At 48.7% G+C, this 56,717-nt stretch carries 61 protein-coding genes (2 of these 61 only partly in view); 18 read left to right on the top strand and 43 right to left on the bottom strand.

Going from position 1 to position 56,717, the window contains the following annotated elements:
* The 5 genes from IPL32_14000 to kdsB all read right to left on the bottom strand — a co-directional run.
* Positions 1-482, bottom strand: the 5' portion of a protein-coding gene (locus tag IPL32_14000; GenBank protein ID MBK8466938.1) for a hypothetical protein. It extends 1,777 nt beyond the left edge of the window; only the first 482 of its 2,259 coding nucleotides appear in the window; it begins with the start codon at positions 480-482; its stop codon lies off the left edge, out of view.
* Positions 479-1,327 (bottom strand): 3-deoxy-8-phosphooctulonate synthase, encoded by an 849-nt coding sequence (gene kdsA, locus IPL32_13995; protein MBK8466937.1) that lies wholly within the window; start codon positions 1,325-1,327, stop codon positions 479-481. Before kdsA ends, IPL32_14000 begins: the two co-directional genes overlap by 4 nt.
* A gap of 81 nt (positions 1,328-1,408) precedes the next feature.
* On the bottom strand, positions 1,409-3,121 hold the full coding sequence (locus IPL32_13990) for a CTP synthase (GenBank protein MBK8466936.1): 1,713 nt from the start codon (positions 3,119-3,121) through the stop codon (positions 1,409-1,411).
* Positions 3,122-3,179: 58 nt separating this feature from the next.
* Positions 3,180-3,458 (bottom strand): hypothetical protein, encoded by a 279-nt coding sequence (locus IPL32_13985; GenBank protein ID MBK8466935.1) that lies wholly within the window; start codon positions 3,456-3,458, stop codon positions 3,180-3,182.
* On the bottom strand, positions 3,459-4,262 hold the full coding sequence (kdsB, locus tag IPL32_13980; protein MBK8466934.1) for a 3-deoxy-manno-octulosonate cytidylyltransferase: 804 nt from the start codon (positions 4,260-4,262) through the stop codon (positions 3,459-3,461).
* 89 nt (positions 4,263-4,351) lie between these two features.
* Here kdsB and IPL32_13975 point away from each other — a divergent pair, with 89 nt between their 5' ends.
* Both IPL32_13975 and IPL32_13970 read left to right on the top strand, forming a co-directional pair.
* The gene (locus IPL32_13975; GenBank protein ID MBK8466933.1) at positions 4,352-5,215 is read left to right on the top strand and encodes a CPBP family intramembrane metalloprotease; all 864 of its coding nucleotides are present in this window, start codon (positions 4,352-4,354) and stop codon (positions 5,213-5,215) included.
* Positions 5,216-5,339: 124 nt separating this feature from the next.
* Positions 5,340-5,597, top strand: coding sequence for a hypothetical protein (locus IPL32_13970; GenBank protein ID MBK8466932.1), 258 nt, complete (start codon positions 5,340-5,342; stop codon positions 5,595-5,597).
* Positions 5,598-5,711: 114 nt separating this feature from the next.
* On the opposite strand, the gene IPL32_13965 is transcribed toward IPL32_13970, so the two are convergent.
* The 7 genes from IPL32_13965 to sucD form a co-directional block, all read right to left on the bottom strand.
* Positions 5,712-7,007 (bottom strand): SpoIIE family protein phosphatase, encoded by a 1,296-nt coding sequence (locus IPL32_13965; protein ID MBK8466931.1) that lies wholly within the window; start codon positions 7,005-7,007, stop codon positions 5,712-5,714.
* Positions 7,008-7,009: 2 nt separating this feature from the next.
* Positions 7,010-7,621: an ImmA/IrrE family metallo-endopeptidase gene (locus IPL32_13960; protein ID MBK8466930.1), complete on the bottom strand. Its 612-nt coding sequence runs from the start codon at positions 7,619-7,621 to the stop codon at positions 7,010-7,012.
* 46 nt (positions 7,622-7,667) lie between these two features.
* On the bottom strand, positions 7,668-8,189 hold the full coding sequence (locus IPL32_13955; GenBank protein MBK8466929.1) for an NADH-quinone oxidoreductase subunit I: 522 nt from the start codon (positions 8,187-8,189) through the stop codon (positions 7,668-7,670).
* A gap of 12 nt (positions 8,190-8,201) precedes the next feature.
* Entirely contained in the window at positions 8,202-9,095 is an 894-nt protein-coding gene (locus IPL32_13950; GenBank protein MBK8466928.1) for a DUF4190 domain-containing protein, read from the bottom strand.
* A 128-nt stretch (positions 9,096-9,223) separates the two neighbouring features.
* Entirely contained in the window at positions 9,224-9,640 is a 417-nt protein-coding gene (ndk, locus tag IPL32_13945; GenBank protein ID MBK8466927.1) for a nucleoside-diphosphate kinase, read from the bottom strand.
* Positions 9,641-9,677: 37 nt separating this feature from the next.
* Entirely contained in the window at positions 9,678-10,223 is a 546-nt protein-coding gene (locus tag IPL32_13940; GenBank protein MBK8466926.1) for a hypothetical protein, read from the bottom strand.
* 190 nt (positions 10,224-10,413) lie between these two features.
* Positions 10,414-11,301 carry a succinate--CoA ligase subunit alpha gene (sucD, locus tag IPL32_13935; protein MBK8466925.1) on the bottom strand — a complete coding sequence of 296 codons (888 nt, stop codon included), beginning with the start codon at positions 11,299-11,301 and terminating at the stop codon, positions 10,414-10,416.
* 670 nt (positions 11,302-11,971) lie between these two features.
* On the opposite strand from sucD, the gene IPL32_13930 reads away from it, so the two are divergent.
* Complete coding sequence (locus IPL32_13930; GenBank protein ID MBK8466924.1) at positions 11,972-13,216, top strand: ABC transporter permease; 1,245 nt, start codon at positions 11,972-11,974, stop codon at positions 13,214-13,216.
* A gap of 11 nt (positions 13,217-13,227) precedes the next feature.
* Positions 13,228-14,493, top strand: a complete 1,266-nt coding sequence (locus IPL32_13925) for an ABC transporter permease (protein ID MBK8466923.1) — start codon at positions 13,228-13,230, stop codon at positions 14,491-14,493.
* 26 nt (positions 14,494-14,519) lie between these two features.
* Here the strand turns inward: IPL32_13925 and IPL32_13920 are convergent, their stop codons facing one another.
* From IPL32_13920 to IPL32_13895, 6 genes are all read right to left on the bottom strand, one after another.
* Positions 14,520-14,642 (bottom strand): hypothetical protein, encoded by a 123-nt coding sequence (locus tag IPL32_13920; protein MBK8466922.1) that lies wholly within the window; start codon positions 14,640-14,642, stop codon positions 14,520-14,522.
* Between the two features lie 21 nt (positions 14,643-14,663).
* Positions 14,664-15,059, bottom strand: a complete 396-nt coding sequence (locus IPL32_13915) for a hypothetical protein (GenBank protein MBK8466921.1) — start codon at positions 15,057-15,059, stop codon at positions 14,664-14,666.
* Entirely contained in the window at positions 15,056-15,538 is a 483-nt protein-coding gene (locus tag IPL32_13910) for a hypothetical protein (protein ID MBK8466920.1), read from the bottom strand. Before IPL32_13910 ends, IPL32_13915 begins: the two co-directional genes overlap by 4 nt.
* 81 nt (positions 15,539-15,619) lie before the next feature.
* A complete protein-coding gene (locus IPL32_13905) occupies positions 15,620-16,426 on the bottom strand; it encodes an AraC family transcriptional regulator (GenBank protein MBK8466919.1) in 807 nt (268 codons plus the stop codon).
* Complete coding sequence (locus IPL32_13900; GenBank protein ID MBK8466918.1) at positions 16,426-17,892, bottom strand: MBL fold metallo-hydrolase; 1,467 nt, start codon at positions 17,890-17,892, stop codon at positions 16,426-16,428. The genes IPL32_13905 and IPL32_13900 overlap by 1 nt, the downstream gene beginning before the upstream one ends.
* Before the next feature lie 45 nt (positions 17,893-17,937).
* Positions 17,938-19,197 (bottom strand): GGDEF domain-containing protein, encoded by a 1,260-nt coding sequence (locus IPL32_13895; protein MBK8466917.1) that lies wholly within the window; start codon positions 19,195-19,197, stop codon positions 17,938-17,940.
* Positions 19,198-19,540: 343 nt separating this feature from the next.
* Between IPL32_13895 and IPL32_13890 the strand changes: the two genes are divergently transcribed.
* Positions 19,541-19,825, top strand: a complete 285-nt coding sequence (locus IPL32_13890; protein MBK8466916.1) for a circumsporozoite protein — start codon at positions 19,541-19,543, stop codon at positions 19,823-19,825.
* Between the two features lie 77 nt (positions 19,826-19,902).
* Here IPL32_13890 and IPL32_13885 read toward each other — a convergent pair whose 3' ends face one another.
* The gene (locus tag IPL32_13885) at positions 19,903-21,912 is read right to left on the bottom strand and encodes a thioredoxin domain-containing protein (protein ID MBK8466915.1); all 2,010 of its coding nucleotides are present in this window, start codon (positions 21,910-21,912) and stop codon (positions 19,903-19,905) included.
* A 234-nt stretch (positions 21,913-22,146) separates the two neighbouring features.
* Here IPL32_13885 and IPL32_13880 point away from each other — a divergent pair, with 234 nt between their 5' ends.
* Positions 22,147-23,502: an acetyl ornithine aminotransferase family protein gene (locus IPL32_13880; protein ID MBK8466914.1), complete on the top strand. Its 1,356-nt coding sequence runs from the start codon at positions 22,147-22,149 to the stop codon at positions 23,500-23,502.
* Positions 23,503-23,674: 172 nt separating this feature from the next.
* Here IPL32_13880 and IPL32_13875 read toward each other — a convergent pair whose 3' ends face one another.
* The 11 genes from IPL32_13875 to IPL32_13825 form a co-directional block, all read right to left on the bottom strand.
* Entirely contained in the window at positions 23,675-24,280 is a 606-nt protein-coding gene (locus IPL32_13875; GenBank protein MBK8466913.1) for a hypothetical protein, read from the bottom strand.
* Between the two features lie 245 nt (positions 24,281-24,525).
* Positions 24,526-25,128 carry an HtaA domain-containing protein gene (locus tag IPL32_13870; GenBank protein ID MBK8466912.1) on the bottom strand — a complete coding sequence of 201 codons (603 nt, stop codon included), beginning with the start codon at positions 25,126-25,128 and terminating at the stop codon, positions 24,526-24,528.
* Positions 25,129-25,266: 138 nt separating this feature from the next.
* Positions 25,267-26,235 (bottom strand): electron transfer flavoprotein subunit alpha/FixB family protein, encoded by a 969-nt coding sequence (locus tag IPL32_13865; GenBank protein MBK8466911.1) that lies wholly within the window; start codon positions 26,233-26,235, stop codon positions 25,267-25,269.
* Positions 26,232-27,008, bottom strand: a complete 777-nt coding sequence (locus IPL32_13860; GenBank protein MBK8466910.1) for an electron transfer flavoprotein subunit beta/FixA family protein — start codon at positions 27,006-27,008, stop codon at positions 26,232-26,234. The genes IPL32_13865 and IPL32_13860 overlap by 4 nt, the downstream gene beginning before the upstream one ends.
* Positions 27,009-27,100: 92 nt before the next feature.
* A complete protein-coding gene (fabF, locus tag IPL32_13855; protein ID MBK8466909.1) occupies positions 27,101-28,342 on the bottom strand; it encodes a beta-ketoacyl-ACP synthase II in 1,242 nt (413 codons plus the stop codon).
* Between the two features lie 72 nt (positions 28,343-28,414).
* Positions 28,415-28,651 (bottom strand): acyl carrier protein, encoded by a 237-nt coding sequence (locus IPL32_13850; protein ID MBK8466908.1) that lies wholly within the window; start codon positions 28,649-28,651, stop codon positions 28,415-28,417.
* A gap of 15 nt (positions 28,652-28,666) precedes the next feature.
* On the bottom strand, positions 28,667-29,599 hold the full coding sequence (gene fabD / locus IPL32_13845) for an ACP S-malonyltransferase (protein ID MBK8466907.1): 933 nt from the start codon (positions 29,597-29,599) through the stop codon (positions 28,667-28,669).
* A 19-nt stretch (positions 29,600-29,618) separates the two neighbouring features.
* Positions 29,619-30,599, bottom strand: a complete 981-nt coding sequence (locus tag IPL32_13840) for a ketoacyl-ACP synthase III (GenBank protein ID MBK8466906.1) — start codon at positions 30,597-30,599, stop codon at positions 29,619-29,621.
* Positions 30,600-30,708: 109 nt separating this feature from the next.
* Positions 30,709-30,894, bottom strand: coding sequence for a 50S ribosomal protein L32 (gene rpmF, locus IPL32_13835; GenBank protein MBK8466905.1), 186 nt, complete (start codon positions 30,892-30,894; stop codon positions 30,709-30,711).
* Between the two features lie 80 nt (positions 30,895-30,974).
* Positions 30,975-31,487: a DUF177 domain-containing protein gene (locus IPL32_13830; GenBank protein ID MBK8466904.1), complete on the bottom strand. Its 513-nt coding sequence runs from the start codon at positions 31,485-31,487 to the stop codon at positions 30,975-30,977.
* A gap of 493 nt (positions 31,488-31,980) precedes the next feature.
* Positions 31,981-33,051 (bottom strand): quinone-dependent dihydroorotate dehydrogenase, encoded by a 1,071-nt coding sequence (locus IPL32_13825; protein MBK8466903.1) that lies wholly within the window; start codon positions 33,049-33,051, stop codon positions 31,981-31,983.
* 116 nt (positions 33,052-33,167) lie between these two features.
* Between IPL32_13825 and pyrR the strand changes: the two genes are divergently transcribed.
* The 4 genes from pyrR (at position 33,168) to IPL32_13805 (ending at position 36,673) form a co-directional block, all read left to right on the top strand.
* A complete protein-coding gene (pyrR, locus tag IPL32_13820; GenBank protein MBK8466902.1) occupies positions 33,168-33,719 on the top strand; it encodes a bifunctional pyr operon transcriptional regulator/uracil phosphoribosyltransferase PyrR in 552 nt (183 codons plus the stop codon).
* 70 nt (positions 33,720-33,789) lie between these two features.
* Positions 33,790-34,734 carry an aspartate carbamoyltransferase catalytic subunit gene (locus IPL32_13815; protein ID MBK8466901.1) on the top strand — a complete coding sequence of 315 codons (945 nt, stop codon included), beginning with the start codon at positions 33,790-33,792 and terminating at the stop codon, positions 34,732-34,734.
* A gap of 19 nt (positions 34,735-34,753) precedes the next feature.
* The gene (locus IPL32_13810; protein ID MBK8466900.1) at positions 34,754-35,374 is read left to right on the top strand and encodes a DinB family protein; all 621 of its coding nucleotides are present in this window, start codon (positions 34,754-34,756) and stop codon (positions 35,372-35,374) included.
* 12 nt (positions 35,375-35,386) lie between these two features.
* Complete coding sequence (locus tag IPL32_13805; GenBank protein ID MBK8466899.1) at positions 35,387-36,673, top strand: dihydroorotase; 1,287 nt, start codon at positions 35,387-35,389, stop codon at positions 36,671-36,673.
* Between the two features lie 45 nt (positions 36,674-36,718).
* Here the strand turns inward: IPL32_13805 and IPL32_13800 are convergent, their stop codons facing one another.
* The gene (locus tag IPL32_13800) at positions 36,719-38,905 is read right to left on the bottom strand and encodes a hypothetical protein (GenBank protein ID MBK8466898.1); all 2,187 of its coding nucleotides are present in this window, start codon (positions 38,903-38,905) and stop codon (positions 36,719-36,721) included.
* Between the two features lie 185 nt (positions 38,906-39,090).
* Between IPL32_13800 and IPL32_13795 the strand changes: the two genes are divergently transcribed.
* Positions 39,091-39,873, top strand: coding sequence for a TerC family protein (locus tag IPL32_13795; protein MBK8466897.1), 783 nt, complete (start codon positions 39,091-39,093; stop codon positions 39,871-39,873).
* On the opposite strand, the gene IPL32_13790 is transcribed toward IPL32_13795, so the two are convergent.
* Positions 39,863-40,738, bottom strand: a complete 876-nt coding sequence (locus tag IPL32_13790; protein MBK8466896.1) for an RluA family pseudouridine synthase — start codon at positions 40,736-40,738, stop codon at positions 39,863-39,865. The two genes, IPL32_13795 and IPL32_13790, sit on opposite strands and share 11 nt — an antisense overlap.
* Positions 40,739-40,758: 20 nt before the next feature.
* On the opposite strand from IPL32_13790, the gene IPL32_13785 reads away from it, so the two are divergent.
* Both IPL32_13785 and IPL32_13780 read left to right on the top strand, forming a co-directional pair.
* Positions 40,759-43,425, top strand: coding sequence for a hypothetical protein (locus IPL32_13785; protein MBK8466895.1), 2,667 nt, complete (start codon positions 40,759-40,761; stop codon positions 43,423-43,425).
* Between the two features lie 167 nt (positions 43,426-43,592).
* The gene (locus IPL32_13780; GenBank protein ID MBK8466894.1) at positions 43,593-43,877 is read left to right on the top strand and encodes a hypothetical protein; all 285 of its coding nucleotides are present in this window, start codon (positions 43,593-43,595) and stop codon (positions 43,875-43,877) included.
* Positions 43,878-44,093: 216 nt separating this feature from the next.
* On the opposite strand, the gene IPL32_13775 is transcribed toward IPL32_13780, so the two are convergent.
* Both IPL32_13775 and IPL32_13770 read right to left on the bottom strand, forming a co-directional pair.
* On the bottom strand, positions 44,094-44,231 hold the full coding sequence (locus IPL32_13775; protein MBK8466893.1) for a hypothetical protein: 138 nt from the start codon (positions 44,229-44,231) through the stop codon (positions 44,094-44,096).
* A 55-nt stretch (positions 44,232-44,286) separates the two neighbouring features.
* Positions 44,287-46,062, bottom strand: a complete 1,776-nt coding sequence (locus IPL32_13770; protein ID MBK8466892.1) for a PQQ-like beta-propeller repeat protein — start codon at positions 46,060-46,062, stop codon at positions 44,287-44,289.
* A 222-nt stretch (positions 46,063-46,284) separates the two neighbouring features.
* On the opposite strand from IPL32_13770, the gene IPL32_13765 reads away from it, so the two are divergent.
* Complete coding sequence (locus tag IPL32_13765; GenBank protein MBK8466891.1) at positions 46,285-46,989, top strand: hypothetical protein; 705 nt, start codon at positions 46,285-46,287, stop codon at positions 46,987-46,989.
* Between the two features lie 10 nt (positions 46,990-46,999).
* Positions 47,000-47,569: a hypothetical protein gene (locus IPL32_13760; GenBank protein ID MBK8466890.1), complete on the top strand. Its 570-nt coding sequence runs from the start codon at positions 47,000-47,002 to the stop codon at positions 47,567-47,569.
* A gap of 7 nt (positions 47,570-47,576) precedes the next feature.
* On the opposite strand, the gene IPL32_13755 is transcribed toward IPL32_13760, so the two are convergent.
* On the bottom strand, positions 47,577-47,777 hold the full coding sequence (locus IPL32_13755; protein MBK8466889.1) for a hypothetical protein: 201 nt from the start codon (positions 47,775-47,777) through the stop codon (positions 47,577-47,579).
* Between the two features lie 99 nt (positions 47,778-47,876).
* On the opposite strand from IPL32_13755, the gene IPL32_13750 reads away from it, so the two are divergent.
* Positions 47,877-48,362 carry an SRPBCC family protein gene (locus IPL32_13750; GenBank protein MBK8466888.1) on the top strand — a complete coding sequence of 162 codons (486 nt, stop codon included), beginning with the start codon at positions 47,877-47,879 and terminating at the stop codon, positions 48,360-48,362.
* 39 nt (positions 48,363-48,401) lie between these two features.
* Here the strand turns inward: IPL32_13750 and IPL32_13745 are convergent, their stop codons facing one another.
* The 3 genes from IPL32_13745 to IPL32_13735 form a co-directional block, all read right to left on the bottom strand.
* The gene (locus IPL32_13745; GenBank protein ID MBK8466887.1) at positions 48,402-49,151 is read right to left on the bottom strand and encodes an SDR family oxidoreductase; all 750 of its coding nucleotides are present in this window, start codon (positions 49,149-49,151) and stop codon (positions 48,402-48,404) included.
* 103 nt (positions 49,152-49,254) lie between these two features.
* Positions 49,255-50,433: a glycosyltransferase gene (locus tag IPL32_13740; GenBank protein MBK8466886.1), complete on the bottom strand. Its 1,179-nt coding sequence runs from the start codon at positions 50,431-50,433 to the stop codon at positions 49,255-49,257.
* An 8-nt stretch (positions 50,434-50,441) separates the two neighbouring features.
* The gene (locus IPL32_13735) at positions 50,442-51,602 is read right to left on the bottom strand and encodes a radical SAM protein (protein MBK8466885.1); all 1,161 of its coding nucleotides are present in this window, start codon (positions 51,600-51,602) and stop codon (positions 50,442-50,444) included.
* Between the two features lie 113 nt (positions 51,603-51,715).
* On the opposite strand from IPL32_13735, the gene IPL32_13730 reads away from it, so the two are divergent.
* A complete protein-coding gene (locus tag IPL32_13730; GenBank protein ID MBK8466884.1) occupies positions 51,716-52,903 on the top strand; it encodes a cysteine desulfurase in 1,188 nt (395 codons plus the stop codon).
* Between the two features lie 92 nt (positions 52,904-52,995).
* On the opposite strand, the gene IPL32_13725 is transcribed toward IPL32_13730, so the two are convergent.
* On the bottom strand, positions 52,996-53,277 hold the full coding sequence (locus IPL32_13725; GenBank protein MBK8466883.1) for a hypothetical protein: 282 nt from the start codon (positions 53,275-53,277) through the stop codon (positions 52,996-52,998).
* Between the two features lie 380 nt (positions 53,278-53,657).
* Here IPL32_13725 and IPL32_13720 point away from each other — a divergent pair, with 380 nt between their 5' ends.
* Positions 53,658-54,617, top strand: coding sequence for an IS1595 family transposase (locus tag IPL32_13720; GenBank protein MBK8466882.1), 960 nt, complete (start codon positions 53,658-53,660; stop codon positions 54,615-54,617).
* Positions 54,618-55,055: 438 nt separating this feature from the next.
* On the opposite strand, the gene IPL32_13715 is transcribed toward IPL32_13720, so the two are convergent.
* The 4 genes from IPL32_13715 to IPL32_13700 form a co-directional block, all read right to left on the bottom strand.
* Positions 55,056-55,247, bottom strand: coding sequence for a hypothetical protein (locus IPL32_13715; protein ID MBK8466881.1), 192 nt, complete (start codon positions 55,245-55,247; stop codon positions 55,056-55,058).
* Positions 55,248-55,337: 90 nt separating this feature from the next.
* Entirely contained in the window at positions 55,338-55,490 is a 153-nt protein-coding gene (locus tag IPL32_13710) for a hypothetical protein (GenBank protein MBK8466880.1), read from the bottom strand.
* 14 nt (positions 55,491-55,504) lie between these two features.
* Positions 55,505-56,665, bottom strand: a complete 1,161-nt coding sequence (locus tag IPL32_13705; GenBank protein MBK8466879.1) for a hypothetical protein — start codon at positions 56,663-56,665, stop codon at positions 55,505-55,507.
* Between the two features lie 2 nt (positions 56,666-56,667).
* A protein-coding gene (locus tag IPL32_13700) for a hypothetical protein (protein ID MBK8466878.1) crosses the window boundary here: on the bottom strand, positions 56,668-56,717 show its end. 517 nt of this gene lie beyond the right edge of the window; only the last 50 of its 567 coding nucleotides appear in the window; the start codon falls outside the window, past its right edge; it ends in the stop codon at positions 56,668-56,670.

The raw sequence follows: 56,717 nt of genomic DNA, 5'->3' as shown, positions 1-56,717 counted from the left end.
CAGCTATTCGGCGTTGGATACCAGTATGAGAGCGGCAGGAACTGCGCAGAGACCGGCGACAAAGAACTCGTTGCTGAGTTTTCTTTGACGTTGATTTTGTATTCGACCGTTACATTGACTATTGAATCCGGAGAAATTGATGACGGCCTTGTTGCGATCCGCTGAAGGTTTAGCGTTGAATTTATTTTTTCTTCACTCTTTACAAAATCGGCTGCCGCGTCGTTTATTTTTACCGATGTAATGTCTGCGGCAGTGGAAATTCTTAGAGTCAACGTCGAGGCAGACTTTCCCGAAACATTCTTTAGATTAAGTATCGCCTTGACGGCAATGCTTCGAGATCTTTCATCTTGAGGCAATGTCACATCGAGATCATACTTTTGAACCTGCCAAGTGGCAGAGGAGCGAATCGCATCCTGTCCATAAGTTGAAGAAAAAAGGGCAAGAACAAAAATTGCAATGATCGCGAAGAGTTTTGTTTTCATTGTTGAGTCGCTTGAGTTTTTTCGGCCGTATCTTCTTGTACTATTTCGTGGATCTGTTTTAGCTTGACTAGCAATTTCTCCAGTCGCGAAAGCGGCAGTTGATTCGGCCCATCGCTTGGGGCTTTTGCCGGATTGTCGTGAACTTCCATAAAAACAGCGTCCACACCGCAAGCAACACCGGCACGTGCAAAATCTTCGATGTATTCCGCTTGCCCGCCGGTTGCTTTCCCAAGTCCGCCCGGCAATTGCAGCGAATGCGTTACGTCAAAAACGACCGGCACCCCAAACGACCGCATTATCGGAAACGAACGAAGATCGACAACAAGATTATTGTAGCCAAAGCTGGCTCCGCGTTCAGTGAGCAGTATCTTTTCACAGCCCGCACCTTGCAGCTTTTCAACAATGTTCTTCGCGTCCCACGGAGCAAGAAATTGTCCTTTTTTCACATTTACAGCTTTACCCGATTTGGCTGCGGCAACAAGAAGGTCTGTCTGACGACAAAGAAAAGCAGGTATCTGCAAAATATCAGCAACCTCAGCGGTTTTCTCGACCTGCCAAGGTTCGTGAATATCGGTTATCACAGGAACGCCGATCTCATCTTTTACCTTTGCAAGCACTTCAAGGCCAAATTCCATTCCCTCACCACGAAAGCTCTCGATCGAACTTCGATTCGCCTTATCAAACGAAGATTTATAAACAAACCCAACACCGACGTGCTTACAAATATCATTGATCTCCTGCGCCATGAACATTGCATGCTGAGAAGACTCGACAACACACGGGCCGAGAATGAAGGACACATTGCCGTCGCCAAAATTTACTTTTCCAACTTCAAAAGCTTTCATAAAAGAACTACGAACGAACACAGATTAGCACAGATAAATTGAGTTCAAAATCTGCTCAACTGTGTCTATCTGCGGTTCAACTTATTCTTCACTTGCGATCTCGGCTCGCTCCGATATCTCGACCTGGGTGTCGCTCATCACGTCATGCTCAAGGTTTTCGCTTCTCAAACGGTTTGCCCACGCGGCCTCAACGAACGAGACAAACAACGGATGTGCGGCAAGCGGTTTTGATTTATATTCCGGATGAAATTGGCACGCAACGAAGTAAGGATGGTTTTCGCGTGGGAGCTCAACCATCTCAACAAATTTGCCGTCGGGCGAAACCCCGCTGAAAATGAGTCCTTCCTTTTCGAGCACGTTGCGATATTCCGGATTGAATTCGTAGCGATGACGATGCCGCTCACCGATCTCTTCTGCGTTATGGTAAATCTGTCGGGCAAGCGAGCCTTCCTTCAGCGTGCATTGCCAATTGCCCAACCGCATCGTGCCGCCAAGTTCATCGACATCGACCAGGTCGCGGAGTTTAAAGATGATCGGAAACGGCGTTTCCTCATTAAACTCCGTCGAATCAGCATCGCGCAGGCCGCACACATCACGTGCAAACTCTATGCAAGCCGTCTGCATTCCCAAACAAATACCAAAATACGGCGTTCCCGATTTGCGGGCATATTTTATCGCCCGGATCATTCCAGCGATGCCGCGTTTGCCAAATCCGCCGGGCACGAGGATCGCGTCAAAATCCTGAAGCTCATTCTCATAATCATCCTTCATCAGATTTTCCGATTCGATCCAATTTACGTTCACACGCAGGTTATTAGCGACACCCGCGTGCGTGAGTGCCTCTCGCAGAGACTTGTACGAATCTTCGAGCTCAACATATTTACCGACGATAGCTATACGCACTGATCCTTCCGAAGGATCTTTGATCGTTGAGACAAGCTCACGCCAGTCCTTGAGATCTGCGTTTGGAAACTCTTCTTTCAAGTGCAGATTGCTGACGATTAGATCATCTAGCCCTTGTTCGTGAAACGCGAGCGGCACTTCGTAGATGGTTCCAACATCGAGAGCAGATATCACTGCACTCTCCTGCACGTTACAGAATAGAGCTATCTTTCTACGCAGATCGACGGGTACAGGCCGGTCAGAGCGGCAAAGCAAAATGTCAGGTGCGATACCGATCTCACGCAGCTCTCGAACACTGTGCTGAGTTGGCTTTGTCTTAAGTTCGCCCGCCGCTGCGATGAAAGGAACGAGTGTCACATGAACAAAGATCGCGTTGTTGCGGCCTTCCTCATTGCCCATCTGCCTGATCGCTTCCATAAACGGCAGCGACTCGATGTCACCAACAGTTCCGCCGATCTCAACGATCAAAACGTCCGGATCGTGCATTGCCGTGACTTTTCGCACCGCCGCTTTTATCTCGTCAGTGATGTGCGGAATTACCTGGATCGTTTTGCCAAGATAATCGCCGCGACGTTCCTTTTCGATGACAGAAAGATAGATGCGGCCCGTCGTCCAGTTATTCGCTTGCGACAGCTTCGCGTGCGTGAACCGCTCGTAATGCCCAAGATCAAGATCGGTCTCAGCCCCGTCATCCGTCACAAACACCTCACCATGCTGAAACGGCGACATCGTACCCGGATCGACATTAATGTAAGGGTCGAGCTTCATCATCTGGACAGTGAGCCCGCGAGCCTCAAGCAGACAACCGATCGAACTCGCAGCCAAACCTTTGCCAAGGCTCGAAACAACACCACCGGTGACGAAAATGTATTTTGTTTTTTTCTCAGTCATCATTTCTTTCCTTATCTTTCATCTAAAATCTATCATCTATTCCGAAACAGAAAAAAGATCACAGATTTTCATTTAGGCCGCCCGCTTTTCCTTCACGTTTCTTCTTTTGATAGCGGCCCTCTTTCATTTGTGTAATAACCTCTTTGGCCTTGGCCTCTGACGGATTCATCAATTCGTTAAGTGCATTCATGCTCGCCCCAAGCATTGTCGTTCCTTCGGCGGCATTGCGTTCAAACTCGTCAGATGTTGTCATTCTGGGTTTGCTAAGCGCTCTCAAGCCGATCACCACTCCGACAATTAGCAAGATAAAAAATCCGAGTCCGATCCAGTCACCCATTTAGCCCTCGATCAATTTCCTAACGCGTTCAAGATCCGCCGGCGTATCGACGCCAATTGACGGGTCATCTACTTCAACAACCTTGATCTTTGCTCCATTCTCAAGCGCCCGCAACTGCTCGAGCATTTCGATCTTCTCAAGTTTTGACTGCGGTAATTTTGTAAATTCGAGCAAATATTCACGTCGATAAACATAAAGCCCGGTGTGTTTACGGAAAAGCGACATCAACTCAGGCTCGTTCAATATCGCCTTTTTTATATCACCGTCATATCTCATCGAAGCGTCACGTGGAAACGGGATTGGCGAACGCGAAAAATAAACCGCGTATCCATCGCCGTTTGTCACAACTTTCACGACATTTCCGTTCATTAACTCGTCCAGTTCGGTAATGGCCTCTGATGTCGTAGCAATATCGGCCGCAGGATCGTTGATAAAAGCCTCAACCGCCGCCTCGATAGTTCGCGGCGAGATCGTCGGCTCGTCACCTTGAACATTTACAATTATCGAGTCAGCAGGTAAATTTTCTGCAACCTCGGCGAGACGGTCGCTGCCAGATCGGTGTTCGGCTGAGGTCATCACCGCTTCGCCGCCGTTTTCCGTGACAACACTAAATATCCGTTCGTCATCGGTCGCAACTATTACACGAGCGACGTTCCGAGCCTTAGCCGCTTGCCCTAAAGTGTGTAAAATCAAAGGTTTCCCAGCAATCTCAAGCAACATTTTCCCCGGTAAACGCACAGACGAATAGCGTGAGGGAACAATTGCGATCACATTTTGTTGGGGATTTTTGCCGTGTAACTCCACGGGATTTTAGGTTATATCGTCTTGCTCCAAATCGCAAATACGAAACACCGAACTTGGAACTTCTTTGTTCTCTGGCTAAACTCTTTTAAGTGCAGAATATCAACCAGGGCGAGTATTATTCACGACTTCCCTTACCAGAAGAACCGACTGTGCCGGACAATGTAGCAAGTCCGGACAATCCGCCATGGACGGTTTTAGAAGCGACAGGCGTTTGGATCGCAAGCGTGTTTTTCATTCTGGTCATTCCGAGCATTTTCCTCCTTCCATATTTGGCCTCGCTCGACGTACCGATAACCGAGACTGACCAGATCGTCGAATTTGCCAAGACTGATCCCACATCTATCGTCTTACAGATCGTGGCCGTTATCCCGGCTCACCTCCTTACTCTCCTGGTTGCGTGGCTTGTAATTACACGCGTTCGGAAGTTTTCATTCCGCCAAATGCTCGGCTGGGAAAAAGGTGGATTTGCATGGTGGCACTATTGTATAATCCTTTTTGGGTTCCTTGCTGCTGCATCTCTTGTCAGCAGGTTCTTTCCTGAACAAGAGAACGATCTTCTCAGGATCCTGCAAAGTTCCCGCACCGCTGTTTACATCGTCGCCTTTTTAGCGACATTTACTGCTCCCTTAGTAGAAGAGGTCACCTACCGCGGCGTTCTGTATTCGGCTTTCCAACGTAAATTCGGCGTTCCAGCCGCATTTTTCTTCGTCACTTTTCTCTTTTCTGCGATCCATTGGCCGCAGTATTGGCCGAGTTATTCGACGATCTTTCTGCTTACGCTCCTCAGCCTGACACTCACGGCGATCAGGGTAAAAAGCAAGAATTTACTGCCATGCATTATTCTTCACACACTATTTAACGGGATTCAGTCGGTAATACTGATCCTTGAACCCTTTCTAAAATCGCTTGAAGGACAGGAACAAACCGCCGCGATCCTACGGTTTATCAGATAAGAAAGCCCACTTAGAGATCTTCAAAAAAAGCTGCTTCCACAGCGAAAAGGTAACAACCTTTCCATATTCTGCGTAATCTAAACTGAGCCTGAAAACGATCGGGCTTTGAACCACGACAAACCTAATGGCTACATATAAGGATCCTAATAACCATTTTGCACCGCTTGAGGTAATTGAGCGTTTGCTTGAGATCAGAGCGGAGTTGGGGTTTAGTGAGACGCTTTACCTCGACAGATCGCAGGAACTTACAGATTTTTTGGATGCGTATGGATTTGATATTTACGCGTTCTCGACAAAGAACGACAAGATAAATTACGACGACTATTCTACTCCGGTAGTTCCGGGCGGAGATAATCTACACTGTTCGATCACGGCTCATTAGTAAACAATTTCCAACAACTGAAGGAACGCGGGAAGCGTCTGTAGCCCGCACGTATGTAAGGGTTCTCGTATTAATTGCTGGAGCCCTTACTAACGTGCGGACCAATTACACGATTTACTGCGCCTTGATAATAAAGATCGTGCCATCATCATCGAGGAATTTCCGCTCGGTAAAATCGGCGACGCCCTTCCTTACATGATCTATTAATTGCTTGGCGGGCAAATTAACCTGAAGACCATCTAGGATACGTTTAGCGAGACGTTCCTGACCGTATTCTTCACCGGTCGGATTTGGCGCCTCGGTAATGCCGTCGGTGTATATGACAAGCACCTGATCTTCTTCAAACCGAATGAAATGCTGATGATAATGTGCGTCATCGAACATTCCTAACGGCACATCGCCATATTCAACAAATCTATATTCACCATTCGGCTTTATGAGCAGCGGCGGATTATGCCCCGCATTTGAAAAGACAAACGTCCGGTTTGTGTAATCGAGAATTCCATAGATCGCAGTGATAAATTTGTTATCCTCGATCGAGTCATAAAGCAAACTACTCACCTTAGAGAATGCGATGTGCGGAGCATATCCGATCTGAGCGCACGAACGCAGACTAGCTCGCAGAAACGACATCAAAAGAGCGGCCGGAATGCCCTTGCCAACTGCATCAGCAACAACGATCCCGATCTGATCGTCAAAGACCTTGACCCAATCGTAATAATCTCCCGAAACTTCTTCCGCGGGAAAGATGTAAGCACTGACGTCGAAATTGTCTATTTTCGGGTCGCTCGATGGCAGCAATTCAGTCTGAACCTGACGAGCGATCTCTAACTGAGCTTCTAAACGCTTCTTCTCAACGACTTGATCGTGCAGACGCACCTTTTCAATAATGATAGCAACCTGCGAAGTCAAAAGCTGAAGGACAGCAAGATCGTCATCGGAATACGCATCGAGACCGTCGCTTTCGAGATCAAATACGCCTATGACCTTGTCGTTTGAGATGATCGGAGCAAGCATCTCAGAACGGGTCTGTTCGCGGGCGGGAAAGTACCGGCTGTCTTTGCTTACATCATGCGAAATGATCGGCTTGCCTGATTGGGCGACGGTTCCCAGAAACCCTTCGCCCATTTTCAAACGTGGCTCGATCAACTCAAAACTGATCTTGTATCCGCGGATGACCTTCGATTTGAAAATATATGGATCTTTGTTCTCGGGGCTGAATTCGATCAAATAAATTCCCGCTGCGTCGTAAGGCAACAACGAACCGAGCGTATCCATAACAAGATTGAGCACCTCGTCCAGATCGAGCGAGCGACTGATGGTCTTGGTTATGTCGAGTAGCATTCGCAGCTTATCGACCGTCGACAGCTTTTCGTTAGCTGTATTTTTTTGATTAACCTTGTCGGCCATACTCACTCGCCCTGAAAAACCTTGTCACTGTAAGTTTCCCATAATCGTGAAACCTTGATCCTATACTCTACCAAAGCACGGCTCACATAAAAATGCCGGGCGATCTCCGCTACCGTCTTGCCATGTTCAACCATACGGCGAAGAGCGGTGTATGGAACAAGCGCGGCTGCACCCGTCGAATAAGCCTCTTCTTCTATTGCGTGGTTATAGTCGCGGGCGATAATCTTGCCTTCTTTGTTACGATTTTCGATCGCGAGTCGGCTAGGTTTATGGCCGAGAAAAACGTGAGATATCTCTTCCATCAATGTAGCAGCATGGCGATTTTTACCGTGCGTCGGATTTAGGATTATTAGTTTTCTGCCGTCAGGAAGAGTCTGAGAAGCAGCTCCACCGGACCACGCTTCTTTACCGCCGCCGAGAAGATGCTCGACCGTTTCAGGACTTAAAGCTTCGATCTCTTCGAAAGGAATTACCAAAAGATTGGCATAATACGCCAATTCAAAAGGGTCAAGCCGCTCATCGTCACGTCTAAGCCCCGCAAACTCACGAAGCCCAAGTGCTCGTATTTCGTATTGCCGTCCTTTTTGTGTTGGGGGTATGTCAAATGAATCCACGGCTTTGGCTTTTACTCCGCATTCCGCACTCCGAATTCCGCATTAACTAGACTTCTTTATATTCGGAATCAACATCCTCGCTCGACAGAGCAACTCGATAGTTTTTTGATTGCTTCTGTTTTGTGATAAGTAGATCGTCTTTGGTTTTTAATAGATCGGCTCGGTTGTAAACCGAGAGTTCGAAGTTGTAGCCATGAGTGATCGCGTCCTTAGGGCAGGCCTCGACGCAGAATCCGCAAAAGATGCAGCGGCCGTAATCGATGTTATATACCTTGGCATAACGCTCATCGCGTCCTACGCGTTCTGCATAAGGCCTTGCATCGTCTTGTGCTTCGATATAAATACAGTCCGAAGGGCAAGCCGCTGCACACAGATAACATGCCACGCATTTTTCCTTTCCGTTCTCGTCAACATGCAGCAAATGCTGGCCGCGATAGCGCGGCTGTACCGTGATGGGAACATCAGGATATTGCACCGTCCATTTTGCACGCGGTATCTCCGAGATCGTGCGCTTCATGCCTTTGATGACAGCAACGGTAGATTTGATTACGTCTGTGACAACTGACATAGAGGTGAATTACTAAAAGCTGTTGCCCACAACTCCGGCAAATGCTCCTAAAACGTACAGGATAATTACGACAATTCCAACAAGGATGCTAATTCCACCCGTAATAATGCCGCCCATTGCCAATCCGGCTCCACCGTAATTAGCTGGGTCAGAATTTGCTTTGCCGCGTGCAATAAAGCCCATGACGATCGCCGCTATTGCAGGTACAAACCAGCTGCAGCATATCAAGCTCAAAATTCCACATACGAGCGACACGATCGCCAGCGTTTTATTCTCACCGCCTGCACCCGCGCCAGCCGGCGGAGGCTGAAAAGGTGTATTCGAACCGATCTCCTGATTTTGCCATACTGCATCAGGTGCAGGCGGCGGTGACCATTCGGCTACGGGTGCGGGTTCCTGGAAAGGCAACGCCGTTGGGTCCGAGAGAACCGTTTCCATTTCGCCCATGGGTGGAGCAGACGGTTCGACAGGGCTGTCCGGCATACCAAATGGAGACGGCGGCGGAGCTGCGTCAGCTTGGCCTGACGACTCAGCGGCAAGAGCTTCTTTCAATTCCGACTCCGAGACATACATAGTCTTGAGCGGGTCCATACCCGGCAACTCAAGCACCTCATCAGGCGGAGCGATCGGTATCGAGCCGGTCGTTTCATGTATCGCCGGTTCCGCGGCAGGTATAAGCGACTCTCCGGCAGCGGTCTCTTCCACCGAGGCTTCCGCCGTAGGGCCTTCAACAGGAGCGTCTTCAACAGCTTCAGTAGTTTTGTCCGCCGACGGGTCAAATTTATACCCGACAACCGTAGCATACGGATCGAACGCAGCTTCCTGTTCCACAAGTTCTGCTCCATCGATCTGGCAAAACTTTAACGAATCCTCAAATTCCTTTCCGCAAGTCGGGCATTTTTTCATAATAGTTTAGAGTGCGGGCTTTAGCCCGTTTCTTTTACAGTATTACAAACACTAATTTGAATGACGAAGCATGCGCTCGATCCCTTTCGGACATTATACAGAATACACGCTAAAGCCCGCACTCTGAACTAAACGAGTTCAAGTTTACTAAAGAAATAAGCGATCTCGATAGCCGCATTCTCGTCCGAATCCGAACCGTGAACAGCATTTTCGCCGATCGACGAAGCAAAATCCTTGCGGAGTGTTCCTTCCGCGGCATCGGCCGGATTCGTAGCTCCCATCAACTCGCGCCAAGCGGGAACCGCATTCTCTTTCTCAAGCGCAAGCACGACACAAGGCCCGCTCGACATAAATTCACAAAGCTCGTCAAAAAAGCCCTTACCAGCGTGAACTGCATAAAAGCCCTCAGCCTGCTTTCGCGTCTGATGAATAAGTTTCATCCCCCTGATCTTAAAACCAGCACCCAAAATGCGGTCAACGATCTTCCCCTGATTCCCCACCCGAACCGCGTCGGGCTTTATGATTCCAAATGTTAAATTGCTCATTAATTAAATAATTCCTAAATTGTATTTTTTATCCAGCTTAAAAGATCACAATCTTCTCCCGCACGATGTCTTTAAGCGGGATCTCAACTCGTTCGATCAATCTGATCAGAGGTTCATCGTCCGGTTCGTACGGAAAGTTAAAAGTCAGCTTAGTGTTGTCGGTCGTTAAAAGTGGTTGACCTTTTTCGTTTTTTCTGGGAAAAAAGAATAGCGCAACGGTTCCGGAGTGGGTCTGAGGGGAAAAATTTCCCAGGGTTCGTCTCTCCCCTTTTTCGTTGCTCAAATAAATTAATTTTACCCGCCGTTGTATTGTCACCTGATTTCTCAGAGTTCGACTGTCGCCGCCGATCGCAATGATGTAAAACTTCTCGCAAAGCTGGCATTCCATACTGCTTTTATATTTCTTATTAAATGCGGCTTTGTCCTTTGCATTCATCGCATCATATTTTTCGTTTAATTGCAGTTTTCTGATCTTGGCAAGGCGAACTGTCAATGCAGATTCGAGCGTAAATGTTGAATAGAGTTCGCTCACGATCGTTCCAATACCACCACCAGGGAAACTATCGACATTCCGCCCCTTCATCCGCCAACTCCAAGCGGAGTTTTCTAGAATGCTTTTAACTTCAGCGTCAGTCCATTGGTCGACCGGAATGGATTCCCATCCATTATTCGAATCCTTGGTCTGCGCCGATACACAACGACCAAAAGCGAGAATCACAAGACATAAAATCCCGGTGCTTATAAAACAAACTCTGGACATATGATCACTCACTTTAGGCCCCAGTGGAAATGCCGATGACCTCGACAATCGCTTTACCAATATCAGCCGGAGATTCGACCACGCGGATTCCTGCGTCTTTCAACGCCGCCATTTTCTCCGCCGCAGTTCCCTTGCCGCCCGAAATAATCGCACCGGCGTGGCCCATTCGACGGCCGGGAGGTGCGGTTTGCCCAGCGATGAAGGCGACTATCGGCTTTGTGACGTTAGCTTTTGCGTAGGCAGCGGCTTCTTCTTCTGCCGTGCCGCCGATCTCGCCGATCATTACGATGGCGTCTGTTTCTTCGTCGGCTTGGAACAATCTCAAAGCGTCGGTGTGATTCGTCCCGATTATCGGGTCGCCGCCGATGCCGATAGCGGTCGATTGTCCGAGTCCGAGCGCGGTCAATTGGCCGACCGCTTCATAAGTCAGCGTACCGGAGCGTGAAACAACACCGATTCGGCCTTCTTTGTGAATATGTCCCGGCATGATGCCGATCTTGCATTTGCCGGGCGAGATGATGCCTGGGCAATTTGGCCCGATCATTCGCGTTGCTAAGTGGTTGCTGAGATATTCGTGTACTTTGACCATATCGGCGACCGGAATGCCTTCGGTGATCGCGACCACAAGCGGTAATCCAGCATCAGCGGCCTCCATAATAGCGTCAGCGGCAAAAGCGGGCGGCACATAGACGACAGAAGCATTGGCTCCCGTTTCACGAACAGCATCCTCGACCGTATTGAAAACCGGCACACCTTCATGCGTCGTTCCACCTTTGCCGGGCGTGACACCGCCAACGACATTTGTGCCGTAGTCACGCATCTGCAGCATGTGAAACGTGCCTTCTTTTCCCGTAATTCCCTGAACGATCAGGCGTGTGTTCTTATCGACTAAGATGCTCAATGCAAGTCTCCTGTTTTGGCTAAGTTGAGTAAAACAAAGGCAAAGTATAGCACGACCCCCAAAGACCTGCGCAATCGGCAGCGGATAATTCATTCGCCCGCAAATAAAGCTTCTCTGTCAGAACCGTGAGCGATAACGACCGGATTTCTGACCGGATCTTCCTTAAACATCCGGAAGTTTCTATTCCATTTTCGGTCAATTCATGCTATCTTATATATGCAACGCCGTGTTGCATACAGCATGATATTTGATAATTCAAGTCATAGGTTCCGCCAAACCATCATCAACTTTTCCTCGAACTCGATTAGTCCGCGTTCCAAGAAGAAAATCAGTAAATCCAACATGCCGATTGCCGTAACCTGAGTATTTACAGCAGTTTACGAATTCAGTGGCACAATACGGTTTTTTTTCGGAAAAACGCGGAACGCTGCTCAAAAAACGCTGTAACTCCAATAAAAATGGACACTTGCACGTTCCACTATCGAGTGGAACGCAAGTGGAACGGAGTCAGTAAAAAACTGTCGGAACAGCGGTACAGGACGATTTCAGATTTCAGATTTTAGATTGCGGATTTATGAAAAAAACGCAGGGACAACGGGACATCCGAAGATTTATCAGAACTATCTGCGGTCTATTTACGTTTGAATCCCTGTAACTAGCCCGTTTTCATATGCGCCAGATTTATTCATTCTACACAGATGCGTTCTGGATCGCCGTCAAGTCGCTCCTTGAGCATAAACTCCGCGCGTTCTTGACGTTGATCGGAATTATCATTGGTGTCGCCGCTGTGATCGTCGTTGCGGCTTCGATCAGCGGGCTCAAGACATACGTCGTGGAAACAGCCTCGAAGGTGCTGGGCTCGGATCATTTTATGATGACCCGCATGGCGTCGATGGGACGCATGGCGGACGAAGAGTTCGAGCGGCGCAATCGACGCAATAAGGACATAAAGTGGGATGAATATGAGTATGTTCGCGACAATTGTCAACTCTGTGCTCATGTAGGTGCTCAGGTAAACAGCGGCGCTGATCTTACTCATGACGGTATTGAAATGCCCTCAACCCGTATCATGGGCGTAACCGCCAATATGGCAGAGATCGAGGATAAAACGATGTCCGAGGGCCGTTTCATGAGCACCGAAGAATCGAACCGCATTACCTACGTCTGCATCATTGGCAACGACGTCAAGGAGAAATTTTTTCCTACAGGCTCGGCTATCGGCCAGGAGATCAAGATTCGTGGTGTTCCTTTAACGATCATCGGTGTCGAGGAAAAACGCGGTTCGTTCTTTGGCGATTCGCAGGACCGCCACATTTATATTCCTATCACGCTGCACGGCCAGATGTTCGTTAGAACAGGCGGGCTGCAGCTTCACGGCAAATCTCTGGACTCGGAAGTTTTTAAGGACTCAATAGAGGAAGCCCGCCAGCTTTTGCGCAATCGACGACAGTTGATCGGCAGCGACGAAGACACCTTCGGCGTTGTCAATGTAGATGACTTCAATTCGACAATGGATCAGATCACGGGCATGATCGCAGGCGTTGTATTGCCTATCACCGGCATCATCCTTGTGGTCGGCGGCATTGTCGTAATGAACATTATGCTCGTCTCAGTTACGGAGAGAACCTTCGAGGTTGGCCTGCGGAAAGCTTTGGGAGCAACACGAAAACAAGTACTCCTTCAGTTCCTGATCGAATCGTCGTTGCTGTGCATCGTCGGCGGCATATTTGGCTTGTTACTAGCCTTGGTAGCAACACAGATCGTCGGGTACGCACTCGGCATTACTATGACCATAGAAATGTTCTACATCATTGTGTCGATTTTGGTGTCTAGCAGTATTGGGATCATTGCAGGACTTTATCCCGCATGGAAAGCGTCACGCCTCGACCCTATCGTTGCTTTGACGCAAAGCTAGGTGAGATCGGTATGAATATCAAAAACTCATTACCAGTCGAAGTATTTAAGATGGCCATGGACAGCATCATGGGCCATAAGTTTCGTTCGGCTCTGACGATCATCGGTATTGTAGTCGGTATAATCACGGCAGTCGTTGTAGCGTCGATCCTGACCGGGATGCGTCAGTCGATAGTAGCGATCGTAGAGGAATACGGAACGAACAATATTTACGCATTTCACCTTTCTATGGGTGACGGGCCGCCGAACCGCGACGAGCGCAACCGCAAGCCCTTCACGGATGCCGATGTCGATGCCTTGTTATCACAATCCGCCACGATAGAAGACATTGCTGTGGCAAATCCAGGGATAGGCAATTACGGACCGAGCTTTGACGACAATCTGACATACGAGGGCCGCAACTACCGCTGGGCGCAATGCGACGGCGTTTCGACGAATTACGATCAGGTGCTTAACCTCACGGTACGCGAGGGCCGCTGGCTGACCGAAGCCGACGATCAGCAGCGACGAAAAGTGCTAGTGATCGGGGTTGACGCACGCGAAGCGCTGTTTCCCGATCCGGACGATTCGCCTATTGGAAAGGTGGTTCGGATGAATGGAGATACCTGGGAGATCATCGGTGTTCTGGAAAAAAGAAAGGCGGGTTTCTTTGGTGAGAACGAGGAGGACCGCAAAGTTTTTATGCCCTACCGTACGTCCCGCAAGGTTGCGCCGCTTCGTGATTATCTTCTGATGACGATCCAGGCGAAGAATGGGCAGTTGAACGATGCCGCAGCCGAGATCGAGGGGATCATGCGCCAACGCCGCGGCGTCAAGTACGAGGAAAAAAACGACTTCGACCTAAAAACTGCCGATGCATTCATCGCACAGTTCGATGGCATTATTGGAGGAGTCGGCATTGCGGCAATAGCCATCTCATGCCTTGGATTGCTCGTAGGAGGCATCGGCGTCATGAATATAATGCTTGTATCGGTAACGGAACGAACAAAAGAGATAGGCATCCGCAAAGCCATTGGAGCAACCAAGGGAGCGATCGTACTCCAGTTTCTCCTCGAAGCAATGACGCTCACTTTCTTCGGCGGCATCATTGGCGTCGTAACGGCGATAGGTATAAGCAATCTGATAATGCTGCTGGTCCCAAGCCTTCCCGCGCAGGTACCGCCGTGGGCAGTGATCACAGGCCTTGCAGTGTCCGTCGGTGTCGGTTTGGTGTTTGGCGTTCTGCCGGCAAGAAAAGCGTCGCGGCTCGATCCGATCGAATGCCTACGCTACGAGTAGTCCGTTATATTCTTGTTCTTTGACAATTAAAAAGCCGGTCCCGGCTTATTTCCTGCGGGATCATAATTACAAACGACAATTGTTTTCCAATTGCCGGGAGTATTGCGATTAATACCGCAGCCTATTCGGGCAGTCTTTCTCCATACGATCTGAGTATAGTGAGTGCAAACCTATCCCGCTCTGCATTTGCCTGTCTTGTTGTCCCAGTTTGGCTTCTCAAGCATCCATCTGTTCACTGCGGCGACTGCAGCCGCATCGCGTGCTGCCGAAACAAAAATGCTCTCGCCGAATATCGTGTCATCCCGATGCTCAGCAACGCCCCGTGTGGCCCAAGTCTGTGCGAAGTCGGCCAACTTGCAATCCCAAGTGAGCTGCGGAAGGTTGAGGCCGGCTCGAACCAGATTATGAACATTCAAAATCTCGATCATCTCGCCTCGCGTCAGTCCGTTTGCTCCGGCGCATTTTGGCATGCGTTTGTCCGAGGCTTGAGCAATTGCCTGCGACACGCCGAGACAAGTCATCAACAACAAAAACATCGTAACCGCTATTTTCGAATTAAGCTTCATTCACATTTTGACCTAACAAATGCAAAGTCGATCCCCTTATCCTTTTCATTAATTTTACCCTCGATCCTGGCTGCAAGTTTGTTCACTCCGGCATTACGATAGATCACGCGATGTGGAAAATCATTCTGTAGATTTTCGAAGACCATCTCTCCTACATTCGCTGATTTCAGCGCAAACGGAGTTGCCTGCGCAGCATTAGGCAGTTGGGCAAAAAACTTGGCCGAGTCATTTTCCTGCACGATCCTCATAAATTCCCATGAAACGAGTTTTCCCTTCTTAACGGTTCTCCCGATACCGAACAAAGCTCCTCCTTCGGAACTGGTCCATTGCTCAGATGTAACGGTCCCTTTCGGTTCATTTCTCATTTCCCAACAGCCCGTAAGCCACTTAACACTCGCGACATCAATCTTGGCCTGAGCAAATGCCGACGATGACACCATAACCATACCTAAAATAACCGCTGCAAACTTAAACTTCATAAATATTCTCCTTTCCCTAAAAAGGGCATCACTGATAATAGATGGTCAGGTTCGGGCATGTATTGTAAAAAACCGACAAGCTCAGGTATTCAGAAAGTGTCCGGAAAACACGAGGTCGCGCCCGAAATATTCAGTCGGCGTAACACCCGAAAAATTTCGAAAATCTTTGATCATATGGGCCTGATCATAATAGCCTGCCTTAAGAGCACCATCGAGCAATGTGGAATCATTTGAGCCAATTGCGTCGAGAAATGTCTGAAATCTAATTATCCTTGCAAACAGTTTCGGCGACAGTCCGATCTGCTCGTTAAACGCCCGTTCGAGCCGCCGCTCAGACCAGTTTAGATATGCGGCACAATCGCCGACCGACATCGATCCGCTTGCGGAACGCTGTGCTGAGACACACGATCTCATTTCCATGCTCACAGCCGTTTCGCCAAAAGCTGAGAAAAAGTCCTCAAAGATCACTATCCGTGCATTGAAATCCGCAGCCGCGGCAAGCTTTTCGAACAACTCGTCTTCACGACTTCCTAAGATACTCCGGAGATCGATGATCTGGTCACGTATCTCCGCCATTGAAATGCCCAGTAACGCTGAACCGGCTTCGGGACGCAGGCGAACGCCGAATATATCAGTATCACCGCTCGGCCCGATCGAAAGCCGCGTCGTTAGTTGTCCGGCAACGATCGATCTTGGCTGAAATTGGGTAAAACCGTCCGCGAAATAAGTCACGAATCGATCGCAAAAATCGAAAATTAACTCGACGCTGCCGTCCGGCAAAACAGGTTCCGGTTCGCCAGACATTTCGTCACGGCCGTAAGAAAGCTCCCAGTACGACTTGACCAAAAAGGCGGCACTACCGTTAGATTTTGATTCGGAATATTTCATTACAATAGTTCGATGGTTTCTTCATACTGCGGCACAACTACATTCCATCCGAATCTGTCGCGGATGTGTCCTGCCATTGCCTCGGCGGCCTCAGGCTCGCCGTGGGTCGTGAAAACCATCTTGGGTGCGTTGGACAATCCGCTAAGCCAGCGTAACACTGCCTTCCAATCGGCATGAGCGGAAAAGCCTTCGACCTTTTCGATATGGCAATTGACCGGAACCCAATTTTTCATAATGCGAACTTCCCGCTCGCCGTCCTGAATTCGACGGCCCGCAGTTCCGGCTGCCTGATAGCCAACAAAAATTATCGTCGCATTCTCATTTGGCAGTATTCGCATCGCGTGATGCAGAACGCGGCCGCCTGACAGCATTCCCGAAGCCGAAATAATAATGCGTGAGCCTTTCATCTCATTTAACTTCTTTGATTCGTCACGGCTCGAAGCAGTTGTCATAGACGCGGTCCGCAAAGGATGCTTTTTGCCCGCGAGTATTGAGGCATATTCGCGGTCGTGTTCCTCATGCCAACGATTATAAATTTGCGTCGCCTGCGCTGCCATCGGCGAATCAACAACGACCGGCAAGATCGGAATGCGTTTCTGCTCCTCAAGTTCGCGGATCATGTAGAGCACTTCTTGCGTGCGTCCAACAGCAAACGCTGGTATCAAAATCGGGCCGTCGCGTTTGGCAGCATCGTTTATGATCCGTGCCATTTGCGTTTCCGAATCGACTTCGCCGTGCAGACGATCTCCATAGGTCGATTCGCACATCAGATAATCGCAATCCGGCGGCGTCGCAGGGTCTTTAACGATCGGCTGATCGTAATGTCCAAGATCACCCGAGAACAGAAAACGAATGCTGTCGCTGCGGGCGGAAACGCGACTGTTAAGGAGCGTGCCTTCAGCCGAGTATGCACGCTCGTTCACACTCGCGTCTCCGCCCGTACTCATCTCCACCAACACAAGACTCGCTCCCATGATATGCCCGGCGACCATAAAGCTCGCCCTGATGCCTTCGCAAATGTCGTAAGGCTGGCCGTCGTTAGGCACTGGCCGCAATTTCTGGAGCGTCGCACGCGCGTCATCCTCATCATAAAGCGGCAATGCCGGAGAATGACTTGTAAGGTCGTGACGATTGCGATAGTCCGCTTCCTCTTCCTGCAAACGTGCAGAATCCGGCAAAAGGACCTTCAATAGATCGCCGGTTGCCCTTGAAGTCGTGATTTCCCCGCCAAATCCTAGTTTAACAAGCCTCGGCAGCCAACCCGTATGGTCGATATGCGCATGAGTGATAATTACCGCATCGATCTCGCGCGGATCGAACGGCGGATCTTGCCAGTTACGTGCGCGGATCTCCTTCAATCCCTGAAACAGACCGCAATCGACAAGTATCTTTTTGCCGTTATGCTCAAGCAAATACTTGGAGCCCGTAACAGTCCCGACACCGCCATAAAATGTTATCTTCGCCATTGCCTCAATATACAAGGCAAAAGCTTAAAAACCAAAAGTCATCAATTAATTGACTAGCTCGTGAGGGAACCATAGAACTTTGTTGGGTTCGGACGATTTGGATTGTTCTTTTCTTGAACGAGCGGTCGTTACAAGGCCTTTCGGAGTTTCACAATCGGTGCCAAAAGCAGCCCAGCCAAAATATAGTTCTACCTCGACAGATTCGCTCTCATTGATCTTCAGCTTTCTGCCAAAAAATCCCGTGCTAAGTCTCGCGATCACCTCGTGAGCTATCTCTTTGGATGCAGTCGGCAAAATAACTAAAAATTCGTCGGACGAAGCTCGCGATAGAAAATCCATCTGCCGCAGGTTGTCCTTGATGATCTTTGACGCGATGCTCAGAACCCGGTCGCCGGTCACATGTCCAAACCTTTGATTGATCTCGTCGAAATTTTTAATATCAATGGCAAGAATCGTCAGCGGTCTGGCTTCTGGATTACGCTGCGTCTCAGCTATTTGATTTTCGAGAAACAGATAGAACGCGCGTTCATTCGGCAGGTCGGTTGTTCCGTCGGTCAGAGCGTTTGCGAGGCTTCGTTCTAGTGCAATAGAGCTCAAAACCAAAGGAGCCGCTCGCACGCCGATCGCTTCGAATAGCGAAGACTCCCTTTCGCTTACATTGTTATTCTCATCAAAATAGAGACACAAAACACCGAAAGGTTCTACGCCATTTAGCAATGGTATTGCGACAATTGAACCAATGCCCTCGATGTCGTTGCCTGCCGACTGTTCGATCTCGACGCAACGCCGTGAAAAACAAATTCCGACCGATGCGTCGCTCAACACGTGCGTTCTATGTTTAATAGCGTCGGCATCAGGGCCGTCGGTCTCGGCGACACGAAGATGCGATCTAGTTTCGTCCAGCAGAAAAAGTGCAGACGTGCGAAATTTTGCAAGTTGCCGGATCCTACTCGAAACAAGCCTGAACATATCCGCCTTCTTGATCGAACCGGAAAAAAATTCGCTCGCTTCCTCCAAAGCTCGAAGGCCCTCTGTGGCAGGCAATGTGCGATCCGCATTTGATCCTGCGGAAGCATGGGGCGAAGAATGACGACGCTGCCAAATATGGAGGCCGACACAGGCTAGCAAAAATCCTGCCATAATGCCGGAAAATCCGCGAGTTTTTGCTTCGATCGAAAATTGTGAATTTGCCAAAACAAAAGCGAGAAAGATCGAACACATTGCCGCAATAACAAAAACGACCTGATAAAAGGTGTCTGTGCGCGTAGTACTTCCCTGCGTGGGCTGGTCTTCAAAATTTGTCATTTTCTGGTCAAAAGCGGGAAAAATGTGGTGAAAACGGGAATTATTTCCCTCCTTTTAAACTAACTTTTTAGGCGAATCAAAGTCAATATCTTTATTTATTGACCAATAAACATAGGCATCCCATCAAAAAACGTCAAAAGGCAAGAAAATAGACAATAAAAATTATCAAAAAATAATGATTTTTGGGCAATTTTAGGGTTGACTATTGCTCATATAACCAATATATTGACGTTTGCCTTGAAAAAGAAAGAGTTCAGGGCAAAACGGCTGTGTCCGATCAGTCGAACGTTTAGTAATAGTAATTTAATCTTTGAGTTAATAAGACAGGAGTTTGAAAAATAAAATGAAAAAAGTAATCTTACTTTCGACAGTTCTTGGTTTGGGTGCACTTGGCATGGCTTGCGGCGAAGCGCCTGCAAACAACACACCAGCCGTCAAACCGGCAGCTAACGCAGCTATGAATGCTGTTAACACTGCTGTGAACACAGCACAGGTTGCTGCTAACACAATGGCAAATGCAGCTAACTCGATGGCTAACGCTATCAAGCCTGCTACCAATGCAGCTCCGGTTAATGCAGCGAAAGCACCGGCAGCAAATGCAACAAACGCAAACGCAACAAAGAAATAGTTCTTGCGTCTTAGACGTTTTTGAAAAAGCACTTGTCTTCGGACAAGTGCTTTTTCTTTTGCATATGAGTCTATTGGTTAAGCTAGCAACTCATTCACTTCAGTCTCAGTCGTCGCCGGTCGTTGGCAAACAAAATTCTCACAAACATAGACCGTTGGTTTACCTTCAACCATTTGACGATCTTTTAGCAGCGGAATGACCCCCGCGTCCGACGCTGGTTCCGCTGACAATGCAATGACCGTGTCCGGCAAGTATCTGGCGAGAATGATGCGTTCCATTTCATTCCCCTTCGCTCCTAACACCGCAATTTCTTTTGTAGCGGCGAGATGAAATTCCATCGCGGACAAAGCCCGCCCGAAACCTTGCGGATATCTCCGCAACTGCGACGCCGTCAACCTTAACACTGTCACCGCAAATCGTTCATACCTGTCGTCACCCAGCAATTTGGCCAATCTCAACAGCACATCAGCAGCAACAGAGTTTCCTGACGGCGTTGCGTTGTCATAAAAGTCCTTATTGCGGACGATCAACTCTTCGTGATCGTTCGATGTAAAGAAAAACCCGCCGTTTTCTTCATCCCAAAACTCCGTGATCATTAGATCCGCCAGTCGCCTTGCCTCAGTCAAATATTTGACCTCACCAGAAACTTTGTAAAGCTCGATCAATCCGTCCGCAACATTCGCGTAATCTTCAACATAACCGTTCAGTTTTGCCGTTCCATCTTTCCAAGTTCGCTGCAGCCGCCCGTCCTTCTGCAACTGCGTGAGAATGAAATCGGCATTGCGCTTTGCAATTTCTAGATAGTCATCGTTGCCGAGCACGGCCGCCGCGTCAGCAAATGCCGCCAGCATCAGGCCGTTCCATGCCGTCAAAACCTTTTCATCGCGATGCGGCTTGATCCGCATTTCTCGCTCGGCAAATAGCTTTGCACGCATGTCAGCACCGGGAGCGGCCGCGACTGGGTTCTTAACATTCAGAATATTCTTCCCTTCAAAGTTTCCGTTCGACGTCACATCATAATACTCACAAAATGTTCTGCCCTCTTCATCGCCTATCACCTCCGCGATCTCTTCCGACGTCCAAACAAAGAACTTACCTTCTTCGCCCTCACTGTCAGCATCCTGAGTCGAATAGAAGCCACCGCTCTCGTCAAGCATTTCACGCCGTACATATTCAAGCGTTTCAATAGCTATTCGTTTGTAAAATTCATTGCCTGTCACCTGATATGCATGCAAATATACGCGTATTAACTGAGCATTGTCGTAGAGCATCTTCTCAAAATGCGGCACAAGCCAGATCGCATCGACAGCATAGCGATGAAAGCCTCCGCCAAGCTGATCGTAGATGCCGCCGCGAGCCATTTTGTCGAGAGTGTAGGTCACGACCGACAAAGCCATGTCATCGCCAGTCCGGTAATGATATCGAAGTAAAAATTCCAGCGACATCGCAGGCGGAAATTTGGGAGCTCCGCCAAAACCACCGTTCACCGTGTCGAACGTACGCGAAAAACTCGAAAACGCTGCATCCAACAGGTCAGTTGAGAGTCCGCCCGAAACCGACTCGACAATACTTAGCCGCTGCAATTCACCGACAATATCGTTTGCCGAATTTTCTAACTCATCCCGTTTAGTCTTATACGCCTCGGCGATGCTCATTAAGATCTGCTGCCAACTCGCCATTCCATATCGCGGTGCGGGCGGGAAATATGTGCCGCCAAAAAACGGCCGCTTGTCCGGAGTCAGAAACACATTCATCGGCCAGCCGCCGCGTCCGGTCGTCAGTTGAACGAAATTCATGTAGATCTGATCGACGTCGGGCCGCTCTTCCATATCGACCTTGATGTTGACGAAATGCTCATTCTGTATAGCAGCCGTGGCCTCATCTTCAAACGACTCATGCTCCATCACATGACACCAATGGCACGCCGAATAGCCGATGCTGACCAACAGAGGCTTGTCCTCAGCCTTGGCTTTCTCAAAAGCCTCTTCGCCCCACGCATACCAGTCGACAGGGTTGTGAGCGTGCTGGAGCAGATACGGACTAGTCTCGTTTATGAGACTATTTGTAAATTTTTTGGAAATTTGCATAATTACATTGTTTCACGCCCAACCGCATTTTTGAAACTCGACTTACTTTCTGCTATATTAACGGCATCATTTCCTATGACCTCACGTTGCATTTCAAAACTCCGTCCTATGAAGCAGCGAGCGAATCTCTTCGCCGGTGACTAATTCTCCGTTCAGAGTTCAACCCTCAATTTGTCTTCGTTTTCAACCAAAGACACGATAAATCGTGCACTCTAAACATAAGGAGAAAAGATCATGACACCGACACAAGAATTACAAAGACCGTCAATTAAAACTGAGTTGCCAGGACCAAAGTCCCGCGAGATCATCGACGCTGATTCCCGCTACGTCACGCCGAGTTATCCACGGCCCGATTACAAACTGGTTGTCGATCACGCAAGCGGCGTTTGGATCACCGATCCTGATGGAAATACCTTTCTCGACTGTAATGCCGGCGTCGCCGTCTGTTCGACGGGCCATTGCCATCCGGAGATCGTTGCTGCTATTCAGAAACAAGTCAGCGAGTTGATCCATCTTTGCGGCACCGATTTCTATTACAGGCACATGCCGGAGCTTGGAAAGAAGCTGGAAGAGATCTGCCCGATCGAAGGACCAACGAGAACCCATTTCGGCAACAGCGGTGCCGAAGCAGTCGAAACGGCTTTGAAAGTCGCGACGTATCATACACGACGACAGAAATTCATCTCGTTTTTCGGATCGTTCCATGGTAGAACACTTGGGGCATTGAGTCTGACCTCTTCTAAAAAGGCACAGCGTCTTGGTTTTATGCGGCAGGCACTCGATGTCGTTCACATTCCATATCCAAACAAATTCCGACACTTCGCGACCGATATGCCGACTGACGAAGCCACGATAACACGCGACGTCGTCAAATGGATCGAAAAGCGTCTTTTCCAAACAACAACGCCGCCTGAAGAAGTAGCTGGCATCGTCCTCGAAGTCGTTCAGGGCGAAGGCGGCTACATTCCTGCACCGCTCGCGTTTGTTAAAGAGTTAAGACGAATCTGCGACGAAAACGGTATCATGCTCATCATTGACGAGGTGCAGTCGGGAATGGGCCGCACTGGCAAGATGTTCGCCCTAGACCATTATCCCGGCGTAAAGGCAGACATTATGTGTCTTGCGAAAGGACTTGGCTCAGGAATGCCTATCGGTGCCTGCATCGCCCGAGCCGACATCATGGATTGGCACAAAGGTGCTCACGCCTCAACGTTCGGCGGCAATCCGGTCGCATTGACCGCTGCTCTTAAAACTATCGAGTTGCTGCAAGGCGGCCTAGTTGATAACAGCCGTGATGTTGGAGCTTATCTCGAAGAGGGTCTGCAAAAACTGGCTCAAAAATACGATTGCATCGGCGACATTCGCGGTTTTGGTATGATGCTCGGTGTAGAATTCGTAACCGATAAAGTGAGCCTCACACCCGCTCCCGAACTCCGCGACGCGATCGAAATGGAATGTTACAAACGCGGCCTGATCATTCTAGGCTGCGGCCATAACTCGATCCGCTGGTCACCGCCTTTGATCCTTGCAAAGGAACATGTCGATGTTGCTTTAGAAATATTCGACGAAGCGATCGCCGCTTCTGTATAGCACAACTAATATATTTGATAAAGAAATTGGGGCTGCGTTCAACAAAGATCGCAGCCTTATTAGTTGGCCAACCTATAGCTTCCTCACGAAAAGGAAGCGGTTCCGATAGTCGGAACCGCTTGGTGAATTGACTCAGAATGCAGGAAAATATGGGTATTTTGGATGGTTTATATTAGTTGCCGTAGCCAAAACCACGGACGCGCGCCGTTCCGATGTTAAATCCCGCGACGAATGCGTTGGTTTCAAAAACTGCGTTCAATGCTCCGGCAGCTTCAGGCCTGAGGGTTACCGAAACGTCGTCCAAATTCACGCGCTCCAAACCAAATCCCGAATTCGAATTTGCGGGTAGCGCCAGATCAAACAGCGGAATACGTGCGACGACCGATCCATTGGCCGATACAAGTCCAGTCAAAACAATTCCGGAAGCTCCCGTGGTATCAATAATAAAGCTCTTTAACTTGACCTTCGTGGAGCCTCTCGTCAAAGTAAGGCCGCCGCTGTGAATGATCTCACCGCGAAGTGTTGGACGGTCAAGAGTTCCGTCCGCAATCGGGAAAGTTGCTTTACCGTTTCGCAATTGGGCGGGGAATACCTTACCAGGTGCGATGTTCAAAGATGTTAGGGCGCCAATGAAATCAGAGCTGAGAACGACACTCGTCGAACCGTGAATAAGCTCTATCTGGGGCGAAGTCTGTTGTCCACCTGGATTATTTGACTGTGCAAAAGTCAGACCGACAGAAACTGATAGGATAGCGATCAAAAGAAATATTTTTTTCATAATTATTCTCCTTAAGTTGAATTAAATTAGCGAACGAAATATGGCTTTCGATAAGCGAGGTCAAACGGATTCAATTTTTTTCAAAAAAAATCCGACAAGTAGAAAATTTTACAATTTAGAAACCTATTTCCAAGTATCTGCTTCCGAAGCGGCGATTTTGCATCAGGAAGCGGTTCCGGATAGCCGGAACCGCTTGTTGGAATGTATAAGATGCGGAAAAATAGAGGATTTTTGGATGGATGTTCTTAATCGCCGTACCCGAAGCCACGTACACGGGCAGTTCCGATACCGAAGCCGGCGACAAAAGCGTTGGTTTCGAACACAGCGTTCAGCGCGGTAGCTGCCTCTGGCCTGAGTGTTACTGACACGTTGTCTAAATCCACACGTTCGATATCAAGGAAGATAGACGAACTAGTTGGAAGGGTTAGGTCAAACAGAGGAATACGACCAACAACAGCTCCGTTAGCAGATACAAGTCCCGTCAGGATGATTCCGCCTGTACCGGTGGTGTCAATGGTAAAGCCCTTCAGTTTAACCTTGGTGGCACCTCTCGTTAAGGTCAGGCCGCCATTGTGCGCTATCTCTCCTCGGAGTGTTTGACGATCAAGTGTTCCGTCTGTTATCGGAAAAGTTGCGATTCCGTTGCGAATCCTAGCTGGAAATACTTTGCCGGGAGCTATATTTAGCGCGGTTAGTGCCCCGATGAAGCCAGAGCTTAGCTCAACCGAAGTCCCGCCGTGAATAAGTTCAATCTGGGTTGTTTGTCCGGATGGGCGATTGTTCGACTGTGCGAACGTCAGGCCGACTGAAATTGATAGCATCGCAATCAAAAGAAAGATTTTTTTCATAATTATTCTCCTTAAAATAAATAAAGTTAATGAACGAAATATGGATTTCGGCAACCTTGTTGAAACGGATTCACTTTTTTTCAAAAAAAATGCTCGCCATAAGCGAGCATGAATATCTGGAGTTTTTTTTTAGCTCTTTTAACCTTTCGCTTTCTTGATCTCTTCTACCATTACAGGGACGGCATCAAAAAGGTCGCCGACAATACCATAATCCGCTATATCAAAGATCGGCGCTTCGGAATCCTTATTAATGGCAACAATTGTTCCTGCGTTTTTCATTCCCACGATGTGTTGGATAGCGCCTGAAATGCCGAGGGCAATGTAAACCTTCGGTGCGACCGTCTGCCCGGACGAACCGATCTGCCGGTCAATTGGCAGCCATTCGCTATCGCAGATCGGACGCGAGGCGGCAAGGTCGGCACCTAGAACATCTGCAAGCTGCTGAGCAAGTGCAATGTTCTCCTGCGATTTGATGCCGCGTCCGACTGCAACGATGATCTCGGATTTGGTGAGATCGACAGTCGCTTTAGCCTCCTGAAACGGAGCCTCAGGAGTCATACGAATATCGCCGACCATGACATTCATTGTCTCGACCGCAGCAGTTCCGTTTTCGGCATTCTCGCCGCGAAAAGCACCTGATTGGAAGGTCACAAAATACGGAGCATCGCCGCCGATAGTAACATCTGCATCGAGTTTCCCAAGGAAAATGCGCCGGCTCAGAACTAGTTTTCCGCCCTCGGCCTTGTAACGAATACAATCGCCGACAACTTCACGTCCAAGCCTTGCTGCAACCTTCGGTGCAAAATCACGCACTTGATATGTATGCGACATCACAACATACTGTGGATTCGTGGCTCTGATAACCTGCTCCCAGGCGTCAGCGTAACCATCAGGCGTGTATGTTCCAAGCTTCTCGTTCTTGGCAACAATCACCTTTTCGAGACTATAACCTGCGATCTCCTGTGCCAACGCGCAATCCTTATCGCAAGGCAGAACAGCCGCGACCTTTAGCCCGAGGTCTTTTCCAATGCTCTGCGCCGCCACGATCGCCTCAAGCGAGGTCTTATTTAGGACGCAGTCTTTGTGCTCGATAAATACTAAGATCATATAACTCGAACCTCCGTTCTAAGCCTTTCGACCAACTCGACGGCACCGGCCTTAGCGTCGCCGTTACCGAGTATTTGCGTCTGCTTTGTTTTCAGAGGCATGTAAACTTTTTCGATCTTCGCTGCCGAAGCAAATGCCTCGACTGAAGGTGTGACCTCACGAATTTCCTTGCTCTTCGCGGCCATAATGCCCTTGAGCGATGCATAACGGATCTGTGAGATGCCGGATTGGATCGTAAGCAGCGAAGGCAGCTTATACGTGAACCACTGATACCAACCGCTCTCAAGCTCGCGTTTGACGCGAAGCGTATCGCCGAGGCTTGCTCTATCAACCTCGATCACAATAGTCGCATGCGGTATGCCGAGCAATTCGGCAAGTATCACTCCCGTCTGGCCATAGCTCGCATCATCGGACTGTAATCCTGTAAACACAAGATCGGCGTTCTCATCACGAATAGCATCCGCGATGGTCTTTGCGATCTGATACGCTGAGAGCGTCTTGCTGTCTTCAACAACAATGTGAATCGCACGGTTAGCTCCGCGAGCCAGAGCGTCTTTTATGACGGTCTTGGCCGTCTGAGGCCCGAGCGTACAGACAACAACCTCACCTTCGCCTTTAGCCTCAACAGTCCGCAGAGCCTCTTCAAGAGCGTACCCGTCAGACTCGTTCGTCTGCTGCGAAATGTCAGCCTCATTAATCCACTTCTCGTCGCCCCCAATGCGAAGAACCGCATCCTTATTGGCGACTTGCTTCATTAAAACAATAATTTTCATTTTTGTAGCTCAAATGCAGAAGCCCGGGCATAAACAAGCACGTAACTCTCACAGTCGGGTGTTACGCTTTTGCTTATGCTCGGGCTGCCGAACTAGTCTTCATACCTCTTAAAGATCAAACAAGCATTGGTTCCGCCAAATCCAAAATTATTCGACAACACATAATCAACTTTAGCCTCACGAGCCTGGTTGGGTATGTAATCGAGATCACAATCTGGATCGGGAAATTCGTAATTGATCGTAGGCGGCAATTTATTTTCCATTATCGCCTTTACCGAAAATACTGCCTCCAGGCCGCCCGCAGCTCCAAGAGCATGGCCGGTCATTGATTTTGTAGAACTAACCGGAATTTCGTAGGCTCGCTCGCCAAAGACCTTCTTGATAGCCAGCGTCTCAAATTTATCGTTGTAAGGTGTCGACGTGCCATGAGCATTGATATAGTTGATCTGCTCAGTTGTAATTCCTGCATCCTTCAATGCCCGCTCCATCACGCGAATCGCTCCGGAACCAGTCTCATCCGGCATTGTTACGTGAAATGCATCACCGCTCATTCCGTAACCAACGATCTCGGCAAGAATATTGGCACCACGCGCCTTGGCAAATTCAAGTTCTTCAAGGATCATCAATCCTGCGCCTTCACCGATCACAAACCCATCTCTTTCGAGATCGAACGGACGAGAGGCGTGCTTCGGATCGTCATTTCGTGATGAAAGAGCACGCATCGATGCAAAACCCGCAACTGACATAGGAGTGATAGCACTCTCTGCACCGCCGCAGATCATCGCATCAGCGTCACCGCGTTCGATCAAGCGAAAACTGTCACCGATAGCGTGAGCACCGGCCGAACAAGCTGTTGCAGTCGCTGAATTCGGCCCCTTTGCACCGTGTCGTATCGAAACATTGCCCGATGCAAGGTTGACGATCGCCGAGACAATAAAGAACGGCGATACACGATCAGGGCCAGAGGCGAGAAGCTTTTCGTGTTCACGCTCGATCGCCCAAAAATCGCCGATACCCGAACTTATATAAGTACCGATCATCTCTGCGTTCGAATCATCAATGACAAGGCCGCTGTGTTTCATCGCCTCGTCAGATGCCGCCAAAGCAAAGTGCGTAAACGCACCCATTCGGCGAGCTTCCTTCTTGTCAAGAAAACTCAACGGATCAAAATCCTTAACTTCACACGCGAATTTGGTCGAATATTTCTCGGCGTCGAATTTCTTAATGTAATCCGCACCGTTCTCGCCGTTCATCAACGCGCTCCAAGTCGTCGGCACATCGTTTCCGCACGCCGTAACCAAACCGAGTCCTGTAACTACTACTCGACGTTTCATAGATCGTGATTAGTGAACTGTGAATCGCAAATAGAAAAATACTATTCACATTTACGATTCACTGCCTGCCAATTAGCCTTTGTGCTGTTCCACGTATGCGTATGCATCGCGGACGCCTTGGATCTTTTCTGCGTCTTCGTCGGGAATTTCAATATCAAATTCCTCTTCGAAGCGCATCACGAGTTCGACGAGGTCAAGTGAATCCGCACCGAGATCCTCGATGAAACGTGCGTTTTCCGTAACTTCCGCTTCATCGACCCCGAGTTCGTCGACGATGATCTGTTTGATCTTATCCTGTACTTCTGACATATTTTCTCCTATTTTTTATTGCGTTTCTAAAGTATTTCTCAAACTCTCAGTATTTTCAATGTTGGTATAGATGACATCCTTAGCTATCTGTCTTACCAATCCCGTCAAAATCTTGCCAGGGCCGATCTCGATAAATTTACCGACACCGTTAGCGGTCATATTCTCGATCGTCTGGAGCCATCGCACCGGCGACGAAACCTGTCGCGTCAGTCTGTCGCAAACGCTCGATGCATCAGTATTCATCATCGCATCGACATTATGCAATATCGGAAACACAAAGTCGCCGTACTCTAGTTCCGCGAGATCCTCTGAGAGCCTTTTTTGTGCAGGCATCATCAATTCACAATGAAAAGGAGCTGAGACATTTAGCTTTATCGCTCGTTTCGCTCCCTTTTCTTTCAATATCTCACACGCACGATCAACCGCTTCGGCATTCCCCGCAATAACAACTTGCGATGGCGAATTTATGTTAGCCGGACTGCACACTTGTCCTTGAGAAGACTCTGTACAGGCCGCCTCGACAGTTTCGACATCGAGACCAAGTATCGCGGCCATTGCACCGACGCCAACCGGAACCGCTTCCTGCATATACGTCCCGCGGTTACGAACAGTTCGCACTGCTTCGGCAAAATCCAAAACACCCGCAGCAACCAACGCCGAATACTCGCCCAGACTGTGACCTGCAACGTAATCAGGTTCGGGCAATCCTTCTGCCATTGCTGCATGATAAGCAGCGACCGACGCAGTCAGAATTGCTGGCTGAGTATTAGCCGTTAGCTGTAGCTCAGCCTCGTCACCAGAAAAACACATCTCCGACAACGAAAAGCCTAGAGCATCGTCGGCCGCCTCAAAGACTTCTCTAGCCGCCGTAAAATTGTCAAATAGATCTTTTCCCATGCCGACGGATTGCGATCCCTGACCCGGAAAAATATAAGCGCTCTTAGACATTTAATCTAAAATCCAAAATCTAAAATCGAACCACCGTTCCGCCCCAAGTAGCTCCGCCGCCGAACGCGGTCAACAGCACAAGACTTCCCTCTTTAACACGGCCTGATTGTATGCATTCATCCAACGCGATAGGTATCGACGCCGAAGATGTATTCCCATGCTGGGCAATATTCGAATAAACTTTTTCTTCCGGCACGCCAAGTCGTGACGCAACGGCATCGGTTATCCGTTGATTCGCCTGATGCGGAATGACAAGATCGACATCATCTACCGTATAACCAGCCTTTGCCAACATTTCCGCAGAAATATCTGCCATCGAACGCACGGCAACCTTGAAAAGCTCATTGCCTTTCATCTTAAAAAAGTGATCGCCGTTATCTATTGTTTGATGTGTGGTTCCGAGCTTCGTGCCGCCGCCGGGAGAATAAAGCTGATCTTCGTAACGGCCGTCAGAACGTATCTTTGTCGCGAGAATTCCTTTACCTTCCGGCACCGGCCCTAGCACCGCAGCTCCCGAACCGTCACCAAAAATTACGCACGTTCCGCGATCTGTGTAATCAACATACTTAGTAAGAACTTCCGCACCTATAACCAATGCATGCTTGATCTGGCCTGTTTTGATCATTGAATCGACCATCGTCAAACCATACAAAAAACCCGAACACGCCGCAAAAACATCCATGCCGGCGGCATTTGTCGCTCCGATTTTTGCCTGAATCAACGCACCGGTTGAAGGCATTATTTGATCTGGAGTCGTCGTCGCACAAATAATAATTTCGATGTCAGTCGCATCAAGCCCTGCACGTTCCAACGCCAACGTCGCTGCCTTTGCTCCGAATTGCGAAGTGTATTCGTCGGGTGCGGCCTTATGGCGCTGCTTGATGCCGGTGCGCGTGGTTATCCACTCATCGTTGGTATCGACGATCTTTTCCAGGTCGGCATTCGTTAAAATACCGTCCGGATAAGCGTGTCCCATCCCGATGATTCCCGCATTAACCATTAGTTATTGAGTTCATGGAGTTTATTGAGTTTGTTGAATTTTTTGAGTTCGTCGAGTTTTCTGATTTCAACTCTATAAACTCTACGAATTCAATAAACTCTAGAAACTTTTATTCCGCGTTTTTGACGTCGATTATCTTTCGGCCTTTGTATGTTCCGGTCTTTGCATCGATGCGGTGCGGCACCTTTGTCTCGCCCGAATCTTTATCCGTGTAGAACTGCGGCGTTGTCAGAGCGTCGTGAGCACGACGCGTACGCGTGCGTGCATGTGAATGTCGTCGTTTTGGATTTGGCATTAGTTACCTCAAAAATAATTGGCCGCAAAAAGCACAAGAATCGCAAAAGTTATGTTAATGACTTTTACGCCTTTTCGCGGCTAGTTCAAATTCTTCAACGCCGCCCAACGAGGGTCTATCTCGTTGTCGGCACACTTACAATCTATCAAATTTCGGTTCGCACCGCATTTCGCACACAAACCTTTACAATCTTCCTTACAAAAAACCTGCTCCGGCAAAGCCAGCAAAAGCTGCTCACGAACTACTTCTGCAATATCGATCTTGCCGTCGATCACCAGCGATTCGTCAAGCTTGTCGACTCCGACCTCGATCTCATCCGCGTTTGGCTCTTCGATTGCATTGACGAAAATATCTTCAAATACAACTTCGACCTGATTCTCAACGGGTTCGAGACACCGCGTACAATTAAGCAAAATATCTGCCCTGATCGCTCCACGGATATGGGCTTTGCCATCCAGTCGCTGCGATTCACCCGCAAATTCGGTCTTGCCCTTGAGCGTCGCATCTTCGCCTTCGAGATCGATCTCCGCAGGATCGAATGCGATCGCGATAGCCTTCGCAACTTTTCCTACACTGTCCAGATCGATGATCATTGTCAAAAGCTGCCTTTAGTAGCCAAAAGGCAAAGGGTAATTATAGTGTCTGGGTGTAGAGTGTCAACCTGCGAACGGGCTTGCCAGTGTCTTGATCGGGATTTTGAGTCCTTTCCCTTTTGTCTTAACTTGCTTTCTTTGGAGGATGGCGGAGGTATTTTCCCGCGGAGATGGCCAAGAGACATGCATGCAGCGATGAAGAGTACTATCAAGAGGTCTGATGAGTCGATGACAGCAAAATGGTGAACGAGCACATAAGCTATGCAGAGCTGCCCAATTTTTCGATGGCTTTTTGGGGTTGTAAAATGGCTTTTTGGGGGTCTCCGATTGCCCTTTTGACACTTTAATTTGTTCTACTTTGCTTTCGTGGCCTATTTGCGGGATATTCTTTCCCCGCAAAAGACCGCAGAAATTCAAGAAATGTCAAAAAACAAGACTAACGGGTCTAGCTGGCAGTTAAACTCAGTAACCATCAGACAGTATTTTCCCCCGCTTATCTAAAGCCGCTATCCGTACCGACCGCTTCGTCAAAGGTCCTAAATCCTCGCCTCTTTATGATACCTGACAGGCCATTATTGATTTCCTTTGCAAACCCAGGCCCGCCATAAACAAAGCCCGTATAGGCCTGAATCAGCGAAGCCCCTGCAGCGATCTTTGCAAATGCATCTTCAGCAGTAAAAAGCCCGCCGACCCCGATTATTGGCAGCCTGCCTTTTGTGTGACGAAATACTGCGGATATGAGATCGTTAGCACGTTTTTCAAGCGGTTTTCCGCTTAATCCACCTGCACCGATCTGCTCGATATTTTGGCTGACCAGGCCGTCGCGCAAGATCGTTGTGTTCGTCGCAATAATTCCCGAAATTTCAAATCGCAACACAATATCGACAACAGTTTCTATCTCGCCCTCAGTAAGATCAGGTGCGATCTTCACAAGCAAAGGCTTTGTTCCAAGCTCTACATTTCGATTTTTCAACGCTCCGAGAAGTTCTTCTAAACTGTCGCCACGCTGTAGTTCTCTAAGATTTGGCGTGTTTGGCGACGAGACATTGACCGCAACATAGTCGGCAACCCCGTGAATTATCTCAAAACACTTCAGATAATTTTCTGTCGCCTCTTCATTTGGAACGTCTTTATTCCTGCCGATATTCACGCCGACAATGCATCGACGATCTAGTTTCTTCAACCGTTCAGCCACCGCCACAGCACCGTCGTTGTTAAATCCAAGCTGGTTGATTAACGCTTTGTCTTCCGGCAACCGAAACATTCGCGGCTTCGGATTTCCCGGCTGCGGTTTATGTGTAACCGTGCCAACTTCGACAAATCCGAATCCCATTGAAGCGAGTTGATTGACAACGACTCCGTTCTTATCGAATCCGGCGGCGATTCCAAGCGGATTCGCAAATTTCAGCCCAAATAGCTCTGTAGGGTCAAACTCAACGTCTTTCCAGCCGGATGCAAGCCCGCCAAGTCCGAGTTTCAACGCCTCGATCCCAAGTTCATGCGCCCGCTCGGCGTCCAAACCAAACATAATGGGTCGAATCAGTTTTTGCCAAAGTTTGGACATAACAGTCGATTAAATTCTAGTTGAACATACCTTTAATCAAAACTTCCTAACTCCAATCTTTGAACTTTCAACTTCCCTTTGCTACGATTTGCTTTCTAATGGCAGACGAACTACATCTGATTGAAAAGTCGCGGATCATGGATTCGGCGGCAATGAAGCGAGCCCTGCGGCGGCTTGCCACTGAGATCGTTGAGAAAAACAGCGGCCCTAAAGATCTTTACATAGTCGGCATCCGCCGTCGGGGCGTGCCTCTTGCAGAACGCATTGTCGAAAAGATCGAAGCCCTCGAAGGCGAGCGTCCGCTCTATGGTATTCTCGACATTACCCTTTACCGCGACGACCTCTCAACCGTCGGAGCCAACCCGATCGTCAATCGCACAGAACTTGAACATGACATCGAGGGCAAGAAGATCATCTTGGTGGACGATGTGCTCTATACCGGCAGAACGATTCGAGCAGCTCTCGATCAGTTGATGGATTTTGGCCGCCCAAAACGCGTCCAACTTGCTGTCCTCATCGACCGTGGCAAAGAACATCGTGAGCTGCCGATCCAAGCCGATTTTGTGGGAAGTTACGTTCAAACAACGCCGGACGAGATCATTAAGGTCATGCTAAAAGAATTTGACGATGTTGAAGCCGTTGGCATTTTTGAAAGGCCGACAAGTTAGTTTTTTTTGAAGCAAGGTAAACACCTTGCTTTTTTGTCGGAACGCAGACTGCCAGGCTGCGAGTAACCAAATGGAAAAGCCCTTCCGAAGACGCGACCTACTCGGAATCCGCAATTTGAGCTCCGCGGAAATCATCGGCATTCTCGACACGGCTGAAAATTTCTCAGAGATCTCAACACGAGAAGTCAAAAAAGTTCCGGCCCTTCGCGGCAAGACGATCATCAATCTTTTTTTCGAAGCCTCAACCCGCACACGCACATCATTCGAACTTGCGGCTAAACGACTTTCAGCAGACGCCGTTAATATTAGCGTGTCCTCTTCCAGCCTTAGCAAAGGCGAGACGCTCTTAGATACCGCATTAAATCTCGACGCGATGGCCCCTGATTGTATTGTGGTTCGTCACTCGAGCGCAGGCGTTCCGCATCAGCTTGCAAAAGTAAGCAAAGCCGCTATCGTCAACGCCGGCGATGGCTCCAACGAACATCCGACTCAGGCACTGCTTGACGCGATGACGATCCGAGAGCACAAAAAAACAATTGCGGGCCTTGAGGTCGCTATCGTCGGCGACATTCTACACAGCCGCGTCGCACGTTCTAACATTCATCTGTTAACAAAATTAGGTGCAAAAGTCCGGGTCGCCGGCCCCGGAACGCTCGTACCCGAAGACTTCCAACATCTTGTCGAAAAAGATTTACAGGTATGTGGCCATATTGAGGACGCCATCGTCGGAGCCGACGTAGTGATGATCCTACGCATCCAACGCGAGCGTCAAGATTCGGCATATTTCCCAACCCTTCGCGAATACGCGATCCACTACGGCCTGACAAACGAACGTCTCGATCTTGCAAAAAAAGACGCAATAGTCTTACATCCCGGCCCGATGAATCGCGGTATCGAGATCTCGTCCGACGTAGCCGACAGCTCTCGTTCACTCATTTTAGATCAGGTAAAATACGGCGTCGCCGTTCGCATGGCAGTACTATATTTAGCAACCGGCGGCACTATGGGAAACTAGAATTAAGGGGAATAATGAAATGAAAAAAATATTTGTAATTAGTTTGTTCGCAATTTTATTGTCGGCCTTGCAATCGTTTGCACAGGCACCTGCCAAAGTTTTCACGGAAAAAGATCGTGACTTTGCTTTAAAATATTTGAACGACACAAAAGCCGACTACATCGTGCAACTGACAAATCTGTCTAACAAGCAGCTTAATTTTCGCGCAGCCGAAGGCCGTTGGACGATTGCCGAGATCGCAGAACATATCACTGTGGTCGAAACCGCTCTGTTTGGAACGGTTACAGATAAGGTCCTGAAATCGCCCGTGCCTGAGTGCAAAGATCCTTTTCGAGTTGCCGACACGGCGATCATTCTATCAGTCACAAATCGACAGCAAAAATTCACTGCGCCTGAACCGGTTCGCCCAAACGGCCGCTGGAAAACCCGCGAAGACCTGATCTCCAGTTTTGAAAAGACTCGCAACACAACGATTGACTTTATTAAGAACAACCAACTCGATCTGCGCAACCATTTCGGCCAGGCCCCGATGGGAACAATGGATGCTTATCAATGGATATTGTTTATGACAGGCCACAGCGAACGCCATCTAGCTCAACTGAAAGAAGTAAAGGTCGATAAAAAATACCCTAAAAAATAACGGCATTCGAAAATGAAACTTCTTATTGCAAATGGCCACCTAATCGATCCTGCTCAGGGCCAAAACAGCGGGATGGATGTACTTATTGAAGACGGAAAAGTCACGGCGTGGATCGGTCGTGGTGAAGATAAACCGGAGGATGTTGAGACCTTTGACGCCACAGGCTTGATCGTTGCTCCGGGCTTTATCGACATGCACGTCCATCTGCGTGAGCCGGGACAAGAGCATAAGGAAACGATAGCAAGCGGTTGTGCAGCGGCAGTTGCGGGCGGTTGGACGAGCGTGTGTCCTATGCCGAATACAAATCCGGTCAACGACAACGCCGCGATCACTCGGTACATGATCGAACAGGCCGAGCGTGCCGGGCTTGCGAATGTTTTCCCGATCGGTGCGATCACAAAATCCTCCGACGGATCGGAACTGGCCGAGATGGGTGAAATGAAAGCGGCCGGTGCGGTTGCGGTTTCTGACGACGGACGTCCTGTGCCGAACGCCGGAATTATGCGTCGTGCGATGCAGTACGCCCGCGATTTTGATCTGCCGGTGATCGATCATTGTGAGGACAAGTCACTCTCAAGCGGCGGCGTTATGCACGAAGGCCGGATCTCGCTTCTACTCGGTCTCAAAGGCATGCCAGCTCTTGCCGAAGACATCGACGCCGTCCGCGATATTATTCTTGCCAAAGAAACCGGCTCGCACATCCACATCGCGCACGTCTCGACGAAAGGTGCGGTCGAAGCGGTACGCCGTGCAAAGGCAGAAGGCATTAATGTCACCTGCGAGGTCACGCCGCATCATTTCACGCTGACCGACAAATCGGTCGAGGGCTACGACACCAACACCAAAATGGCGCCGCCTTTGCGATCCGAAGAACATCTCGAAGCCATCATCGAAGGCATTAAAGACGGCACGATCGACGCCATCGCTACCGACCACGCACCGCACCACGCAGACGAAAAAGCTCTAGAATACGACCGTGCCCCATTCGGCATTATTGGACTAGAAACAGCTTTAGGTTTAGCATTTCAACAGATTGTAAATAAAGGGATTATCGATTTAGTCAGATTGGTCGAATTGTGCTCATCAAACCCGGTAAAGATATTCAAATTGAAAGACCGCGGAACGCTTCATCCCGGGTCAATAGCTGATATCACTATCATTGATCCCGACCTGAAATGGACATATAAGAATAGTGAGTCACGTTCAAAATCCCGAAATTCACCATTCGACAATTGGGAATTCACTGGTGCCGCAGTAGCCACTATGGTCGGCGGTAGAATTGTGTATCGTCGTCAGTAAAGTCTTTTTTTATATGTCTCATCAGAATTTGCGCCAGTGTCGCTGTCAAAACTCCTCTGATGCGACAGCCAACGAAACAGGATTTGGTCGAAGGCGTAAAAACGTAACAATATTATCCCGAGGACGCCCTACAACCAGTTGGCGGTGAACGTAGTCGAATGACGAATTTTGTGTAAGATCGGCGTAAGCTGTTGTCCCAAACACACTGTTAGAGGAGTTCAGAATGCCGCTAGCAAATGGATATCCCAGAGTAATGGCCCCGGCTCTATAAATTGCGCCGTTCCAGACATTGGGACTATTAACGATGTAATTACCATTGCTTAACGCAGTAACGCGCCCGTTTCCTATCACATCCGACGAAGCCGAGCCCAGTAGTGAGTTCCGGGCGGTGATTGGCCCTGTAATTCCTGTAGTTCCATTTCCAAACGTCACGGCACCGACATCTGTGATTGGCCCGTTATCCCAACTGCTATTGATCGTTACATAGCTTCCGTTGGCCAGAGCAACGGTGTACCATCCAAGGCGATCATTCGTAGACGAGCCAACCAACGAATTTGCGTTCGAGACAACACCGGTCGTTCCACTGATTCCATTTCCCAATGTTACGGCGCCGGCATCCACAATTGGACCGTTATCCCAGTAAGGGCTACCGACCACATAATTGCCGTTGGTCAAAGCGGTCACCGAATAGCCGCAAACCCAATCACCAGGCGTCGAACCCACGAGCGAATTCGCGGATGTTACATGTCCAACTACGCCATTGGTGCCATTTCCAAATGTGGCAGCTCCAACCGTCACACCAACTTCGTTCGTCCAGCTTGAATCGCATACAACATAATTACCATTCGTCAGTGCGGTAACTCCGGCAAATCCAACAGATTCGCCCGCGACAGTGCCCACAAGGGAATTTGCTTCCGAGATCGTCCCCGTCAACCCCGTCGTCCCGTTAGCAAAAGTTACCGCACCAACATCCGTTATCGCACCGTTATCCCAATCGGAGCTGTTTATCACGTAATTGCCGTTTGCTAGCGCGATCACCCCCATGCCTGGATTGTCCGGACCCAGACCGCTACTGCCAATCTGATCATCGGTTTTTGTTCCCACCAGCGAATTCGAAGACGATACGGCACCTGAAACGCCGACTGTCCCATTTCCAAACGTGATCGCGCCCGCGTTTGACATTACACCGTTATCCCAAATATAGCTGTTAACGACGTAGTTTCCATTACTCAATGCAGTAATACCGGCGTAACCAACTTTATCATAAGGCCGTGAGCCGACAAGAGAATTGCTCGCTGTTACAATGCCTACAGTTCCTGTTGTTACGTTGCAAAATGTTACTGCTCCTACGTCCTGGATCGAACCGTTATCCCAGCCGGTGCTTGTGACAACGTAATTTCCATTTTTCAACGCAGTGACTATGCCAACACCGGAGCCGACCAGCGAGTTCGCAGATGAAACCACGCCGGTGATGCCGGTCGTTCCGTTGCCAAATGTCACCGCGCCAGTAGTATTATTCACTTTTCCGTTGACAACATAATTGCCATTCGTTAATGCGGTGATTTTGTTGCCGACGTAAGCCGGGTACATCGAACCGACAAGCGAGTTCGCGGCGGACACCGGTCCAACGGTGCTGCCGTCAGCCTGACATAATGTCGCGGCGCCCGCATCGGTAATTCCGTTGCCGTCCCACAAATAGCTTCCAACTACATAGTTACCATTGTTCAGTATCGCAATGTTTGCCGGCGTCAAACCCGGATCATTTTTGAAACCCACTGCATCGCCTGATGAGGCTCCTACAAGAGAGTTTGCTGCGGAGATAGTAGGCGGACAGCCTGTTGTCTTACTGCACCAGGTTACTGCACCTGCGCCATAAACGGTGCCGTTGTCCCAATATGGACTTGCGACAATGAAATCACCACTAGGCAATACAAAGATTCCCTGATTGCCAACCTGATCGTTTTGGTTCAGCCCTGTCATGGCGCTGATCAATGCACCTGTACCGCCGTCGTACAGGTAAACGGCTCCGACATCCGTCAGTCCATTCAAAGAAAAACTTGGGTCACTGACCGCAATATTTCCATTTGGCAAAGCAACCACTTGTCGGCCGAATTGCCAGCTTCCGGCCGGGCCGATAATGTTTAGCTGCGATGCTAAAACACTTAAGGTGGTACTAACCAAAAGAACTCCGAGAATAAGCGACATGGAAATTACGATTCTAGTGTTTTGCATGAATTTGATACCTAATTTCAATTTTGGCAGATTATTACAGGATTTGTTGACGGGAAATGGTGGAACGAAAAGGGAGTACGTCAATGAAATTATACCAAAACATTGACCAAAAAATAGAAGTTATTAGTAATCATCATCCGTACTCACTTTGTCTATCGCTGCTGATTGTGGCAAATTAACAAAATATGGAATTCCTCTCCGACCCGCAAGTTTGGATCGCTTTCGCTACGCTAACGGTGCTTGAGCTCGTGCTTGGCATCGACAACGTAATTTTCATCTCGATCCTGTCCGGCAAACTGCCGCCTGAACAGCAGCCGAAGGCTCGATACATCGGCCTGGGTTTAGCTCTGGGCATACGTATCTTGCTTCTGCTTTCGCTTTCATGGGTTATCGGTCTCGTTGAACCGCTATTCAGCATCGCAGGACACGGCTTGTCGGGCAAAGATCTGGTTCTGCTCATCGGAGGCCTTTTTCTGATCGGCAAATCGACGCACGAGATCCACGGCTCGCTCGAAGGCGAAGAAGGACACGATTCCAAGAAGAGTTATTCCGGTTTCGTCAGTGTAATTGTGCAGATCGTACTGCTCGACATCGTCTTCTCGCTAGACAGCGTGATAACGGCGGTCGGCATGATCTCGACTACCTACGGCTCGAACGGTATCTACATAATGGTAACGGCGGTCGTAATCTCGATCATCGCCATGATGCTCTTCGCTGGTTCGATCGGAGCATTTGTTCAGCGTCATCCGACCATTAAAATGCTCGCACTCTCATTTCTTTTGCTGATCGGTGTAATGCTGGTCGCCGAGAGTTTCCACCAAACCATTCCGAAAGGCTACATCTACTTCGCGATGGCATTCTCGGTGCTGGTCGAGATCTTAAACATGAAGCTCCGCAAAAAAGCTCCTCCGGTGCATTTACACAAGCAGTTTTCGGAAGATGACCAGCAAGCCGCTGTTAAGGGGTAAAGGAGATCGGCGCTTCAAAATAACACACTTCCCGCGTAATCGGATGTGGAAATGCCAACTTCCATGCGTGAAGGCATAGGCGGCTGAATTCCCTGCCGCCTCGCTGGATGTCTCCGACTATGGGATGGCCGATCATCTCGCAATGAATTCGAAGTTGATTTGTGCGGCCAGTAACTGGTTCAAGTTCGAGCAGAGTTGTATCGGCAAATCTCTCGCGAACCTGGAACTTAGTTTCCGATATCTTGCCGTCATCTTTCACACCCCAATATTTCAGATCTGCAAAACGCCCGATCGGAGCATTCAACGATCCGTCGTCCGCTTCGACTAAGCCATCGACTAACGCAAGATACCGCTTCTCGACACACTTCTTCATAAAATGTTCCGACAGTATTCGATGTGCTCTCGCTGTCTTTGCAACGACGAGCAAACCGGAAGTTTGTTTGTCGAGTCGATGCGGCAAACCGGGACGGATCAGCTTTGGCGAATTCGCGTTCAAATAAAAACTCAGCGCGTTCATTAGCGTTCCGTTGTTCTCACGGTGCGACGGGTGAACGAGCATTCCGGTCGGTTTGTTGACGACGATCATTTCCGCATCCTCAAAAATAATATCGAGAGCAACATCTTCCGGCCGCATTGCGGTGCCGCGCGAAAGGTCGGCCTCAAGCTCGATAAAATCATTTTCACGCAGTAGATACCCCGAGTTCACGAAATAGCCGTTAACCTCGCATTTACCTGTTTTGATGAGTTCGCGCAGGTACATTTTGCTGAGGTCGCGCATATTATCAAAGAGATATTCGCCCAGCTTTTGCTTGCGCGCGGCTGCCTCGATCTCGAAAGTTAGCTTTGTGATTTGTCCGTTGTCCATCCGCGTTGTAATTTTAACTCGTGGAACCCGAGATCGAAAAACTCATTACAGGATTGCCTGACGCAGCCGCTGCGCGGCGTTTTCTTGACAGTTTCGAAGAAAAGCATCCGACCGAACACGCAAAACTCGTCAACAACGTTGCCCTGCTCTCCGATGTAGCAACGCTCGCAGCGTTCAGTCCGCTGCTCGCCACAACGATGCTGCAAAATCCGGAATATCTCTGGTGGCTTAACAAAAGGCGGGCTGAATCAGGCGGGCGTTCATCCGAAGAACTGCTCGAATCGCTTGAAAATTTCTTCGCTGAAAACGCCGATATCGAACCGCAGGTTGTCTTTGCCCGATTTCGCCGCCGCGAACTTCTGCGCATTTATCTTCGCGACATTCGGCGGCTTGCGACGATCGCCGAGATCACCGAAGAGATCTCTAATCTTGCCGACGCGATCCTCGAATCGGCTCTACAGATCGCTCGTCAGGAAACAGACGCGCGATTTGGAACTCCAAACGGATCTGATGGCGAATCTGTCCGCTTTTGCATTGTTGCGTTAGGAAAACTCGGGTCTCGCGAACTAAATTATTCGTCCGACATCGATCTGCTTTTTCTGTATTCCGAAGAAGGCACCACAACCGGCGGCAGCCGCGACAAGGTCACGAACCGCGAGTATTTTGTAAAGCTCGCCGAGCACGTTCGCCGTCTTGTCGGCCAGCAATCCGGGGAAGCAGCCTATCGAGTTGACCTCCGTTTGCGACCGCACGGATCGCTTGGTGCGTTGACGCTTTCGGTCAATGACACGATCCGCTATTACAAAAACGAAGCTCGCGGTTGGGAGCGGCAAGTGATGATCCGATCGCGCGGCTGCGCGGGCGATGTCGATCTATTCAAAGAGTATTTTGCGGCTATCGAGAGTTTGGTTTTTTCTGAAAATGAAACTGTCGAAGCCGCACTCACCAATGTTCGCCGTTCGAAAGAGCGTATGGATCTCGAGAATACCAACCGGCGAGGTTTCAACGTCAAGCTGGGAAGCGGCGGCGTGCGTGAGATTGAATTTCTTGCTCAAGCGCTGCAGCTTGCATACGGCGGGAAAGACAAATGGCTTCGCAGTCCGCATACGCTGATCAGCATCGCCCGGCTCACTGATCGCGGGCATTTTAAGAAAGCAGAGTTGACGCAGCTGTCGTCCGCATACGAATTTCTTCGACGTACCGAACATATTTTGCAGATGGAAAATGGCGTCCAGACGCACACTGTTCCTGACGAAGCTGAGAAACGCGCACTCATCGCGCATCGCGTAACATTTGCAGCGGGCGGCAATTTTGAACGCGAGCTGAAAGATCACACAAAAAATGTCAGCCGCATCTTCGCGCGAGTTTTTGGCGACGCTGCAGTGTCAGAACCGGGAGCGATAGCGACTGGGCTCCTGTTCGAAAGCGAAGAAAAGAACCCAGTCGCTACCGCTTCCGGTTGTGACTCTTACTTCGCGACTATTGCACCGCACTTTGCGGCGATGCTTGCGACGAGTTTGCGGCTTGCGGGCGACGTTGCTGAAAGCGATGCGGAATTTGTCGAGCCGGACTACGCGACGATCATGAAAGACGCGGTCACGAGCGAAGGCGAGACTTCCCTTCGTCCGCGTCTCGCGGCTATTCGACAAACTTGGTCGCGTCAATTGCTCGATATCGTCGTCCATGATGTCCATGAAACGATAACGATACGCGACGCAAAGCGTCTACAAACTGCCCTCGCTGAGGCAAGCATCGCCGCCGCGCTTGAGATCGTAAAAGATGAGCTTGCGTTAAAATATACAACGAAGGTTGGCGATCTTCCGCTCGTCATTCTCGCTCTCGGCAAGCTCGGTGGACGCGGCCTCGATTACGATTCAGATCTCGATCTGGTGATCGTTTACGATGACGCGTCGCCCGTTCCCGAAGGCGTCACGCACGCCGAATTTTACAGTCGTGCGGTTGAAATACTGGTGACTATTATTTCGGCGATGACGCGCGACGGCAATCTTTACAGGGTTGATCTTCGCCTGCGTCCGTATGGTTCAAAAGGCCTGACGGCGATCTCGAGTGATGCATTTCTAAGATATATGCGCGAGACGGCTGCTATTTGGGAGCTGCTTGCTTTTGTTCGGCTGCGTGCGGTCGGAGGCGATATCGCATTGGCCGAAGCGGTCGAAAAAGAAACGCGAACTATCATTCACAACCGTGCTGCGAAAACTGAAAGTGCAGAGTTGGCCGCCGAAACTGTGCGTGTGCGTCATTCCCTCGAACAGCAGCGTGCCCGCGCTCGCCGAAGCAAAGAGATCGACATCAAGTATGGTTCCGGCGGAATGCTTGATGTGTATTTCGCGATGAGATTTCTACAGTTGCGAGACAATGTGCCCGACGACAGCGAAGACCGTTCGACGCCGTTCATGCTCAGACATCTCGCCGCCGCCGGTTCGTTAGAAGGTGAAATGCTAAAGGATCTGCTCGCCGGTTACGAATTTCTTTCGACGCTGGACCACAACCTGCGTCTAACTGTCGGACGCACAAATCGGATTCCGCTTGCCAACGAGATCGCTCTAAAAACTATCGCCGCCCGCATGGATCTCGAATCGCCGTCCGATCTGCTCGAACAACTAACCCTCCACCGCCTCAACATCCGCGAAGCGTTTGACAATATTGTGCAAAAGCCCGCACCTTAGTAAGGGCGATACACTCAACACAATAAACACACAGCCAATCATGCAGAAGCCCGCACGCTAGTTTGCAAAAAGCCCGCACGTGAGTAAGGGCGAAACACTCAACATAATGAGAACACTGTCTTTTCTGCCCGCTCCCACACACTGTGTTATCAGGAGTGAAATAACAAATGAAAAAACTATTCGCAGCAACATTAGGATTAGTATTACTGGCAGGCGTTCTCGTCGTTGGCTCGGCTGCCGATGTCGCAACCACATCCGCCGCCGCCGAACAGAACCAGAACCAGAACCAAAACCGCAATTCCAATAGAAATTCAAACCGCAATTCAAATCGCAACGCAAACAACGGCGACGACGACGATTCAAACAACAACGCGAACGGCAACAACAACCGCGACGATCACCACCAACGAGGCAAACACCGCAACAAACGCAGCCATTCCGACGACGATTAGGAAGAAGACGGCTGAAACCGTCGGGAAATCGCCAAATTCTCACAAAACCTTATAAATACTGGCTGAAAGCTACTTAAAAGAGCCCTTTTTTTTCCCCGCACTTTGCGAAATGCGCCGCGCACTTGCCGATATGAAACGTGCGTTTATCAAAGTGCCAGCCGCATCTGGCTAGATGTCACACGCATATGGCATTGTGTAACGTGCATATGTTGAACATCAATCCGCATATATCGAACTGTAACTCGCATTTGCCGTTGCTCTGGGCGCAATTCTGAAGGCGCTCGTCGCACGCCTTGCAACGCCGACAGCCATCATCTTGACTTCGGTCAATCCATGATGCTGCATATTTAACATAAAAAGGCTGCGATTCTCACTGCAGCCTTTTTTAATTTACTAAAGCCTTCCGACTTTACTTCTCTTTTTCTTCAACCGGAGCTGCCGTTGCCTGCTCGTTGATCTGGTAGGCGGCCAGTTCGCCTTTTTTCATGTTGAACATACGGCCCGAAGCGTCATCGACTTCGTAATCGGGTTCTTTGTCGTTAAAGATGATCTGATTGACAGGCTGGCCTGTCATCAAACTCACGCCGACGAGGCCGGAGCCTTTTTCCTCTTTGCCTTTGACGGTCGTCAGGACGTAATAGACGTTGCCGGCTTGCTTGGCGGCGGAATACTTTTTCGCCATCGTAAGCTGATAACTCTGCATCAGGTTGAGGAAGTTCGAGTTTTCGTTGAACGCAGAATTATAGTCGCCGCGCTGTGCGTAACTCGTTTCCATTCCCTGCGACATCGCGGCTGCCGTGATCGTGATCGCCGTCATCACTATCGACTGCCAGCCGGAAATGCCGGGAGCGTCGTACTTTGTGGACCAGGCGATGTCGCGTGTCTTCGGGTTGAACGCAAGCAAATGCTGCATTCCGCGAATCACGACCGTTCCGTTTTCCTGTCGAACAAGCGAAACAGGATTGTCAGTCGTGTCCGGGCCTTTCTTCATAAAGCCGCCGATGCCGCCGAAAGCGACCGCAGCAACTTTACCGGCAGTCGCACCCGCGCCGACCTTGAACTTGAATTTCAGCGGAATTTTGTAAGCCTCTTTCACCTTGCCCTGACTCGTCATGTCGAGGCCGATCAGATTCTTTTCGTCAGCGATGAGCAGCGAATTGTCGTCGGGCAAGATCATCATGTTTGTGATCGATTCTTTCGCACCCGTGTAGATCCAGTTCGTGTTGCCGGAAGTTTTATCAAGAGCTACGACGCCGATCGGGCCCTTCTTTTGCCATTCACCTTTCTTGCCGCTAAAGAATTGTCCGCCCATGCGTCCGTAGATCACGCCGTTGTAAAGCTGCATCTCGGCGATGCCGCCTTTACCAAAATCTTTGGTCGTCCACTTGATCGCACCGGAGTTTCTATCGATCGCCCTGATAATTCCCTGCGCCGAAGTGTAAATAACATCACCGTCAAAAAGCGCTTGGCCATTGGTATTTTTGAGCGAACCGTCGGTCACGTCATAGATCGTTTTCCAAACAAGTTTGCCGTCAGCGAGATTATATTTATGCAGCCCGGCGTAAGTCATATACATCGAATCGCCGTCAATGATCGGCGGATTTTCGCCGCTCAGATCAAAGCGGTCACTTCCGCCGCCGCCGCTGCCGAGAAACATCGCAGACGTCCCGCCGCGTTTCTTCTTTTCAATGCCGTAAAGATCAACCTTTTCGCTATATTCGCTCTGCCAAAGAAGTTCGCCCGTGGACATCTTCAGCGCGATCAGATCCGGCTTGTCTTTGTTGCGACGATTGTCCTGGATCGTGATAAACACGATCATGTCTTTTTTATAAACAGGCGTCGCTTCAACCGTGAAGCCGAGCATCTTGTCCGTCTGCCAAACCGTCGCGCCCGTCAGCATATCAAGTGCCGTGATCTTCGTCTTACGCTGCGCCCAGCCGCTGTTATCCGAAATAAGAATGAGCGGCGTTCCCGGCAGGTCTGTGTATTCTTCCTCTTTGATGTCGCCAAGATCGCTCCGCTGCCAAACCGGTTTCCCCGTCGCTCCGTCAAGCATCACAACGCCGTTGGAAACGCCCGCAGTCACATTGCCGGTCTCCATCAGCGAATACCATTTCGCACCTTTGAACGACCAAACGGGTGTATCCGCAAACACCGTCGGCAGGCAAAAAACAAGGACAGCCATTGCGAAAAACAAAAGCGAAAGCGATCTCCGTGTCGAGGGCGCACTACGCGCATTAATTCTAAAAACTGAATTCATATAACAAAACTTTCTCCCTTTGATTTACTGCAGAAATGACATCCAAAAAAATGCGTAGGAGTTAATAAGAGTTTAGGCAACAAGAGTGTGCAGCGTCAAGATGTTGCCTCAGTTTCACAATCAATGTAGAATCATTTTCATTACAAAATGAGAGTTCAACAAATGGATATGTTTAGGTTACTGCCTTTAACGGCAATCGTTATTCTTTGTATTTCGGCTGCAGTTCACGCTCAGTCCTCCGCAGACGATTATCTTACATGGACCGCTTCGCAGGCTGAGGCAATTGGAAAATCCACGCGCGAAAACGGCAAGGCCGGTCGTCACGGAATATTTGACACTCGTATCATAAGTACAAATAAGGCGTTAAATTATTATGTTCGGGCGACATTGATGACGCCTGATGTTATCCGTGCGGCAGCGAGGTTACAGCAATTAAAAGAACGTCTCACCAACGATCAGACAAAGAAAATTGTAAAAGATGCGGAAAACGCTGGAAACTTGGTAATTATGATCGAAATAGATCCTAACGAGGGTTCCGGGGTAATACCATTAGACTGGCGTGTATTTTTACAACCAAAAGGCCTAAAGTCTGGTTCTGAAGGGGCAATTACCGGTGTTAAAGCTCCGCAACTTAGGAAAATGCCGGCTCTCTCAGGTGTCTATGGACGAAATTACGAGTACGACATTTTCTGGGTAACTTTTCCATTGGTTGATGAAAACAAGAAACCGCTACTGTCGGACGATGTACAAGATATACAACTCATAGTCGGCATTTATAGTAGTGAAGCGCGGATATCCTGGAAAATGCGGGATTCACTTCGGGAAAGGATCAAAACTCTGTCTGCAAAATAGGAGAAACACAATGAGATATAAAGTAATTCAATTATTTATTTTTACAGTCATGTTGGTGTCACTTGGCAAGGCGCAGGATAAGAAAGAAGATTCGGAAAACCTTCAGTATAAGCTGCTTGCCACCACGCGAACTTCTACAATGCAAAAAGAAATAAATGAGGCTGCCGGTCAGGGTTATCGAATCGTGGTCGGAGCCCCTACAAGTGGTTCGGAGATGGCTCTTTTTCTTTCGCGCGATGGTACAGTAGCAGATCCCTTTCAATATAAATTGCTGGCAACAACTCGTACAGGAACAATGCAAAAAGAAATGAACGAAGTCGCCGACGCGGGCTATCGCCTTATTCCAAGTACCATGATAGCGAAAAAGCAGTTTATAGGTGGCATTGAAATTGTGATGATATTGGAACGCCCGCCGATAGTTCGAAAAGAATACGAATACAAACTTTTGGCTACAAGCCGAACATCAACGCTTCAAAAAGAGGTAACGGAAGCAAAAGAGGCAGGCTATCTGGTTGTCGGAATGGTGAGTCGCGGAGAACATATGGTTGTCATGGAGAGAGAAAGACCTGTGACACCATAAGCTCTGATCAAGTTTCGATAACACCTTTACCTAAATCTTCAAACCAGCACCGTATGCAGAAGCGGTGCTTTTTTCTTTCGGCCAGTGTGAATTCGGCGGACAGCGGCAGGCTTTTGGCGAGGAGTTTTTCGTCGTTGGTGAGTTCATGCCAGCTTTGTAGTTTTGGTAAATGGCATTTTGGGCAGAGATGCTCGCGTAGATTGATCATTGCTATACTATTGTATGCGTAAGCCCGCGCGTTAGTAAGGGCGGAACACGCAAGTTGAATGAATCGCCCTTACTCACGTGCGGGCTTGCGCAATATTTTATGTTTACTGTAAAAGCTAGTTACACAAACGAGATCGAGTTCAATGCGAACATTGATAAGGTCCGCGAGTTCTTTTCAAACCTGACAAATTTCAGTGAACTAATGCCCGGCATTATGCAGATCCACACTGATGCAAATGGCATTGCGCACTGGAACATTCAAGCAGAGATCCCTTTTGTCGGCCAGATGCTGCAGAAGTTTGCTGTCGAACCGACCGAAAACACCGCCGAACGTATCGAATGGTCACCCATCCCGAACGAAGCTGAAAACTTCCTCCGCTACTCCGCCGACTTTCTCGAAAAGGCCAAAGACGTAACGCTCGTCCATTTCTCCCAAGCCGTAGAACTCCGCCGCAAAAAAGCGGGCGAACTTCACTCACTCGCGTGGCTAGCCGGCGAATCACTCATCAGCAGCGAAATGACCAAAAGCATCACGGAAATGATAAAGGTGTTTGTTGGTAGAGCGAAAGAAAAACTGGAAAGTTAGTTAACCACGAAATTACACGAAAAGAACAGTAGCTAATTTTTAGGTAATAGCGCCGCCGTCGACGATCACGACTTCGCCGTTCATGTAGCTGTTGCGGTCGCTGACCATGAAGGCGGCAAATTCGGCAAGTTCTTCAGGACGACCTGAGCGGCCTTTTGATACCCAGTGTTTGTGTATTTCGAGCAAGCGGTCAGGCAGAGTGTTGCCAAGGTCCGTGTCAAAGATTCCGGCAGCAATAGCATTTACAGAGATGCCGAAATTTGCCGCCTCGCGCGAAAGGCATTTTGTAAAACCGATCATCGCAGCCTTTGAAGTAGCGTAGTGAACCGAAGTCGGCAAACTGCGGATCGCACCGACAGATGTGATATTAAGGATAGCTCCGACCCGTTCGCGGATCATCTGTTTGTAGAAAGGCTTCGTGACCGCAAACAGGCTGCCGACATTTGTATCAACTACCCAATCCCAACTTTTGTCGGTGGTCGTCGCAAAATTGTCGCCCTTATTAACTGCAGCGTTGTTCACGAGGACATCGACCGGTCCCCAAGCGTCTTTTATCTCGCGGGCGACATGCTTAAGGCCGTATCGGTCGGTCACAGAGACCTTAAAGCTCAAAGCCCTGCGGCCAAAAGCTTCGATCTTTTGCTTCACGACTTCGGCCAAGTCATCGCTGGAATGATAATTGAAAGCGACATCCGCGCCTTCGCGAGCAAAGACCTCGCAAAGGGCTGCACCGATGCCGCGCGTTCCGCCCGATATGAACGCACGTTTTCCTTCAAGTAAAAGACTCAAGCTAATCTCTCCGCAGAATATTTACTAGATTTCCAATAGAAAAGGTTAATGAAATCAGTGACTTGTGACAAGTTGAGATTGTCGAATATGTGGAAAAAAGGACTCACGCTGCCGCCTGCACAACCGGCTCGGTCTGCGGCAAAAGAGCATTGATCTCCCTGATAATGTACTCCGTCGAATTGGGCATTGTCAGTCCGGCAGTCGCAGCCTTCATATCAATGTATTGACGAGAATTCCCTATTAAACTGCGGATCGTAGGCACAATATCTACACTCCGCTTGAGCAATATCCCTGCTCCGCGATCGCTAATTAACTGAACCGTTCCCGCTTCCTGCGGCATCGGCTTAGTAGTTGCATCCGCGATTATCGGCAAGCCGCATGCCATCGCCTCGAATGTCGTCAAGCCTCCAAGCTTTGAGATCATCACATTCGCCGACTGCATCAATTTTTCGATCTCGTTCGAATATCCGATCACCTTAACAGGAAACTTTGCATGCTTAGCGATCTGCTCGGCCTCGATCCGCAGTTGCTCATTTTTGCCTGCAAGGAAGATAGCCTGAACGTCCAATTCTCCGCGAACGAGTTCCTTGAAGATCTGCGGAATATTTCCGCCGCCGATCCAACCCGCGTTTAAAAATACGGTAAATTTATCTGGGTCAAGGCCGTATGCTTTGCGAGCGATCTGAGCGTCAGCCTCATCGATCTCACGAAATTTTGGATCAACTGGCATTCCCGAAACCTTAATACGATTCTCGGCAATTCCGTAATCAAGCAGTTGTCTCCTCGCTTCGTCATTTGCCACGAGATAGAGCGATACATCATCACATGCCCATCCTTTCCAGAAGCCGTAACAAGGATCGGTAACGACCGTAACCAACGGAACCTGTTCTGCAAGATGCAATTCTTTGAGGATCTTCGCAACGATATGCTGCGTCAAAGGATGAACGCTGACAACAACATGCGGACACCATTTATCGAACTGTGATCGCAAATATCCGATGCATCGCTTGTGAAAAAACTCGCGTGTTTCAGGCCTGATCTTGTTTACGGCCCAATACAGATACTTCATCCAATGCTGTTTATTCCGCAGCATCCAATTATAAAGATTAACGAGTTTATCCGTGACGTGGTGAGAGTCTTCAACCGCTTTGATCGTGCGGACCACTGTCGAATCGCCATGCCAAAAAGTCTGTAAACCCTCAGCGATCGCCTGTGCAGCACTGCGATGCCCGCCGCCTGTATCGGATGAGATTATGAGAATTTTTGGAGTGGTAATCGGCATTAAGCAATTCAGGCCTTAAGTGCAACTTCCTTCCCCGCGAGAAAACCTGCTTTCTTTGCAGCCTTCTTCATCTGGCCTTCGAGTTTCATTATCTTGACCAAATGTCCCGGATTCAACGGCAACGAAGGATAGAAGCAATTCGACTCGTGCGTGCAGTGACAACCATCCGCTACCTCTTTGCGGCGTTCCTTCATAAGGTCGGTTCGCCAGGCAGACTGAAAATCCCAGTCATAGTCACGCAGGTTCAGCACATCCGCCTTGTTTTCACAAGACGAAAGCACGCCGTTATCATAGATCACGGCGCCAGCACTACCGGCATAGCATTTAAGTTGGGCCTTGCCCTCTTCCTTGGTTTTGGCAATGATATCGTGCATGTAGATATCGACCGCAGCCTTAAAGAAGCCCGAAGCGCCACCGTAATTGTTCTTGAGCGTCGCGTCTTTCGTGTCCTCAAGTATCATCTGCGACAGTTTTTGATAACGCGTATGATCAAACTGCAATTCGATCGGATCTGCCGATGGAGGGCGAATATAATTGATATTAACCTTGTCCGGTTTGAGATCGTATTTCAAAAAATCGTACCAATCAAAGATCGTGTCCTCGTTTGAATGCATCACGCATGTGCAGGTCTGGATGTCGAGCTGCGGATACTGCTCTTTCTTCATCTGCTGCAATGTACGGGCCGTGTGGATTGCTTTGTCCCAACTTCCCTCTTTGCGGCGAATTTTCTCATGAGCGTCTTTCATACCGTCTATTCCGAGGGCAACGCTAACATTCAATTTAGGACACTCATCCATTATACGAGCGACGTCCGGAAAAATACGCGGATGAATCTGTCCGTTAGACATCAGATAGACAGAATCAAGCTTGTTGTTCTCGTAAAAAGCACGAACGATCTCAGGCAAGTCCTTTCGCGTAAACGGCTCGCCGCCCGCAAGCACCAAAACGCCCAAATTACCGCCAAGCGTTTCCGAAATTTTGGCGATCTCATCTGTCTTCATTTGCAGTTTCTTACGCGGCCGATCGTCGAGTTCCTCTGTAAAGAAACAGTGCGTACACCGCATATCGCAGACGCTTGTGACTAGAATATTTAGAAACACTGGCGAAATCGGCCGTCCGACAAGTATGCTTGCGTATCGTTTAAATATCTCTTTTGTTGCAAAATCCATATCTTATTCTCTTGACGCTCCTAACATTAGATGCAGGCGCATTGATACAGTTACTAACTTTATCTTATTTGCGGTAATTAGAGCAACGTGATTAAACGGGTTAGAATATAACTATGCTCCGCCGAATATACCTCGACAACAGTGCAACAACGCCTATTGATCCCCGCGTGATCGAAGCGATGATGCCTTATTTGACCGATAAATTTGGCAATGCTTCCAGTATTCACTTTTTCGGCCAGGAATCTCGAGCGGCTATAGATAAGGCTCGACATCAAGTTGCCGGGTTAATCAATGCCCGGCAACATGAGATCGTATTCACATCAGGCGGAACAGAAGCTAATAATCTCGCCATCCGCGGCCTTATCGAAGCGAACGCCAAATACGGTAGTCACATCATTACCTCATCCATCGAGCACCCATCGGTCAAAAGCCTCTGCGAAGACCTGGAAAAAAATGGCTGCACAGTTACTTTTTTGCCCGTCTATGAAAACGGTATTGTCCGCATTGATGACGTAAAAGCCGCGATCACTGAAAAAACAGTCCTTATTTCTATAATGGCCGCAAATAACGAGATCGGAACCCTCCAACCGATCGCTGAGATCGGCAACCTCGTTACCGATCTGCGCAAAACTGGCAGAAAGCTTTGGTTCCATACAGATGCGGTTCAGGCAGCAGGCAAAATTCCGATCGATGTAGAACAAATAGCCTGCGATCTGCTATCGATCTCGGGCCATAAGATACATGCACCAAAAGGAATCGCGGCATTATACGTCCGTCGCGGAGCAAGGCTTCACTCGCAAAATATAGGCGGCCACCAAGAACGCGAACGGCGAGGCGGTACAGAATTTGTCGCGAACATAGTGGCGTTTGGAAAGGCCTGCGAACTGGCAAGCACGGATCTAGATAATACGGCCATAAAATTACAGGAACTACGCGATAAATTTGAGTACGAGATCAGCGAACGTATATCGAGCCTTGTTTTCAATGGAGACAGCACAAATCGCCTGCCAAACATCTCCAATATCTCATTTAGGGGTGTTGAAGGTGAAGGGCTACTAATAAGTCTTGATATGGTTGGAGTAGCCGTGTCAACGGGTTCTGCTTGTTCATCCGGCTCGCTCGAACCTTCTCCAGTGATTCGAGCACTCGGCGGCGATGAAGATGTTGCACGCAGTGCCATTCGTTTTAGTTTTAGTCGCAATAATTCCTTCGAAGAGATAGATCACGTTCTCAGTATTCTCCCCAATTCCGTCGAAAACCTCAGAAAACTTGCACCTAGCTACGTTGGAAAAGTCGGATAAGATTCACCCGCACCAACAAAAAACAGCCGCCCGGTTTCCCGATGCGGCTGAATTTTTTTGTTCCCCCCGGTGTGTATTTCGCTCGTGAAAGCTTAGCCAGCTACGATGATTCCGTCTTTCTCAGAGGTCGTGCAAGGCGTGGTGTCGGTGTCAGCCAATCCGGCTACGATTATTCCGGTTAGTCCTGCAACGATAATGCCTGTGAGCCCTGCTACGATGATGCCGTCACGTCCAGCGACGATGATACCGTCCTTCGACTGTGAACATGTGTTGTTGTCAGCGCCTCTGCCGGCTACGATGATGCCTGCGTTTGCAAAAGTTGTTCCTAAGGTCATGATGGCTGCCAATGTGATTGTTGTGATTGTCTTTTTCATTTTTTTTCTCCAATTAGTTTTTTTTTAGTTTTGTCCGAAACCCATTGGCTTCGTTCTGCCCTCTCTATTACAACCACCGTGCCACAACAAAAACACAAATCCACTAATCCCGCAAACCTCCTATACGCAATAGTTTAAATGCTCTCAAATCTGCAATGAAGGACATAGCCGTCGCACAGTATTTTTTGTATACTTGATTACCACCTACCGCTAAATATCTTGCTAACTCACATCTTTTAAGCAACTTACATACCTGTATATTTTCTATCCAATCTAATAGTGTATAAGTGGTATACATTGCACAAAATTAGGCAATAATATACTTGACACAGTAAATATGATGTGATAGCCTTATAAATACAGGGGAAAAGGTGAAAACAATGAAAGAAACTCCATTACCGCGAACTTTACAAGAGGCAGTCAAAGCATTTGCCAAAGAACGATTCTGTATTGATCTAATCGCTGCTATGCGTTGGTCAGACGGTCAAGCTGTGTGTCCAAAGTGTGCAGGAAAGAACAATCACTTTATGGCATCGCGTAAGGTTTGGCAGTGCAAGAACAAAGAATGCAAGAAACAGTTCTCAGTTAAGTTCGGCACTATCTTTGAGGATTCGGCTATCAGTCTGGAAAAGTGGTTAATGGCAATGTGGTTGCTGATAAACGCTAAGAACGGCATTAGTAGCTATGAACTGCATCGCGGTCTAGGTATCACTCAAAAAAGTGCTTGGTTTGTCCTACATCGCATCAGAGAGGCTATGACCAACGGCACTATTGAGAAAATGTCTGGAACCGTTGAAGTCGATGAGGCTTATATCGGTGGACTGGCTAAGAATATGCACCACGCCAAGCGTGTAAGGTTCGGTGCTGATAAAAATTCAGATAAGCGCGTTAAGGCTCACCAAACCGCTGTATTCGGTATGGTTCAACGTGGTGGCAAGGTTCGCGTAAAAGTAGTGAAAAACGTCCGAGCCGAAGATGTAATCCCTGTCATTCAAGCGAACGTAGAAGCCAACTCAGAGGTTTTCACCGATCAGGCGAGTATCTACCGCGATTTGTGGTATGAATACGTTCACGCAAGCGTTAATCATTCAATTGAATATGTTCGCGGTGCGGTGCATACCAATAATATTGAGAACTTTTGGAGTCTCTTGAAACGGTCAATCAAAGGAACTTACATCAGCGTGAGTCCTGCACACCTACAGAAATACGTCGAGGAGCAAATGTTTCGTTATAACGAACGACACGGCAACGATCAACAAAGATTCGTTGCTATGCTTGAGCTGATTAGCGGAAAGCGTCTTACCTATTCACAGCTAATCGGCTATGAAACGGGATGCTAATAAACCTCAATTAAAACGGGGTAGAAAAAAGAAAGCACAAGATGAGGATGAAGGGTAAACCTTTATCCCCTAATTGTTGATTTAAATGACTTTAGTGGCGCAAAGGTGTTGTGTCGAGAGGCATATTTGCGCTAAGATTACAATGAAAAAAGGTCGGCGTGAACCGACCAATTTTCACTAACTAATGTTGTTGCGGATAAGGCAACAGGTGATATATCTTTCTCAGAATACCGCGTGCTGTTCTTATCTGTCAACCTTACTTTTGACAGGCTCAAATGAGCAAGGAACAAAATAAAATGATACCTCAAGGCGACTTAAACATAATGCGAACGTTGAACGATCAGTTAACGCCATTAAATAGGACTCTTAAATCTGTGGAATTGAGTACATCAACTTGTGTTGGTAAATTGGACTCAATTCAAAAGGATTTGGAACAAATCAAGGAGCATCTTGGTTTGAAATCTTCGGTGGCAAGCGGGTCAGATTAACTCCGACCAATTGAGCCGCAAACGAGAGAGCGTTATAACGTTCGTTTTGTGAATAGTCCGTTCCTTGCAACATATTCAGGATGTCTTGAGTTGCTTGCAAGGAACGGTCTTGAATTTCTGATGGTTGTGTTGCTGATTGCATAAACTGATATAAACCTCTAAAATAAATTTAGAAGCCTAGTCAGCTTTCTGGTTTTTCCTTTTCAGCGGGCGCTCGATACGCTCGCTTTTTCTATGCCTTTTGCTTGCGGTCTTTGTAGTCTTGCTCTCGCTTTTTAAGTTCCTTTTTCGGGACATTCACGACCTGTTTTAGCAACGTCTTAAAGCGTTCTTGATCTTTACCGTCATTTTTCATTTCGATCTTTTCGAGTTCCTTTTTGTTCATATTTTCAGTGTATATCAAGCCACTTCTTTCATACCAAGTTTTTCACGCCAATAATTAACAGCAGCCCATATTTTAGTCACGAACTCCTTCGTGTCACCATAATAATTCGGAAAAGCGTCTCGTAACTCTCTCAGTGAATCTGCCGACGCAAACACGACGTCAATTTTTAAATCTTCTCGGTATTTGGCTTCTAATTCAGTCTGAAGTTTCCATGCCTCGTCAACATTCTCAGCCGTAAAACCTTTAATTGACACTTTCTTTTCTCGACTATTGAGCATGGTGACAAAATGACTAGCCCCGGGAAACGCCTTATCGTGGGCAATTGTTATCTCTGTAAAGCCTTGCAACACTCGTACTATTTCTAATTGATCCCATAAAGGAATAATTTCCTTCATCAAATCTTCCATTTCCACTGGAGTATTGGGAACTGCGGCGGTCTTGTCCTCGGTTCCCGAAAAAAACTGACTAGCTAATGCGAAAAAACGTTTCCAAGACGGGTCTCCAATTCCTCGTTTGAGGTCTTGTTGAGTAAAAGTTGAAACGACCTCAACTGCGGTAGCCCAAACATGCTGAATGTGAGTCCTTAACTGAAATTCAACGGTAAGACCATCGAATGCGCTGGATTGTCCAGAATCGCTCTTATATTGGTAAATCAAATGCAAACTACGATAGCCATCGGGCTTGGGAGAACCTATATAATCATCTATTCCGAGCCGTTCCCATGCTTTTAACCGATTTTTATGGGAAATGAACACACCCATAAGCCGGATTAGTTGCATAGAGCTAGCAACAATAACACGACAACCTGCAATATCCTGCATATTACTCAGCTGCATTGTCGGTTGAAGTTTAAGTTTGGTCTCGATAGACGGCAACCGCTTGAGACGGTCAACCACAAGTGCCTGTGGGTCAACTAAATGCGCACGCCGTTCCAATAATCGTTTTGCTCGCATTAAAGGATACCGATGAGCAAAACGCCAATTGTTCACAATAGCGAACATTTCATCGGACGGCATTTCCCTTTTACCAAGTAATGCTTTCCCTGCATTACGAATCTGGTTTTTACTATATTTGACAGGTGTATATGCCACACCGTCTATTATAACGGATTCGCCATTATATAGATTGCCTGTAAATACAGGGATTGCTTCAGTTCTGAAATTGTAACCTAACATTTTTACTGAGTCTGCGATATTAGTGCCCAAAATAACTCACCGGCAATGTACG

The sequence above is a fragment of the Chloracidobacterium sp. genome, from assembly GCA_016711345.1.
Classification (GTDB): Bacteria; Acidobacteriota; Blastocatellia; order Pyrinomonadales; family Pyrinomonadaceae; genus OLB17.
This window is presented reverse-complemented; position numbering and strand designations above follow the sequence as displayed.

Excerpts from the sequence above, each read along its gene's own strand:
- IPL32_13830 (MBK8466904.1), bottom strand. The coding sequence starts at position 31,487 with ATGATCATCGATCTGGACAGTGTAGGAAAAGTTGCGAAGGCTATCGCG.
- rpmF (MBK8466905.1), bottom strand. The coding sequence starts at position 30,894 with ATGCCAAATCCAAAACGACGACATTCACATGCACGCACGCGTACGCGT.
- IPL32_13755 (MBK8466889.1), bottom strand. The coding sequence starts at position 47,777 with ATGATCAATCTACGCGAGCATCTCTGCCCAAAATGCCATTTACCAAAA.
- IPL32_13860 (MBK8466910.1), bottom strand. The coding sequence starts at position 27,008 with ATGAAAATTATTGTTTTAATGAAGCAAGTCGCCAATAAGGATGCGGTT.
- IPL32_13750 (MBK8466888.1), top strand. The coding sequence starts at position 47,877 with ATGTTTACTGTAAAAGCTAGTTACACAAACGAGATCGAGTTCAATGCG.
- IPL32_13795 (MBK8466897.1), top strand. The coding sequence starts at position 39,091 with ATGGAATTCCTCTCCGACCCGCAAGTTTGGATCGCTTTCGCTACGCTA.
- IPL32_13885 (MBK8466915.1), bottom strand. The coding sequence starts at position 21,912 with ATGCAAATTTCCAAAAAATTTACAAATAGTCTCATAAACGAGACTAGT.
- IPL32_13800 (MBK8466898.1), bottom strand. The coding sequence starts at position 38,905 with ATGCAAAACACTAGAATCGTAATTTCCATGTCGCTTATTCTCGGAGTT.
- fabD (MBK8466907.1), bottom strand. The coding sequence starts at position 29,599 with ATGTCTAAGAGCGCTTATATTTTTCCGGGTCAGGGATCGCAATCCGTC.
- IPL32_13715 (MBK8466881.1), bottom strand. The coding sequence starts at position 55,247 with ATGCAATCAGCAACACAACCATCAGAAATTCAAGACCGTTCCTTGCAA.
- ndk (MBK8466927.1), bottom strand. The coding sequence starts at position 9,640 with ATGAGCAATTTAACATTTGGAATCATAAAGCCCGACGCGGTTCGGGTG.
- IPL32_13780 (MBK8466894.1), top strand. The coding sequence starts at position 43,593 with ATGAAAAAACTATTCGCAGCAACATTAGGATTAGTATTACTGGCAGGC.
- IPL32_13850 (MBK8466908.1), bottom strand. The coding sequence starts at position 28,651 with ATGTCAGAAGTACAGGATAAGATCAAACAGATCATCGTCGACGAACTC.
- IPL32_13985 (MBK8466935.1), bottom strand. The coding sequence starts at position 3,458 with ATGGGTGACTGGATCGGACTCGGATTTTTTATCTTGCTAATTGTCGGA.
- IPL32_13870 (MBK8466912.1), bottom strand. The coding sequence starts at position 25,128 with ATGAAAAAAATCTTTCTTTTGATTGCGATGCTATCAATTTCAGTCGGC.
- IPL32_13955 (MBK8466929.1), bottom strand. The coding sequence starts at position 8,189 with ATGTCAGTTGTCACAGACGTAATCAAATCTACCGTTGCTGTCATCAAA.
- fabF (MBK8466909.1), bottom strand. The coding sequence starts at position 28,342 with ATGAAACGTCGAGTAGTAGTTACAGGACTCGGTTTGGTTACGGCGTGC.
- IPL32_13740 (MBK8466886.1), bottom strand. The coding sequence starts at position 50,433 with ATGCCGATTACCACTCCAAAAATTCTCATAATCTCATCCGATACAGGC.
- IPL32_13705 (MBK8466879.1), bottom strand. The coding sequence starts at position 56,665 with ATGTTAGGTTACAATTTCAGAACTGAAGCAATCCCTGTATTTACAGGC.
- IPL32_13815 (MBK8466901.1), top strand. The coding sequence starts at position 33,790 with ATGGAAAAGCCCTTCCGAAGACGCGACCTACTCGGAATCCGCAATTTG.
- IPL32_13760 (MBK8466890.1), top strand. The coding sequence starts at position 47,000 with ATGAGATATAAAGTAATTCAATTATTTATTTTTACAGTCATGTTGGTG.
- IPL32_13900 (MBK8466918.1), bottom strand. The coding sequence starts at position 17,892 with ATGGCGAAGATAACATTTTATGGCGGTGTCGGGACTGTTACGGGCTCC.
- IPL32_13810 (MBK8466900.1), top strand. The coding sequence starts at position 34,754 with ATGAAAAAAATATTTGTAATTAGTTTGTTCGCAATTTTATTGTCGGCC.
- IPL32_13720 (MBK8466882.1), top strand. The coding sequence starts at position 53,658 with ATGAAAGAAACTCCATTACCGCGAACTTTACAAGAGGCAGTCAAAGCA.
- IPL32_13940 (MBK8466926.1), bottom strand. The coding sequence starts at position 10,223 with ATGAAGGGGCGGAATGTCGATAGTTTCCCTGGTGGTGGTATTGGAACG.
- IPL32_13990 (MBK8466936.1), bottom strand. The coding sequence starts at position 3,121 with ATGACTGAGAAAAAAACAAAATACATTTTCGTCACCGGTGGTGTTGTT.
- IPL32_13875 (MBK8466913.1), bottom strand. The coding sequence starts at position 24,280 with ATGAAAAAAATATTTCTTTTGATCGCTATCCTATCAGTTTCTGTCGGT.
- IPL32_13775 (MBK8466893.1), bottom strand. The coding sequence starts at position 44,231 with ATGTTAAATATGCAGCATCATGGATTGACCGAAGTCAAGATGATGGCT.
- IPL32_13965 (MBK8466931.1), bottom strand. The coding sequence starts at position 7,007 with ATGGCCGACAAGGTTAATCAAAAAAATACAGCTAACGAAAAGCTGTCG.
- IPL32_13865 (MBK8466911.1), bottom strand. The coding sequence starts at position 26,235 with ATGATCTTAGTATTTATCGAGCACAAAGACTGCGTCCTAAATAAGACC.
- IPL32_13805 (MBK8466899.1), top strand. The coding sequence starts at position 35,387 with ATGAAACTTCTTATTGCAAATGGCCACCTAATCGATCCTGCTCAGGGC.
- IPL32_13725 (MBK8466883.1), bottom strand. The coding sequence starts at position 53,277 with ATGAAAAAGACAATCACAACAATCACATTGGCAGCCATCATGACCTTA.
- kdsA (MBK8466937.1), bottom strand. The coding sequence starts at position 1,327 with ATGAAAGCTTTTGAAGTTGGAAAAGTAAATTTTGGCGACGGCAATGTG.
- IPL32_13765 (MBK8466891.1), top strand. The coding sequence starts at position 46,285 with ATGAGAGTTCAACAAATGGATATGTTTAGGTTACTGCCTTTAACGGCA.
- IPL32_13790 (MBK8466896.1), bottom strand. The coding sequence starts at position 40,738 with ATGGACAACGGACAAATCACAAAGCTAACTTTCGAGATCGAGGCAGCC.
- IPL32_13710 (MBK8466880.1), bottom strand. The coding sequence starts at position 55,490 with ATGAACAAAAAGGAACTCGAAAAGATCGAAATGAAAAATGACGGTAAA.
- IPL32_13950 (MBK8466928.1), bottom strand. The coding sequence starts at position 9,095 with ATGAAAAAATGCCCGACTTGCGGAAAGGAATTTGAGGATTCGTTAAAG.
- IPL32_13895 (MBK8466917.1), bottom strand. The coding sequence starts at position 19,197 with ATGACAAATTTTGAAGACCAGCCCACGCAGGGAAGTACTACGCGCACA.
- IPL32_13970 (MBK8466932.1), top strand. The coding sequence starts at position 5,340 with ATGGCTACATATAAGGATCCTAATAACCATTTTGCACCGCTTGAGGTA.
- IPL32_13890 (MBK8466916.1), top strand. The coding sequence starts at position 19,541 with ATGAAAAAAGTAATCTTACTTTCGACAGTTCTTGGTTTGGGTGCACTT.
- IPL32_13905 (MBK8466919.1), bottom strand. The coding sequence starts at position 16,426 with ATGAAATATTCCGAATCAAAATCTAACGGTAGTGCCGCCTTTTTGGTC.
- IPL32_13825 (MBK8466903.1), bottom strand. The coding sequence starts at position 33,051 with ATGTCCAAACTTTGGCAAAAACTGATTCGACCCATTATGTTTGGTTTG.
- IPL32_13730 (MBK8466884.1), top strand. The coding sequence starts at position 51,716 with ATGCTCCGCCGAATATACCTCGACAACAGTGCAACAACGCCTATTGAT.
- IPL32_13910 (MBK8466920.1), bottom strand. The coding sequence starts at position 15,538 with ATGAAGTTTAAGTTTGCAGCGGTTATTTTAGGTATGGTTATGGTGTCA.
- IPL32_13770 (MBK8466892.1), bottom strand. The coding sequence starts at position 46,062 with ATGGCTGTCCTTGTTTTTTGCCTGCCGACGGTGTTTGCGGATACACCC.
- IPL32_13880 (MBK8466914.1), top strand. The coding sequence starts at position 22,147 with ATGACACCGACACAAGAATTACAAAGACCGTCAATTAAAACTGAGTTG.
- IPL32_13915 (MBK8466921.1), bottom strand. The coding sequence starts at position 15,059 with ATGAAGCTTAATTCGAAAATAGCGGTTACGATGTTTTTGTTGTTGATG.
- IPL32_13930 (MBK8466924.1), top strand. The coding sequence starts at position 11,972 with ATGCGCCAGATTTATTCATTCTACACAGATGCGTTCTGGATCGCCGTC.
- IPL32_13735 (MBK8466885.1), bottom strand. The coding sequence starts at position 51,602 with ATGGATTTTGCAACAAAAGAGATATTTAAACGATACGCAAGCATACTT.
- IPL32_13925 (MBK8466923.1), top strand. The coding sequence starts at position 13,228 with ATGAATATCAAAAACTCATTACCAGTCGAAGTATTTAAGATGGCCATG.
- IPL32_13840 (MBK8466906.1), bottom strand. The coding sequence starts at position 30,599 with ATGGTTAATGCGGGAATCATCGGGATGGGACACGCTTATCCGGACGGT.